Below are 57671 nucleotides of genomic sequence, written 5' to 3' on the forward strand. Positions count from 1 at the left end.
TAAAGAAAAACTTTGGTATTGAGTACAATTTGAGTCATGTGCAGCTCTTGTGTAAAAAAAACTTCAATTATCCTTTAAGAAAACAGGATTGATTCCAGGCAAGGCTCAAACCGAAACAGTACAGAAAGATTTTATCCGGCAGATAAAGTACTATTCCCAAGAAAAAGGAACGGTTCTGCTCTTTTTTGATCCGTGTCATCTTCTCCATAATGTAATAAACGCAAGAATATGGCAGCCACGAGGTAAAAAAGGTACAATCACAATAAAATCCAATACTGGTCTAAAAATAATCAATATACCTGGAGCACTCAATATTGAAGATTTTTCTGTGACTACAATATTAACAGAAGAAACGTGTGATTCCGTGCGTATTGTTGAGTTCCTAAAGAAGATTAAAGAAAAATATCCCGGCAGGAAAATTGTTGTTATACTGGACAATGCAAGGTATAATTATGCGAGAGTTACAAGAGCTTTTGCAGAAGAAAATGACATCTTGCTACTTTTTTTGCCTCCTTATGCACCAAACCTCAATCTTATTGAAAGATTATGGAAATTCACAAAGAAGCATCTGGTAAATAACACATATCATGAAGATTACGCCCAATTTGTCAATGCAACTAACCGTTTTTTCAATAATTTGGGTAAATATCAACAAGAATTATCGAGTCTTTTCACACAAAAGTTCTAAATTATACATGCGGAGTAATATATAACAATAAACATACAACAATCCCTCATATATCATCCAGATCAAAAACTACAAAGCCCTTTTCTTTCAATTCCTTTTTACCTGTTATCTTCTTTGCAGCAAGACCAAAAAACTCAGTTCGTTTGCCTTTGTTCCAGTTCACAAAACCGGCCTTAAGTTTAAGTTTTTCAAGAATTGCCAGAGATTGCTTCAAAGAGAGTGTCCTCCACTTACACTCCATAAATAAAACATCCCTTGATTCATCATTCACTACAAGAAGGTCAATCTCAACATCCTTATGCCACCACTTATTTATTCCTGTGTAGCTGAAGGGAATATCAACACAATTCCATCTCAACAATTTTTCAACAAAATATTCAAACCGTCTCCCGCAGTAACTATTAAACTCTTTTTGCACCTTGGTCATTACTTCCTTTTTATTCCCGACCTCAAGCATACCCCTGTTGCTGTATACGAACCTGAACCAGAAATCAAAATAATCATCATTTATTACATATATCCCGCCCTTTCTTTTATGTATTGGTAAAATATGCCGTATAATGTGCAGGTTTTCAAGCGTATTCAGATATTTTGAAAGATTGGCTTTGTCCATATTTGTGGCCGAGTATAACTTGCCAAGAGAATTATATCCAAGTGACAGTTTCTTGAGAATAAGCGCATATATCCACTGCTCACGAAACTCATGTTTCAATAAGAAATCCACTTCTTCATAGAGGTATTTTCCTTTCGACAGGATATTTTCCTCAATATTTTGAAAAACTGTTAGTGTATCATCCCATTTATCCAGATAAGCGGGAATACTTCCAATTGTGAAAATGGTTTTTAGAACGTCATCTGTACTATATCCAGGCAGGAATTTTCTAACAGGATCCAGCCTCAGTTGTGTAACTTCCCACTGTCCGGTCCTTCTTCCAAAAAGGGGAGACCTGACCCCAAGCACTTCAGTTTCCATTAAGCTGACACTTGAGCCGCAGAGAATAAGCATAATATTCCGGTCTTTAAGTATCTGGTCCCATATCTTCTGGAACAGTGATGGAACAGCCCTGTCAACTTCTATTAAGTATGAGAATTCATCTATTACGATTATTGTCTTTACAGTTTCATTGAGGAATTCTACAAGATTTTCAAACAATTCAGTCCATGAATTCGATTCAATTCTTGAGAATATTGAAATATCCAATTGTTCTGCTATAGTTTGTTTAAATTCATTGATGTTCTCATAAGTTGTATCTTTTGAGGCAAGGAAATATGCACCATTTTTGTTTTCTAAGGATTTTTGTATAAGTTCGGTTTTTCCAACTCTCCTTCTGCCATATATGATTATGAATTCCGATCGGGAGCTTTTATAGCAGTTTTCCAAAAAATCCAGTTCATTTTCCCGGTCGATGAACTTTTGTATCATGATTATTATACTTTCTATACAAATAGTTAAATATTACGGTCAATTAGCCTGGCAGAATAATCACCGATCATACCTATCCGGATTGTGAAGTGATATGGTTCCAAGATGCTGTCCTTAATATTTTATCCTGACCTCATCCAGCAAGAACGGTGGCCTGAATATCCCGTTCTCTGTAATAACAGCGGTCACGTTCTCCATTGGAGTGGCATCAAAGGCCGGGTTGTATACAGGCACGTCCAGAGGTGCAACCTGGCAATTGTCAATATATCGCAGTTCATCTGCGTCTCGCCGTTCTATCTCCACCTCGTCTTCCATTCTCTCAAAATCAAACGTGGAAACAGGTGCAGCCACATAAAAAGGAATTTCGTGCTCTCCTGCTACTACGCTGTGGGTGTAGGTACCTATCTTGTTGAACACCGCATCCTGGGTGATACGGTCCGCTCCCACTATTACGCTATCCACCATACCCTGCCGCATCACGTGCCCGCTCATACTATCGGTTATCAGTGTCACAGGGATGCTGTCCTCCATAAGTTCCCATGCGGTTATCCTGCTTCCCTGGTTCAGCGGCCTTGTCTCGCAGGCGATCACTTTTATTTCCTTGCCAGCCTCAACGGCACTTCGAACCACACCCAGGGCTGTGCCCCAGTCTACGCAGGCCATCCGGCCCGCATTGCAATGGGTCATGACAGTATCGCCATCCTCCAGGAGAGCGGCACCGTGTGCACCAAGCCTTTTGTTCAATTCTACGTCCTCGTTGGCAATGGCCTTTGCTTCGGCCAGGACTATACTGCGTATGCTGTCAGTATCGTATGCATCCCGGGCCGCACCCAGCACCCTATCCACACCCCAGGCAAGATTAACGGCAGTTGGCCTGGTGGCCTTTATGACATCACCTATCCTGCATAATTCGTCCAGAAGTTGTTCCATGGAACTGGCACTGCTGCGAGCGGCTGCCAGGGCAATGCCAAAACCCCCTGCCGCACCCAGTGCAGGTGCACCCCGCACCCGCAGCGACGAAATAGCCTTGGTAAGGGAAGCGATGTTGTCGCACTCGATGACCTTGTATTCTACAGGCAGCAGGGTCTGGTCTACCATCACAATGGTGCAGTTCTCGTCGTTAAAGTCAATGGTCCTCAATCTTTTTTCACGTCCCGTTCGTATCAATGTTAAATAATGCGGCTGCATTTTCGCCCAGTACCAGAACCTTGTGCCTGTCATCGATGTCCAGTCCCTGTATATTGGCCGCTTCACTACCCTGGTCCCTGAAAGGATAATCAGTGCCGAACAGTATCCTGTTAAACCCGTGCGCCTCCATGATATCTCTGATGCGCTTTACTGTGATGTGTTCGTGCCCGGGTATGGGGAACACATAGGCTGTATCCAGATACAGGTCCCTGCCCAGAAGGTGGCGCTCCACCTCGTCCCAGCAGCGGTATCCTCCCAGGTGGGCGGCTACTACTTTCAACCCGGGAAATGAGTCCAGTACACTGGCAATCCTGTCTGGCGTGGTGTGCACGTGCCTGACCGGGGTGACCTCATCGCCTGCATGGAACACAAGTACCATATCGTCGCTTAGCGCCTCGTAAATAGAATACATTCGCTTCTCATCAGGGTAGAAGTGCTGGAACTCGCTGTGCAGCTTGATACCTTTGATCCCCATTTCCTTCATGCGCCGGATCTCCCCCTCAGGGTCGGGATATTCGGGATGCATGGCCCCCAGACCGATAAAGTGGGGTGCAAAGGTGGATATTTCTGCCACCCAGTTGTTGATGCTCTCCACCTGCGCCGGGGTGGTGGCAACCGAAAGTATAACTGAGGCATCCACGTCTGCGGCCTGCATGCTTGTGCGTATGCCGGGTACGGTAGCCTCGCCGCAGGCATTGACGCCGTATTGCTGTTCCAGTCCGGCAATGGCTTTTGAGGCTATCTTGTCAGGGAAGATGTGGGCGTGGGCGTCGATGATCATGTGAAGCTAAGTTGGAGTTGGTGGTTATAAGAACTTTGGAATTGTAGTGGGAGGAGGAGTCCTTATCTGGCATTAAATATTGAGATTACATAAATATGAATAATTCTAAATTATCCGCATACAGTATCCGGCCAGGTCAATCCCCACGCCAGGTAACCACAACATCATCGGGCCTGTAATTAGGCCGAACATGTGATTCATTTAGCGGCAACAGGTTCTGCTGCTCGAACATCAGAAGCCCAAGATATGCTATCATGCTGCCGTTATCACCCATGAACCGCTTCTCAGGCACATAGAACGAAATGCCCCGCTCATTGCACATGATCTCAAGCATCTCCCGCAGCCGCATATTGGCACCCACACCGCCCGCAAGCAGTATCTCGTTCTTACCGGTATGTGCCACCGCCCTTTCCGTGACCTCCACCAGCATTGCAAATGCGGTTTCCTGAAATGAAAAACACACATCTTCTATAGAGGATGTTTTCAGGGCAGCGGATGCGGCAGTGGACAGGCCCGTAAATGAAAAGTCCATTCCCTTCACAACATAGGGCAGCGGCACATAGGATGATGCATTATTAGCAAACTCCTCGATCTTGGGACCGCCCGGATGCTGTAACCCCGCACCCCTGGCAAATTTATCAAGGGCATTGCCGATACCGATATCCAGTGTTTCACCGAACACACGGTAACGCCCAGCCCTGTAAGCCAGTACCTGGGAATTTGCCCCGCTCACATACAGTACCACCGGGTCCTGTGATGGTGTCTTCCAGCGCCCCACTTCTATATGTGCAACACAGTGGTTCACGCCGATAAGTGGTATGTCGAGTGAAAGGGATAGTGCCCGGGCCGCGGTGGCAGCGGTGCGCAGGCATGGCCCCAGCCCGGGACCCTGGGAAAAAGCTATAGCATTGATATCGCCAGGGGCAATTCCTTTATCCCTGGCATTTGCAAGTACCGCAGATATTACACTCTTAATATGGTCAGCATGGTGCTGGGATGCTTCCCTGGGATGGATGCCTCCGGTTGGTGGAACATATGTAGAGGTTACTTCGGTTATTACATCAAATGTGTCCACAATGGCTGCACTTAAGTTCCATGCAGTCCCTTCTATACCTAATATTATGGGTTTGGTCGGTCCGTTCAAAGGAGTGCCCCTATATAGTGATAATTTTTGGCTAAGAAGGTGTGATTACGCTTAAATATTTAGTTTTTGGACTACAGTATTTCCTGGACTTTCCGAACTACTTTGTCCAGTTCAAGGACTATCGGATCCAGTTTTGTGTCAGGTTCGATCAATACGGCAACAAGAGCCTTGGGTCCTGCACGAATCGCAATCAGTCTTTCATTGGGATAATCAATGATAACCCTTGAACAATTCTGCCCGGATCTTGGTACGGCAATATCTGCAGTTCTCAACATTGTTGCTGAGGCCTTTGCATATTTTTCTATATTGGGTTCGGCAGGCTGGCTAAAGATATAACCGTCCTGACTGGCGACAAGTGACATCTTCAATCCCCCTAAGTTCGACAGGTCTTGTCTTACCCACTGGAACATATTGTCCATAATTTTATTTCGAGACATATCTGGCAGGTCAATAGCTTTATAAGAATAGTTGATGCTGAAGGGGTAATAAATCTTTCCCTCACAGCCAGTATCTCCGAACAATATAGCCCCAAAGAAAGCTCCACCTGACCCACATGTAGAAATTTTACAAGATGTGGATATACTGTCGGTGACTCCCTGATGCTCTATCAACCCGTGCTGACGGTTTAAAGGACAATATGGTTCATTATCTAGTATTCAAGAAAATGCAAATTTCAGACAATATAGAATCCAATCCTGGATACCATGTCAAAATATTTGATTGATACTAAGAAAATTATGTAGTCCTATATGGTGAAAAGAATATGATTTTTCTACTGAATATTGAGATAAATGTATCTTCGAAAACAATAATTGCTGAATCACCTGGGTTTTTCTAGAATAATTTAAGTAGTTTAAATTTATAAATATATCTTCTATGGCAATGTCTAAGAAGGATATGGGAAGGAAAAGTGCTAAGAAAAAGGCACAATTGGAAGAACTTGAAAAACTTGCTGCTTCTGGAAGCGGTGATGCTAAGAAAAAACTTGCAAAAGCCAAGAAAAAGATGAAATGATCATTTGAGGATTTTGAATGATCTTTTTGAACCCGTTTTTACAATAGCATAAGTTTCATCTTCAGTATGATACTAAATTGTAAAATAGTGAACAAAATATATTCTTATTATATTAATTAATGCAAGAAAATTTGAAGGTGCGGGGGGAGGGATTCGAACCCTCGGATTCCTTCGAAACAGGGTCCTAAGCCCTGCGCCTTTGACCTGGCTGGGCTACCCCCGCATTGTGGGACTTTTGTGCTATTGGACAAAGCGAAATGCACGCTTCGATCGAACCTTGCAAGGTTCGTCTGCGGCTAATCCAGCATTTTTAGCATGGTCTTCACGTTAGAAATCTGTGAAACCAAGTGCTATGGATGAAGTTTTAGATGGACCTTGGTAGATTTAAATCTTTTGTGAATACTGGCCTAGAGACAAAAAGATGAAAATTATGCTCGAAATATGACGATGAATGCAAAACAAAGTTTTCAAACTTTTCAGGTGTATATTGAGTGAATTTACCTTCTCTAACCCTGCGTTCGGCTGCTTCAACCTTTTTTATAAATTATGTGTGGATTTTTTCATCGGGTGGATATAATTCATCCAGATTTGCAATTGCGTCCATAAATTGACAATAAACAAATGCGGCCGCCGGGAATCGAACCCGGATTAGTGGCTTGGGAAGCCACTGTCATACCGCTAGACCACGGCCGCTTATTGCTATTTTTTATTACGTTTTGGTCTCATCGAGCCGGATGTGAATGGGACACGCTCTACAGAGGCGTAACTCTGGCCGTCTAGACCACGGCCGTATGTCAGTAAATTTTTAACTCATTTCGGTACTAACCACTAAGCCTTACTGCCTATTAATCCTTATGCTTCCGCCGCAGGACATAACGAAAACATCACCTATTTATAATCTCCTACCCTTTTATAGCCATTATTCAACATTCATTCTTTGCGAGGGCAACCTAACATGATCGACAGAAACGAGATTATAGAAGTACTCCAGGAATATGACCCAACCGATTACAAGATCGGTGCCGTAGCATCCCATTCAGCCCTGGATGTATTTGACGGAGCAGTGGAAGAAGGTTTCCAGACCTATGCCATATGCCGCAGCGGCCGTGAACAGACCTACACAAATTACTTCAGGACAAAGTGTGACAAAGACGGCTGCGTCATACGCGGCGTGGTGGACGACTGGGTTGTATACGACAGTTTTGATGAACTTCTCCTGCCTGCAGAACAGCAATCACTCATCGACAATAACATACTTTTCATACCTAACCGCTCCTTTACATCCTACTGCGGTATAGACGCTATCGAAGATGATTTCAGGGTACCACTTGTGGGCAGCCGGAACTTGCTGCGAAGCGAAGAGCGTGGCGAGAAACAGGACTACTACTGGCTGCTAGATAAAGCCGGTCTGCCCTATCCTGAAAAGCTGGAAGACCCACAGGAAATAGACGAACTGGTCATGGTAAAACTACCCCATGCTGTCAAGAAACTTGAACGGGGTTTCTTTAGTGCCGCAACCTATGAGGAATACCTGGAAAAATCAGAATCACTTCTGGCACAGAACGTCATAACCCAGTCCGCTCTTGATAACGCCCGCATCGAACGCTATATCATCGGCCCGGTCTTTAATCTTGATTTCTTTTATTCACCAATCGAAGAAGACCTAAGTCCGGTCGAGCTACTGGGTATCGACTGGCGGTTCGAGACAAGCCTCGACGGACATGTCAGGCTGCCCGCGCCCCAGCAGATGACACTTAATCCCGGGCAGGTAACACCTGAGTACACGGTCTGCGGCCACAACTCAGCCACACTAAGGGAATCACTACTCGAAGAAGCTTTTGAACTGGCAGAGAAGTACGTATCAGCCGCACGGAAATACTACGATCCAGGTATAATCGGTCCCTTCTGTCTCCAGACCTGCGTGGATAAAGATCTCAACTTCTACATCTATGACGTGGCTCCCAGGGTGGGCGGCGGAACAAATGTTCACATGTCTGTGGGGCACCCCTACGGCAATACCACCTGGCGCATCCCCATGAGCACAGGTAGACGGCTGGCAATGGAGATTCGCAATGCTATTGAGATGGATAGACTTGATATGATTGTAACCTAAATCCTTTTCCAAGGATGAAAATATACATAAAGACCTTTGGCTGTACGGCTAATAAAGCCGACAGTCACAGGATCATGCAATTGCTTGCCTCGCAAGGTCATGTTTTTATCGACAATCCGGATTCTGCTGACCTGGTGGTAGTTAACACATGCACGGTTACGCAGACCACCCAGCAAAAAGTCCTAAAATATATCAATTCAGTATCTGATCTAGGTAAGGACATTGTGGTAGCAGGGTGCTTACCTGCAGCCCAGCCCGATATCCTGGACGGTATCAACTACCCGTCAGTAACACCTGCTTCACTGGATAATATTACCGATATTGTAGGTAGTAATGGTATTACTGCCCCTGCCCCCTATGATGTTCCAATACTGGATGGTGTAACAGGTATTGTTAGCATTTCACAGGGATGTGCAAGACAGTGCTCCTACTGTATTGTAAAGCAGGCCAGGGGCAAACTGGTAAGCCGCCCTGTTCACGATATTGTTGATGAGATAAGGTTACTTGTACGGCGTGGTGCCAGGGAGATCCAGCTTACTTCACAGGACACATCGGCTTACGGCATGGATATGGGCATAAAACTGCCTGAACTGCTACGTGACGTAACCACTGTTGAAGGGGATTATATGATAAGAGTTGGCATGATGAACCCGTCCACGGTTATTGACATTATCGACGATGTAATTGAATCCTTTAAAAGTCCGCATATTTTCAAGTTCCTTCACATTCCTATACAGTCCGGATCAGATAGGGTCCTGCAACACATGAACCGCAAGCATACATCAGAAGAGTTCGAATATATCGTTGATACGTTCAGGAACAATTTTCCTGGAATGGTAATCTCAACAGATTTTATTGTAGGGTATCCTACAGAGACCGAGCAGGACTTTATTGATACACTGGAATTGCTAAAGGAAATTCGTCCTCAGAAGGTCAATATCACCAGGTATTCACCACGACCGAACACACCCTCATCCCAACTGCGTGACCTGCCATCATGGAAGAAAAAAGAACGCTCACGTAGACTGACGGAAGTACATCATACTGTTAACAGGGAACTGCTCAAAAAGAGGATAGGGGATACTCTACATGTTTTGACAACAGAAGTGGGTAAGGATAATTCCACTATAGGACGGGATATCTATTACAATAACATCGTAGTGAAAGAGGATTTACCGTTAGGTAACTGGTACTATATGAAAATAACAGGTTCTACTATCACTTACCTGATAGGTGAAATTAAAATATAAAAAAAAACCAGTAAAAAAGAATGAACAGGGGTAAAAAGTACCCCTTTTCAATTAATGGTGGCCTTTATGGGATGCCAGTTCTGCCTGCCGTTTGTTGTATGCATTCTCGGTGGCTTCCAAGCATGATTCACAGATTTCCGCCACTTTTTCCTTATAATAAGGCTCGCTGAAATCAGGAACTCTCATTTCCACGGCATACAGTTGTTCACCCTTTCTTCCACAAAGGTTGCATTTGGAACCTTTTGCCTTTGCACGGATTTTATTGGCGTCATGGGAGGCGTTGGTGCATTCCTCGCAAATGGCCATCCACATCCCTGTAGGGTAGGCGTTTCTGAATCTCGGTACATCGGGTTTCACAGGACATAGAGTAGGTCTTCCTACTCCGCATAGATCACAATCTGCCATATTTTTCACCTCCTATTATAATCCCAATACATTAGCCGCATTTGCTGCCCAGTTGACGAATGGTTCAGGAACAATTCCTATTGCCAGCACGCCTATAATTGCCAGCAGTATAGCCAGTGCATATGCTCCGGGTACTTTCAATTTTTCATCGGACGAAGGCGGAAGTACATACATATATTTCACAACCCTGGCGTAATAATACAGGGACAATGCACTATTCAATATGGCAAAGATCACCAGGAGCAAAAATCCTCCTTGCAGCACTGAATAGAACAGTATGAACTTACTGACAAAACCTGCTGTTGGTGGAATACCAGCCAGGGCAAACAGGAATATCATAATGCTGAATGCCAAGAATGGAGACCTTTTACCCAGTCCGGCAAAGTTATCCAGATGATCAACGTCCTTAGCATTACTGTTCTCCTTCAACAACATATATCCCAGTGCTGCCACTGCAATGAAAGCACCCGTCTTCATGAAAGCATGGGACATAACATACAGTATGCCTCCAGTCAATGCCTCGGGTGACATGACTACAAACACCATGGAAATATATCCTGCCTGTGCCACTGAAGAATAAGCCAGCATTCGCTTTAAGCTCCTTTGGCTAAGGGCAACCACATTCCCAAGGGTCATAGTAATTATTGCAAGAATCATGAACACCATTGCTATATCGATCTTGATGGCTATCATTGCTACCAGGAATATCCTGAAAGCTGCAACGAATGCCATCTTCTTTGACCCGGCTGCCAGTAATGCTGATATAACGGTGGGTGCGCCTTGATATGTATCCGGCGCCCACATATGGAACGGTACCAATGCCATCTTAAATCCAAATCCGGCCACAATCAGCATCAAAGCTATTACACCCATTGGACTCTGGAGGACCGTGGGATTACTGTTAAAGAAAACTGCCAGTTCACTGATGTTTGTAAGGCCACCACTCATGCCATATATGTATGAAAGACCGAACAACAGCAATGTGGATGACAGGGCACCTACGATGAAGTACTTGACTGCCGCTTCCAGGCTATTTGAATCCTTCTTATTGAATCCTGCCAGTGCATAAGTGGATAAACTGGCCAGTTCAAACCCGATGAACATAGTTACAATATCTATCGCTGAGGCCACTACCATCATTCCGATGGTCCCGAGTAGTATTAGAGTATAATACTCGTCTTGATTCTGATGGCCATCATACTCCTTTATCGATGCTATAACCACAATCAGGGATACCACTAAGAATGTCAGCTTAAAGAACTGGCTCATTGGGTCAATGGTCAGGGAATCTGCCAGTATGCCTTCCATCTGTATATCATATATTCCCCTGCACACAATGACCAAGCTGGCCACTGCAAGGAATATTGTGGCAAGATATCCCAGTACCTTTTTCTGTGAATTTGCCAGAAACAGACCGATCATCATAATGGCAAGAGCCCCGATGGTCAATATCAGTTCTGGAGCGAATTGGGAAGCTAGTTCTATATAATTCATATCATCACTCCTGGAATGATTTTACTGGCATATTCAAACATTTCCATCACTGATCCCGGATATACTCCAAACAATATTATCAACAACACCAGTATCGCCATGGGTATCAGTTCGAAGTTAGCCAGATCATGAGGTTCACCAAGTTTCTCATTGTAACTGCCAAACATGGCACGTTGCAATGCCCACAAGTGATACCCGGCCGTAGCTACAATACCCAGCATTGCTATAAGTGCGTATATTGGCAGAGTCAGGTAACTTCCTGTAAGTACCATAAACTCGGCAATAAAACCGCTCATAGCCGGAAGTCCCAGTGATGCCATGAATCCACACATCATCAAGAAGGCAAGTTTGGGCATCCGGTCAGCCAATCCGCCCAGGTCTGGTATGATCCTGGTATGAACACTGTGCTGTATCACACCCACGCTCATGAAAAGCACGGCAGTGATCAGTCCGTGACTGAATTGCTGGAACATGGCTCCTGAAACTGACATGTAGTTGAATGCGGCAGCTCCAAGCATCACATAACCCATGTGGGCTACACTACTGTAAGCGACCATCTTTTTCAGATCTTTCTGGGCCAGTGCCAAAAATGTGGCATATAATATACTTACCACAGCCAGCACAGCCATCAATGTGATTATATCTGAGCGATATGGTCCCAGGCCATCCATCATTGGTAACAATACCCTAAACAGCCCGTAGCCGCCCATTTTAAGCAGCACACCAGCCAGCAGGACACTGCCTGCAGTGGGTGCTTCCACATGGGCATCCGGAAGCCAGGTATGGAAAGGTACGGTAGGCATCTTCACTAAAAACCCAAAGAACAGGGCAAGGAAAATACCAACTCTCATCTCAGGAGATGCGATGTCAGAAAATGCCTGTAACAATACAGGTATTTCGAAGGTATTAACACCGGTACTGAAATACAGCGCAAATATACCCAGCACCATTACAAGACTGGCAACATGAGTATAAATGAAGAACTTAATTGCTGCATAGTCCTTATTAGGACCGCCCCAGATACTTATCAGGAAGTACAGTGGTATTAGTGTCAGTTCCCAGAATATGTAGAACAGGAAGAAATCCAGGGCCATAAATACCCCAAACACTCCAGCCTGAAGTACCAGTATCAAAGCAAAGAACTGGTTGGGCTGTTTGTTCTCTCCCCATACATAAATTATGGTCAATGGACACAGTATCGCATTTAATAGTATCAACGGCATACTGACTCCGTCAACACCCAGATAATAACTTATCCCCATATAGTCCATCCATGGAATTTTATCTATGAACTGGAATTCCAGGAAAGCTAAACCTGATTTGAACTGGAGATATATCATTATCGTAAGTACAAATGATATTGCTGATGAGACAAATGCAACCATTCTGGCTGATTCACGGCTCTTAGCAAATAACAGCGTTAGGGCAGCACCTATGAGTGGGATGAACAATATTAACGAAAGTACATAATCCACCACTTAGATCACCTCCCAGAATGAAAGGATAAGGGCTATCAGGCCCACCCCTAAAATCGTTGCTGTGGCATAATTCTGCACCACGCCTGTTTGAATCTTTTTCAAGACTTCTGCTCCTCCTATGATAAATGAACTGATGCCGTCAATGATACCATCAACTATCTTACGGTCACTGAACTCACCGGCCAGGGCAAGTACTCCATAAGTGAACTTCAGGGATATCAGCTCAATGAATATCTCATGCTGGTAGTATCGCTTGGCAAGAATCGCGAATAACGGATTCTTCATATTCCCGATCGATGCCACACTTATCCACCGCCTGTTATAGATCACCCATGCTAACAGTAGTCCACCCACACCAACAATAACCGGTAATAGGAATATTATTGGGGAAGTTTCTTCTGTGATAATATGATGAAGTTTATCGTGATCTATTATACCATCATTACCACTTAATCCAGCAAGATGTTCAATCTCGTGATGATCATAGGTATGACCTACGAAATTCGTGAAAGGAATGAAGGTAAGCATTCCAAATACCAATGCAAATACAGCAAGAATTGATAAAACTCCTGTCATAGTTGCTGGCGACTCATGAGGATGTCTTTCCTGGCGGGGTTTGCCTGTGAATGCCATAAACCACAGCCTGAATGTATATATTGCTGTTAATAATGCCGCTAATATACCAAAGGCAAATGGGATCCAGTCATTAGTCATGTGGGCAAATATATATGAACCTTCTACGATGATCGCATCCTTACTGACAAAGCCGCTGGTACCAATAGGTGTACCAAGTATTTTAACAAATGGTATACCAATACCGGCAAGTGCCAGTGAAGAAAATAACATGGTGATCCCTGTGATCTTCATCTTACTCATCAGACCACCCATTTCACGCAGATCATTTGTACCAGTCGAATGAATGACACTACCTGCACACAAGAACAGACATGCTTTGAAGAAGGCATGATTGATCAGGTGGAACATGGCAAAACCTACTGCAGCTACACCTATTACCGATCCCATTCCCAGTGCCAGCATCATATATCCAAGCTGGCTGATCGTGGAAAAGGCAAGTACACGTTTAATATCATTCATTACCAGTCCCATGGTAGATGCGAACAGTGCTGTAAAACCTCCTATATAAGCTACAACAGTAAGTGTCGCAGGAATTGTAATTCCGGCTAATTCAACCCCAGGAGATGCAATGAACATCGGGAACGTCCTGGCAACCAGATACACACCAGCAGTAACCATAGTAGCTGCATGGATCAAGGCCGATACCGTAGTCGGACCTTCCATTGCATCAGGCAACCACACATGTAGCGGGAACTGCCCGCTCTTACCTACCGCACCGCCAAAGAAGAGCAGTGTAATGATAGTAAGTTGACCTGATGGTATATGATGAATATTGTCGAAGATCGTACTGAACTGGAGCAGATATACTGTCTCATGCCCGGTTATATGAGGAAGCACATGTTCTCTCATATTAAAGAATAATATTACTATACCAGCTAAGAACAGCACATCACCCACACGGGTTGTGAGGAATGCCTTCTTTCCGGCAGCAGCTGCTGTAGGTTTCCTGAACCAGAAACCAATTAGCAGATATGAACACAGACCTACCAGTTCCCAGGCAATAAAGAACTGAAGGATGTTGTCTGCCAGCACCACACCCAGCATAGCAGCAGTGAACAATGCGGTCTCTGCAAAATATCTGGGTTTGGCAGGGTCATGTGCCATATAACCTATAGCATAGATGTGAATGAGCAAACTCACAAAAGTGACCATCAACAACATTACACTTGCCAGAGGATCGATAAAAATACCAACGTTCAATACTGAAAACCAATGAGCAGATACCTCAATGGGCACATGTGTATTATATATCTGCAAAAATGCCATTACAGATATAATACAGGATATGGCGATTGCCACTATCGGTATATATCCTCCGCCTGAGGGTAGTTTCTTGCCAAAAGCAAGGGTAAGTACGAATGCTAACACCGGAAGTGCCGGTATCAAATATACTATATTATCAACAGCCATATCTTACCACCTCAGAATGTTGATATTGTCGATATTGACATTGTTCTTAGACCTGAATATACTCATTAATATTGCAAACCCGATAGCTGCTTCAGCCGCTGCAAGAGCAATACTGAACAGCACAAAAACATGACCGTTCACCTGGCTGAAATGTGATGCAAAAGCTATCAGGTTGATGTTAGCTGCATTTAGCATCAGTTCCACACACATCATAATCATGATTCCTGACCTTAATGTCATCACACCATAAGCACCAATGCAGAACACAATGGCTGCAACAATTAGATAATAACTGACCGGTAACATTACTCTTCCTCCTTCTTGGCCATGTAGAGACTCCCTAACAGTGCCGCTAACAGGACAAGTGCAAGGACCTCAAAGGGAATTACATATTTGGTGAACAACAGTCCTCCTACATGTTCAATCCCACTTGCGTCCGTTGACCCGTCCTCCCAGACTGTATAATCAATAGGTACACTTTCTGGCAGAGTGCTAGGCACAAAAGGCCCTAATCCGACAACACTAACTATCGCAAGCAATAATGCTGCCAACAATAAAAGTGCAGTCAACATGCTAATTACTCTACCTGTGCCTGATAATTGTTCCATATTCACTCCACCTCCTGGTTTCTCGTAGTAAGCATTACTGCAAAGAGTATCATCACACCAATGGCTCCTACATATACCAGTATCTGCACTACAGCTATGAACTGCGCATTAAGCAACACATAAAATCCGGCAGCAGCCATCATAGTTATAACACAATGGAAAGCACTGTGTACAACTTCCTTTGATTTTACCACCATGATGGATGAACCGATCATGATTATTGATATGATTGCAAATGGTATGATCTGCAGGTCTATCATTTCGTATACCCCCCTGTCCTGCCTTCAAGTTCGGCTTTATTAGGAGCTGCAAGCTGGTCAGGACTGTAGATTGTTTCTTCCTTGGTCCAACAAGCCATCTCAAAGTGTTTTGTCATAGACAGTGCCCCATTCGGACAAAAATCAACACACAATCCACAGAACATACAATGCCCGTTATCAAATTGTGGATACCATTTTCCGCTTTTTACAATCTCGATAACATTATTTGGACACATCTGGGAACATATACCGCATCCTACACATTTATCCATATCCAGATGTTGCTGCCCCCTGAATGCATCCGGCAGTTCCATAATTTCTTCCGGATATAGTCTCGTTACAGATTTTGTATATACAGTGCGAAGAGTTATTTGTAAATTTTTTAATACCATCTTTTTCCCCTCCTATGCCCACCATAACCCTATTATCGTGGACCACACAAGGTTCAGCAAAGCTAGTGGAATTAATACCTTCCAGCCTATATCTATGACCTGATCGATCCTGTATCTAGGCAGGGCAGCTCTGATCCATATGAAAAGCATCATCACTATTATTACCTTAGCAATTACCCAGAAGATTCCTGGAATGTATAGATTGCCGACAATAGGGAGACCATTCCATCCACCCAGGAATATCAGGGTAACAATAAAAGAACCCACAACTGCATGGAGATATTCAGCAAAGAATGCCAGCCCCCATCTCATCCCGCTGTATTCCGTAGCCCATCCTGCGACGAGTTCTTCTTCTGCTTCAGTTTGGTCAAAGGGTATTCGCCCCACATCAGCCAACAAGGCTATGAAGAATACTACAAAACCCAACGGCTGTGCAATAATGAACCAAATACTTGACTGGGCTTCCACTATCTCCACGATATCCAGTGAATGCGCCATTACTGCCACACTAATAATAGTAATACCTAGTGGAACTTCGTAACCGATCATCTTTGCTACGTTCCTGAACGCGGCAAGCACTGCATATTTACTGCTTGAACCCCATCCAGCCATAAATGTAGCAAAGATAGCCAATCCGGATACTGCTTCAAGATACAGGATACTGATATCCATTCGTGATACTGCTACTGCATAATAGTTCCCGTTGATATAAAGATAATCGAAGGGAATTACCGCCACCATCAAAAATCCTGATGTAAGTGCAACAATCGGTGCACCTATAAATAACCATTTATCAGCCTTGGCAGGGATAATATCTTCTTTAGTGAATAGTTTGATAGCATCTGCTATCAACTGCAATACACCAAATCGACCGCCTACCCGATTAGGACCGATCCTGGATTGCATATCTCCCAGGAACTTGCGCTCGAGATATACCATTACAAGAGCTCCACCGAATACGGCTCCTATCACCAGCCCGCCAAGAACACCCCTGATCCAGGGTGCAAATGGATTGGCTGCAAAAATAATAACAAGGTAATCCATAATAATTTCAAATATTCCCATAAATTACACCTCCTACCTGTCTACCTCACTGGTACAAGAATCCATACTCGCTGCTATGGCTGCCACATCAGCTACGTATCCTCCCAGCAATAATGGCGGTAGTGCCTGTGCCGTAGCAAATGCAGGACCCCTGATCCTGAAACGATATGGTTTATCGGAACCGTCAGAAATTATGTACATTCCCATTTCTCCCCTCGGATCTTCAATACGGGCATACACCTCTCCGGCTTTGGGCCGCGTGATATATGGTGTTACATCCTGCTTATACGGACCTGAAGGCATCTGGTCCAGACACTGTTCAATAATATAGATACTCTCAAGTATCTCAAGTAACCTTACTTTGACCCGAGAGAATACGTCACCATCAGTCTGGGTGATCACCTTAAAATCAAGATCATCATATACCAGATAAGGTTCCATCCGCCTTAGGTCATACTCCACGCCTGCGGCCCTCAATGGCGGTCCTGCCACTCCAAGTTCGCCCGCTTCTTTGGCAGTTAATACTCCTACACCTTTAGTCCTTCTGAGGTAGATCGAATCACTGGACAGCATCGCATCATGTGATTTGACCTGTTTCTTCAGTTCTCCCAGGGTTTTTAAAGCCATCTCCTTATAACCTGGCGGCAGGTCGTTCGCTACCCCGCCAAACCTTGCATAATTGTGGTTTAGTCTTGAGCCTGTAATAGCTTCCAGCAGGGACACTACCCCTTCCCGCTCCCTGACCATATAAATGAACATGGTCAAAAAGCCCACATCTGTAGCATATTCACCTATTCCTAACAGATGGCTTTGTAATCTGCAAAGCTCATTAGTTAATACCCTGAGATACTTGGCACGATCTGTAGGTTCTATGCCCAACAGTTCCTCAACACCACGGCAATATACATCGTTATTGGAATTGGAGGCAAGATAACATATCCTGTCAGTCAACGGAAGGATCTGGAGATATGTCCTGTCTTCAAACACCTTTTCCATACCTTTATGAATATAACCGATCTTGAGTTCGGCTTCCCTTATTGTTTCACCCTCTATCTTCAGATCAAGCAAAAAAGGACCTGGCTGCAGCGGATGCTGTGGTCCGAGATGCAGGAGTATCTCAGATGGTTTGGGTGGGGAAGTAATTTGAGTTGCTTCATGCGTCATTATTCATCACCTATGTTAAATCGGGATACCCGGCGTAATCTTTACGCAGTGGCCATTCTCCTTCCATTTCTTCTATCAGCAATAGGACCTTCATATACGGACAATCATTAAATTTGATCCCATAAAGTTCATATGTTTCCCTTTCATACCAGTTTGCATTCCAGTAGATACCACAGAGTGAGTCAATATTCGGATCATCTCGTGGTAAGGAAGCTTTTAATGTTATGACCAACGGTGCCGAATATGATGTAACATGATATACCACCTCCATTTTATCAGGAGGATAATCCACACCTGATACACAGGAAAGATGGTCGAAACCGTTGTCAAGTAAAAACTGCATGATCTCTTTTACTTTGCCTGGATCTATTCTTGCTACCGCCCTGTTAGGTGAGGGAACATCCACATCAGAAACTGCATCCTTGAACGTATTTGACAGTTCTATCATGATGGTTTTATCCATTTTTTCATCTCCCATCTTTTACACACCACCATCTGCCGGATTTGGTATTACAGTCCTGTCTTTCTCAGCCACGATCTTTTTCTGAAGTTCAATGAAACCCTGCAAAAGGGCTTCGGGTCTTGGTGGACAGCCAGGAATGTAAATATCCACAGGGAATATTTCATCAAGATGTGTGACTGTACTATATGATTCCCACCAGGGACCACCGGATATTGCACATTCACCCATCATCAATATCCACTTCGGTTCTAACATCTGGTCCCAGACCCTTTGCAGAGCAGGCAGGTATTTCTTGCTAACATAACCACTGATCATCATTACGTCAGCCTGTCTCGGGGAACACCTCGGAATGATACCGAACCTGTCAGTATCATAATGGGCTACACCTACGCATATTTGTTCAATTCCGCAGCAACCCATCGGATGGGTCATGAACCATAACGAGTTCTTTCTGCCCCAGTTCAAAATTTTCTGGAGCGGTGAATTTTTAATGAACTCTTGTATTGCGCTGGCAGAAGTGACCGAAACATTCGGCGGAAGCTCCATCTCTATCTCACCCATTCCAAGACCCCCTTCTTCCATTCATATATAAGTCCCAATAGTACAACAATCATAAACAATACCATCGCCAAAATGCTAAATCCTGTAGTAAAACCTGGTGTAGTTGTAATCACAGCATCATTCACATAAACAGTAACCCATGGGTAAAGGAACAATAATTCAACATCAAACAATACAAAAAGTATTGCATATGAATAATATTCAACATTGAACATCATATTCGCACTACCGGTGGGCACAGAACCACTTTCATAGGTTGTGAACTTGGCTAGTGTCTTGCTTCTCGGCGATATCTGCTTTACAATAAACATTATCGCCAATGGTATTACTAAACCAAATAGAATGAAAATAGCTACAGGTATAAAATTATCAATAATCTCCTCCATATCATCACCTATATGTCTTTTCGATATTGAGAGTTAAATTCTATATATAAAAATGTTATGAAATGTTCATGGGATTTTAGTGGTCCCATGTTTCATTATCGAGAATAACAGGTTAAACTTATAATCCCAACAAGAAAATCCTCTCTTCAGTTGGATTAACTTGATGCCTGACCAGGTCAAAGGCCCTTTGTTTTCACAATGTCAGACTCGATATCATCTACTTCGGCTGCAAAAGCAGTGGCAATCTCCTTCCCCATGCCTATAAAATCAGTGATGCCCAGGTAGGTCAGACAGGCAACTTCCACATCAGTAGGCGTGCCATTACATGAAATATTAATGCCAAAATGTATTTTCTCAGAGGAAATCCCCGCAGATGCTATGCTAACAGTCAATTTACCCGTACCAATAAAAATATCATCACCGTTGCGTATCGATTCTATGCCGTGGTGAAATAAGACATCTTTAGCACAGACAACCAGCAAGCGCTGCATATAATATGCAAGCCTTATGCTGCCCGGTGAATCGAACCGCTCAACTATGAAGTGCAGCATATCCCCGCCCTTGATGGCTAGATTATTTTGCAGGTCTTCCAGATCCTTGATATTTGAATCCGGAATGTCCATAGCCCCCCTGAACAACACAATGCTGTCCCCGGGAATATCTTTTGAATATGCCCACAGCGGCTCTATCTGGGAGCCGTCATAATCCAGGGTGCCGGATAGTATCTCTATTCTCATGGAACCTGATGCTCTGAGCGAATAAAATATAAAATAATACTACTTCCCTATTGTTATTTCCATTGCTGATACGTTGGTTTCGCCGCGGTCCGATGTTACCTTTTCTGTGGATATGAGAATATCCTTCACTTCCACATTATCAAGGAACCTGTTCCTCACCACTTCTGCAACATCAACAGCTCTTGAAATGGCCCTGCCGCGTGCTTTGATAGTTACTTTATTGGTACCACCATTGAACTGGGTTACCACTGCAAGTACATAGTTCATCACTGGTTTGTTACCGACATATACTACATCGTCATTTTCCATTTCGCCACCTCAATGAAATCAATATGGATATTAATACCTTTCAGCTATTCTACATATATTTTACTGATGAACCCTGTCAATAAAATGCTCACTTTGTTCGCATTTTCTAAGCCTACAGGAAAATATATACTTTCCTATACGTTGAAAAACCAATATTTACTCATTTTGTAAGTATCCTGGCATCCACTGCTACCGAGCCCCGGGAATACACGATCAACGGGTTAATGTCAATCTCAGTGATATCAGGATTCTTTTCAAGCATAGATGATAATGCGGTGATCACATCAATAATGGCTTTTAGATCAGCAGGTTCCCTGCCTCTCGCACCTTCGATGATAGGACTGCCCTTAATCTCCAATACCATCTCACGTGCCATCTCCCTGTCCACGGGCGTAACCCTGAAGGAAACATCCCTGCATATCTCCACAAATATTCCACCCAGTCCGAACATGATCACATGACCGAACTGAGGGTCCAGTTTAGCACCGATGATCACTTCAAGTCCGGGTTCGGCCATCTTCTGCAATACTACTCCTTCGATCCTTGCTTCCGGCAGGTGCTGTTTCACAGACTTCATCATCCTATGATATGCATCCTTTACCTCCTTATCCGAACCCAGGTCAAGTATAACGCCGCCCACATCGCTTTTATGGGTGATATCAGGTGAGACGAGTTTCATTACAACAGGATGACCCAGGGTTTTGGCCGCTTCCACGGCAGCCCCGGCTGAAGATACTGTAGCCATTGGGAGCACGGGAATATTCCAGTCCCCTAACAATTTCCAGAGCCGTTCCTCATTTTCGTTCATTCCTTCACCTTTTCTATAAACCCATGATGCTTGACCAGGGATGCCAGGGCCTTAACAGCCCTTTCAGGTACAGGGTAATTGGGAAGACCGCCAGTTTTTAAAATATCTATCCCTGCTTCTGTGCCCGCACCTCCAAGCCAGCATGTTATTACCGGTTTAAGACATCTACCGCGGTGAATATCTACAATAGCATTTGCCGGAATGCGTGAATCCCACATCACAGTATGCACATAGATCACGATCAACGCATCGATATTTGGGTCACGCAACATATGTTTGACGATACCGTTATAGGTCTCATAGGATGCCAGTCCGGCCGTATCTACCGGATTGCTGTATGATGCGAACTTCGGGACCAGTTCCTTGATACTGGCTCTTGTTCCCTGCTCAAAGCCCGGTATTGCCAGACCCAGACGTTCACATGTGTCAGATGCTATGATACTAGCACCACCGCCGTTGGAAATTATTCCCACCCTGTTGCCTGCGGGTGCAGGCTGGACCGAAAGGGCCAGTGCAGAATCAAAAAGGTCATCAATATTCTCGATCCTGATAATACCTGCCTGTTTGAAAGCGGCACTGTAAACATCATCCGAGCCTGCCAGACTACCTGTATGTGAGAATACGGCCTTTGAACCGCTCCGGGTCCGGCCGGCCTTTACCGCAAGAATGGGTTTGGATATGCCCTTGGCCAGTTCCATAAACTCCCGGCCGTGATTGATACCCTCAATGTACATTGCGATCACATCTGTCTGTTTATCATCAGCAAGATATTCCAGTAAGTCCACATCATCAACATTGGCCTTGTTGCCAGTGCTTACCACGATATTCAGGCCGATCCCCATCTCCATTGTCCAGTCAGCCAGGGCCAGTCCCAGTGTACCGCTCTGGGTGATAAAGGATATCCCACCCTTTGCAGGTAGTTTGGAGATAATGCTTGCATTCATGCCTGCATGGGCATTGACCACCCCCAGTGTGTTCGGGCCGATCAGCCTCATACCGTATCGGTCAACAATCCCCATCAACTGTTCTTCAAGCTGCTTCCCCTCACCACCCACTTCGCTGAACCCTGCGGTGACCATAATAATGCCTTTAACTCCTTTCTTGCCGCATTCTTCTGTCACTGCAAGTGCATAAGATAAGGGTACAACGATAACTGCCAGATCAACAGGACCCGGTATATCAAGCACAGAAGGATAACATGTCTGCTCAAGGATGTCCGTTGCCTTCGGATTCACAGGATATACATGGCCGGGAAACCCATTGCCCAGCATGTTCTTCAGTATGGTATAACCCCATTTACCTGGTGTTGCCGATGCCCCGATAACGGCTATAGATTCCGGTTCGAATATTGCTTTTAACGTCAGTTGTATTTCTCCCGATAGTTCACGTTCGGTCGATATGATACCCCTTTTTTTATGATCGGGGGAATCTCACATCCACAAGTTCATGTATTTGTTACAATGTTATATTTGTTGCAACGTTTTAATATACATTGTTTTTTCAAACGATTAATAAGGTTTATAAGATGTATTAATAATATTGCTGGTTGTATGATACGAAAGTGTCCGAAACATGGTTTTTTCAGAGGAGAAGTATGTCAATGCGGCGAAGCTGGCAGTTATGTGCTGGATGATGAGCGCACTGAACGAATGGGCCGGTTCCTTTCCGGAGCATTGCGGCATTTTCCGGATGACCTTGGGCTGGCCATGAACCAGCATGGTTGGGTGGATATTGATGTGCTGGTGGATGTTATGATGACAAGATATCCCTGGGCATCCCATAACAGGTTGATAGCAATTGTGGAATCTGATAAGAAGGACAGGTACCAGCTATCAGGCAAAAATATCAGGGCCAGATACGGACACTCGGTTATCATTAACCTGGATTTTCCTGAGAACGACCTGGAGTTTGTATATTACGGTGCCAGCCAGGAAGAAGCAGATATGATACAGGAGATGGGGATCAAGCCTGTACGCCAGAGATATGTGCACCTGAGTTCCACTTATGAGAAAGCCGTGGAGGCTGCCAGTGTACATACTGAGAATCCGGTTATCTTCAGGGTAGATGCCTTTGCTGCTACGGAAGGTGGTGTGGAAATGATGGGGGTGAACAAGTTTATCGTGCTGTCCGAAGAGATACCGCCCGAGTACCTGGAAATCACCGAGCCGGAATCATAATGATATTTTAAAAACATCCTTTTTTTCTTCTATCCTGAACTCCACACCCAAAAACTGCTCTACCACCCATATATTCGTCCGTGTATGCCCGGACACATCCCGAACCGTTAAGCTACCGCCCCCGGCAAGCCCTATGTACGGAATCAACTGGTCGGCAAGGTGCACGTCCACCGCAGCCCCCGAGCCCAGTTCTGTAATTATCTCTCCAGCAGCAGCCTTGCCCACCTTCTCGGCAGGCAGCCCCCGCTTACCCAGGGCACTGCCGCCGGCATGCCCGCACCACAGGGTTATCCCGCTGCCGGTAGATGGGGAGTTGGCTGCCCATGTATCAATGGATGAACTATAGCCTGCCTTTTCCAGTGCTGCTGTTGCTGCATCTGCCTGCCGCTGCATAACGTGGGGCGGCAGGTTTGAACTATGCGATATGCCTGCAACTCTACAGGGTTCTTTCTCCTTCCCCCTCTCCCACTCCTTCTCCATCCCCTCCTCCTTCTTCGTATCCGCCTCTTTCTCTTTATCCAGGTCCACAGCCCGCAATGCCGACGGGTGAATAATAGCAGCGACCCTGCCGCCGCCCCTGGGATAGTAACCCCGGCGTTGAAGCTTAATATTACACTTTAATCCCATAGTTTCAAGTACTGGTAGCAGCACATGGGCCATATAGTCAATAGGAGGTGACCATGCCACATCAGTGCCACCTGTGATGTCCAGTGATACTGGTTCCTGTGCTGCCAAGGCGATAGGCATCAGGCACTGGAGAAGTAGTGTAATACTGCCTGCCGTACCGATATCTATTTTATAATAACCGCCTGGAATACCACCCGAGGTACTAACCCCCGGGCTGAATGTAAGTTCAGTGGAACCGGATTTCAGTCCCGATATCCTGGCACCAGTCATGTCAGCGGCCGTCCTGATAGCACTCATGTGCTGGGCCTTCAGTCCGGATTTCGGTCTGTTGCTGCGGATATTGCTGATCGTTACATCAGTTCCTGTAACAGCAGACAGTGCAACAGCCGTGCGTATGATCTGGCCGCCGCCTTCGCCGTAGGAGCCGTCGATGTTGATCAAGCTATACCTTCCATCTTATTTTTTGCATCATCGGCCGCAAACGTTACCGGGTCGATGACCATGGCAACCGGCGGCGAGTATGAGGTCTCCCAATCCAGCAGGTCGTCGACTTCTGCACCCATACGTATGGCAAGGCTGAGAGCATCTATCCTCTCCTTAACACCCTCGCTCGACACCACCTGTGCGCCTACAAGCTTCTTTTTTGAGAACAATAGTTTAACGAACAGGGGCATAGCACCCGGATAATAACCGGCCCTGGAATATCCCTTTGAACTACCGCTGATTATGTTAATGTCGTGGACTTTTGCCGTATGCGAGGTAATACCCACCGAACCTGCCACCAGATGCCCCGCCACCACCACACCCGGGCTTAATGTAGGTGGATAGACAGCATCCTTACCGGCAAGGTTCCCGCCAATAACCCGTGCCATCCTCCGGGCAGCCGAACCCAGCCTGCTGATAACAGGCGAACCCGTGATGAGATCAAACACCTGGGCGCACTCACCACCTGAATAAACATTATCCTGGAATTCTCCATCCATGCTCACCCTCAGTCCCTCATCGGTCACAATGCCGCCTGTAGTACCTATATCATAGCCAGCCTTCCTGGCAACCGATGTCAAGGGCTTTAGTCCGGAAGTCACTATAACAACATCAGTCGGCAGTGTTTCACCCCCCGCACTGACCGATTCCACCCTTTGTTTTCCATTCACAGAATCCACACTGGTACATGTCATTACCCTGATACCCATCGAGATAAGATGCTGCTCTATAAATGATGCCATATCTGGATCAAGGGTCAGTGGAAGCACCTGGGCCAGGGTTCCTATCAATGTGGTATTAATCCCTCTCCTGACAAGGGATGCTGCAACTTCGATCCCTATCCCATCCGCACCAATAACCACCACCCTGCTGTTATCATTAATATTAAACTTGATGTCCATGCCATCCGATAGCGTTTGCAGGGTGAACACACCGCTTAAGTGAATTCCGGGGATGGGCGGGATAACAGGTGTACTACCAGTAGCGATCACCAGATGATCATATTCAAAAACACCAGAATCTGATATCACTTTCTGGCTTTTGGCATCTATGTGCCTGACCTCTGTGTTAAGATGCAGGTCTATACCCATTTCAATAAAGGTATCTGGCGGCCTTACTATCAGGTCAGGGAATTCAGATATAATACCTTCCAGTACGAAGGGCATCCCGCACTGGCTGTACGCAGTGTGAGTGTCCGATGAAAATACCAAAACATCATAATCCGTATGCCGTTTCAAATAGGTGGCTACAGTCATCCCCACGGCACCTGCACCAATAATAGCCACTTTCTTTGTCATTAGTTGTAATTTATTGTTAATCGCAAATTAGGTTTATCGTGAAAAGTAAAATAAGAGTTATTTTGTGTGAGCGGGTTGGGGAGTGGGGGTTAGTTAGAAAAACGTTGTTCCCGCTCACAAGCTCCTATCTATTCAGATTTAATATATATAGTTTTCGGAATTTACATTAGAATCTAAAAAAATTACTTCCACCCATACCACATTATAAATTATTCGAATTAAGATATTTGTCAATAGCCTTAGCAGCAATCTTACCTGCACCCATGGCACTTATGACTGTAGCAGCCCCTGTTACCACATCTCCACCGGCAAATACCCCGGTTTTAGAAGTGGCACCGTTATCATCTGCTATTATTGTACCCCATTTCGAGGTCTCAAGGCTAGAAGTAGTCATCGGGATAAGCGGATTTGGAGATGTCCCTACTGCTATTATCACTATATTCACATCAAGGATATGTTCAGAACCTTCTATAGGTACGGGCCTGCAACGTCCTGATTCATCGGGCTCGCATAGCTCCATATTCAGGCATTCCATCTGCCTTACCCAGTTCTTCTCATCACCAAGTATCCGTGTGGGGTTTGACAGGAGCTTGAAAATAACGCCTTCCTCTTTTGCATTCTCAATCTCCTCACGCCTGGCCGGCATCTCATCATCTCCGCGGCGATACACTACAGTCACTTCTTCGGCACCCAGGCGAACCGCACACCTGGCAGCGTCCATTGCAACATTCCCTCCACCCACAACCACTACCTTATGGCCCTTTTTGACAGGAGTATCATAATCAGGGAACTGGTATGCCTTCATCAGGTTAACCCTTGTCAGGAATTCATTTGCAGAATAAACACCACTGAGATTCTCACCGTCGATGTTCATGAAGCTGGGCAACCCGGCACCGGTGCCGAGGAATACGGCATCATACTCATCCAGTAGTTCATCCACGGTCTCTACCATACCGATCACACTATTGAGGTGGATATCAACACCCAGTCTTTCTATGTATTCGACTTCCTTCTGGACAATGGATTTGGGCAGCCTGAACTCTGGTATGCCATAGACCAATACGCCTCCTGCCTTGTGCAGGGCCTCCATCAGGTTCACACTGTGCCCCATCTTTGCCAGTTCGGCAGCAGCGGTCAGCCCTGCCGGACCTGAACCTACTACGGCCACCTTCTTACCTGTCGATTCGGGTTTTTCCGGTTCCCCCAGCTTGTTCTCCAGTTCCCAGTCAGCAGCATAACGCTCCAGTCTGCCGATGGCAACGGGTTCACCCTTCTTTGCCAGCACGCAGACCTCCTCACACTGGGTCTCTTGAGGGCATACGCGACCACAGATGGCTGGAAGTGCATTCATGGACTTCAGCTCATTAATAGCACTTTCCATATCTTCATCTGCTATATACTTAATAAAAGCAGGGATGTCGATCTCTACCGGGCACCCGGCCACACACAAAGGTTTCTTGCACTGGATGCACCTGCTTGCCTCATTTACAGCCTGTTCATGGGAATATCCCAGTGCTACTTCATCAAAGTTGGAACGCCTCTTTTCAGGGTCCTGTCTTGGCATATCCTGTCGTTCTAACACTGGCATCCTTCCTGTTCACATTTTTTGTAGTGTTCCATAGCAAGCTGCTCCTCATCCTGGTACATCTGCAACCTGTTCATGAGCAAAGTAAAATCGACCTCATGTGCATCGAATTCCGGCCCGTCTACGCATGCGAACTTGGTCTCGCCGCCAACCAGCACTCTGCATGAACCGCACATGCCAGTGCCGTCTACCATGATACTGTTTAGACTTACTACGGTTTTCACACCGAATGGATGGGTTACCCCGGCCACGGTGCGCATCATTATAGGAGGTCCGATGGCAACCACAAGGGAAATGGATTCACTGCCTTCGAGCAGTTCTTTTAGCACATCTGTAACAAAACCATGGTGCCCCTTGGTGCCGTCATCGGTTGTAATAAACAGTTCATCACTTACATCCCGCATCTTTTCCTCCCACAGCAGCAGGTCTGCACTGCGGGAACCTATAATGGATATTACTTTGTTGCCAGCTTCCTTGTGGGCTCGGGCAATAGGATATACAGGGGCCACACCCACGCCGCCACCCACACATACTACTGTACCTACCTGCTCTATCTCTGAAGGCTTGCCAAGGGGGCCCACGAAATCGAGCAGGCATTCTCCGGCGTTCATTTCAGATAACCGAGCTGTGGTCTTTCCCATCTCCTGGAAGATTGTGGTTATTGTGCCCTTCTCGCGGTCAAAATCAGCAATAGTCAGGGGAATTCGCTCTCCTGCATCATCTATCCTCAGAATGATGAACTGGCCTGCCCGGGCTTTTCTAGCTATCCTGGGTGCAAAAATGATCATATTGTGTATTGTTGGAACTATCTGGCTTTTTTCAATTATCTCAAATGGCATGTTGGTTTTCCTTCTAAATAAAATATTGAATAGGTCTAGGATTACGTGAGTTCATAATGTAATCGATAAAGTAAAAATTTAACGGTTGTAAATTTTTAAATGAATGCAGGGGAAAAAAGTAAAGGTGACATTTACAGGCTGCTGGAAAACATCATCATAAACCGGGCATGAATCCCCCGGCCCCCTCGCAATCTCCACAGACAGCCCCATAATTAGAAATTTCCGGATAAAAAAGATAGTATTATTTTATGTGATGTAAATAATGAAAGTTATATGAAATGAAAAATATCACGTTTTTTCTTGAATTTTATAGTACCCTGACAAATATCCTTTTCTATAATAGATATGTCCAAATCTATTTGCTTGCCAGTCATAAAAGAAAGTGCTCCTTCTATTAAACCTTGAGTACTACTGCAAAGAGGATTTTTTATGGATAATCCTTGGTTACTGCATATATCTTTTATAAAACAGTTTTTAAACCGTAGATCTGCTGTATATTCTTTTTCTTTTGAGTTTTCACTTATAATTTCTATATCAAAACAAAACTTGATGTATTCAATGAATTGTTTCAGAGCAGTTTGTGGATCTTTGCCCGTTCCGATTTTTTCCCCTAAATTTTCCCCTTTTCTAAAAAAACTCATATAAATTAAATCACTTGTAACTTCATCGCCATTTACTTCCCTGAGTGTACCAAGCAATCCTGCAATCAGTGTCATACACCCCTGTTCAGATGTGAGTTCCGAAGTCATAATTAAACCTTTTATAAATTCATATATTAGTGAATTATTCAATCCACTATATTTTAGGGTTTTCTATTTACTTACTAATGATTTATCAATAGATGCTGCCTTAACTACTGTTCATGGAATTGATATGGATACTCTGAATATCCTGTATGTGGCAGATAGTGCAGGAGTATCCTCTGGTCATATGTATTGTTACAATATTTCCATAGCTTGGTTGGATCGCGTCAGGGTAGTCGTGACATGCATCGCAGATCTTATCATGCCCTGGTAGTTTTTCCGGGATGATTGGTTCAAGACCATGGCAGACAACGCATGAGAGATTAGCTGTAGTTTCTTTGATGTGCAGGTCGTGGAGATCTGTTCCATGACACGGTTCACAATAGATGCCGCCCTCTATATGTTTCTTTTCTTTTTCCGGATGAGTATGACATATTTCACAGTCTATTGTTTGTTCCGGAATTGGTTCGAATTCCGGTATAATAATTTCATCTACATCAATGTCATTTTGTGGGGCGAAAATATCTGTAGTTACTGCCAGGTAGACAACACCTACAATAAGTAGAATGCCTGATAGTGCAATTATTATAATGTAATTTTTATCTTTCATGGCCTTAACTTATTAAAATATATATACTATATTAATTTATACAATTTAAATAGATATTACTTTCAATCCTCATATGATATACTCTTGTTTCGATATATAATGATTTCGTAACCAGACTTTATACAAATGTTGAAAATATAAATCCAAAAGATATATAAAATAACGAAAACAATATAAAATAATATTTTAATATATGGAGTGTGAATTCTTTATGAAATTCTCAACAAAATGGAAATTTCAGGCGGCTGCGATCAACAGGATACGATCTAATTCTACATATCCTGTAAATCCTGTCAAAAGATTTAATTGAAACTACGAAAATTACCGATATCTATATCGAAATGTGTTTATAATTTACGATACGTTAAAAAAATTGGTTTGAAAATTTGAATTATTCAATCCAGAAATTTAAGATATATTTCAATCGGGGATAAAATAGTTGCCCCGCATAAAATAAATAGATAAATATTATGATTCCTGCTGTAACCACTGGACGTAAATATACCAGTCGCCCTGTCAGAGCAATGTCTTTACTTGCTACCTGCACGTGCCTGGTTGTGCTATTTGTGATGATGTGCGGGGTTGTAGAAGCTGCTGCGACCTATGATTACACGATTACTGTAACTGATGATGTTGATGACCAGTGGAGCACGAATCTGAGCAATAATGACAGCACCGTTAACGGCAACATCTATGTGGAAAACGGCGCTGTGCTGAACCTCATAAATGCAACGATACAGATGGGGGACGGATTTTCCATCATTGTCGAAAGCGGTGCAACCATGAATGTAACCAGTGATTCGATTATCACAAGGGATTCCGGATATTACAATTTCAACTACAATAGCGGCAGCCGTGGCCATCTGAGCGCAAGCACAATCGAGTACAGCTATACATTGCAGATCAACACTACAAATAACATTACCATCACGGACTGTACCATCCACAACAATCAGTACCATGGCATACACCTGACATCGGCCTCAGGATATGTCAACATCACAGACTGTAGCATCGCAAACACCGTCCAGGGACACGACATATTCATAGATTCCTCGATGAACAATATCCTGCGAAATAACAGTCTGAACAACAACAATGGAGATTACAGCCTGTACGTCACAGGAAACTATGATCAGGATATCGACACCACCAACACCGCAAACGGCGGGCTGGTATATTATAACTACAGCGACAGCGGCACGATTACCAACGAAAATAACATCGGGCATGTAACAATTGCCAATTGTACCGATCTGTGGTTCACGGGCTGCACGATACATAACGGGGATGGTGTCCGGATCGTGGGATCTTCATCGAGTGGAATTAGTGGAAGTACTTTCGAGAACAACGCAAAAGACGGGGTTTATTTTACCGATTCAAGCAATAACACCATAAAAGACAGTCATATTCTGGATAATATTGGTAATGGTATTCTTTCAGACGGTACAAGCAGTGACAACCGCATCATCAACAACAGCGTCATCAATAATAGCAAAGGCATTTTTTTAAGAGGAATTGGAAATAATAATATCACAGATAACAATATATCAGAGAATAGTGACGGTGGTATCAGCATAGGTTCGGGTACTGAACACTTTGGAGATAACATCATACGAAACAATACAATACTCTCGAACAGCGGTATTGGAGTTACTTTTTATTCGAATAATAATGATTTAAGCGAGAATACAATATCAGGGAACGGGAATCTTACATTACTATTCGAGTCCCCGTATTATAATAATTACATCTGGCGCAACAACACAGCAAACGGCGAAGAAGTGAACTATTATCATGATGAACATGACATAATCATCGAGTCGAAATATCTCTCAGCATCCAATGTGAGCAATGTCGGAAAGATCACACTTATCAATTGTACCAACATCATCATAAGAGACAGTGTACTTTCGAATAGCAGCAAATCCGGTTATGGTATATTTTTGCAGAACTCAAATAATAATAGCCTGACCAACAACACCATATCGAATAACTTCTACGGCATCCTACTGGACGAATCATCCAGCAACAACATCACTGATCTCGATACGATTAGTCTAAACTGGGGAGCACAGTTAGAATCGAATTCGAGTTACAACAACATCACAGGTAGCACTATCAAAAGCACAATCACCAATGCACTGCACATAAGCTCATCCGATCACACCACCATCACTGACACCACTAGCTCATCTGTGGATTTGTACGGACTACTTACTAGCAATGCCCATTACATAAACCTTACAAATGTTACTATCAGCTCATCATTCAGCGATGGTATAAGCCTATTAGCGTCCCACCACGTAACCATCCAAGACGGCAGCAGCATCACCGCAAACAACACAGGCGTGCACTGCACCAACGGCAATAACACCAACATAATCGACACTACCATCACAGCGGGTACAGACGGCATATATATGTCCGAGTCAAACTGGGGCAATTTCACGAACAACAACATTGATGCCAAAGAGCGGGGCATAGCTCTTAACACATCAAGGGATCACAACTTAACAGCAAACACTATAACGAACTACACGAGCATCGGTGTCCTGCTTAAGGAGTATTCAACGAACACAACGATGATAGGAAACGATCTCACACGCAACGGGGCAGAGTTCGATATCAGGATCAATGACTCAAACGGCGCAACCTTCACAAACAACGAATCAACAGCAGCGAATTACATATTCTATCTAACCAATGACATCAGACTCTGCACGCTCGATACCGTCTTTGACAAAACAAAGGTCGGCTACGAGGATACATCGAATCTGACACTGATGTGGCGAATCGATGTGCTCTGCTGGGACAATTACCATCTTGAGCCGATGTGGACGAACCTCACAGTGCGTTATAGGGATATCAGTGATTATGACGAGTCGCTATGCTGGGAAGGCGAGACCACTAATGCAAATGGCAGATTGAGTAACAATGCCTTCGGTGATCACGGACCTCCCACCCCAAGCAGCAACTGGCTTACTGTAATCGAGTACAAGCAGAACGTAAGCACAAAGATGAGCTACCAGCCGATGAATTGCACGGCAGTCAACAGGTGGGATGTGCTTAACAAGATCTATGACAAAAGATACAAAAACCTCACGACTGCGATCTCTGGACCAGGGGTCACTATTCTCGTGGATGCAGGTCACACCCCAAATGGCAAGTGTTACTACTGTCATGAGGATAAACTCAAGAATGCGGATGACACGTGGAAGTTCCCGAATACGAGACACTGGAATGAGTATAACGCAAGGATCATGAACGCCTCACTGGGTGATCCGTACACTCCGGGGCGGTGCATCGACTGTCATGACGAGACCGACTCTACAAAATTCCCGCACGGTACTGAGAGCGGAAAGGAAATGCTGTACTATCCAAGTCCGCAATTATGCTACACCGGCAGGACCGGCAGTCTGGAGTGCCACAGTGCGAATGCAACACCGCCCCTCGATCAGGAGAATGAGTTCAACCAGACGACCCACCACCCGCTCGGGGATGGGAAACTTGCATGCAAGGCGTGCCATGACAATCATGGGTCGAAGAATCGGTTCGATCTGCTGAGGTATTATACGAATGCTATAATAGGGGGGTATAATTCATCAGACTATGCACTCTGCCTTGTGTGTCACCTTGAGGAGAAGATCGTGGCGAAAATGTCAGATGAGAACGGTTATCTTGCAAACTACGTGAATCAGACGAACTTCAGGGATGAGTATTATGGGTGGGATGAAGGGTTCAGTTCAATGAATAAGCCAATAAACATCCACTCTCCACAGGATAATAGTGATCATCCCAAGAGAAACTGCTACTCCTGCCACAATCCACACGGCAGCGATAATCCGGCAATCATACGCAATAATGCAACGGATGGTGGCCCTATTAACTATACCTACATCACCAATGTCTCGTCTACAGACAACAACACGGCATGGGAGGTACTGGATTACGATAACTGGAATAATACAACCGCAAACAAGGGTGGTGGACTACTGTATCTGATTAGTAGTAGTAATGGTTGTTATTGCCACTGGGATAATTATGGTTATGAGATGATCCTATCAGAAGGTTCTTTCACCTACCGAGAATTCATCGACTACGAAACCGCAGGAGGTGCGGGCTGTCTCGAGTGCCATGACAACAATGCTTCCGCATACAACGAAACCCCGATCCGTCCGATCGTGAACCTGACCGCAATCAAACTTGCAATGCACACCAATCTGAGCGGTGCGTTCCGCACTGGCAGCATTCTTCAGGGAACTGACAGGAACTTCACAGGGTGGCTCGAATATCGCGATTACACAAACGAACAGATCAACAACATCACCGAAGACAACGCGATCTGCTGGGCATGTCACTCCACAAACGGCACGCCACCGTATCCTGGATTCCATCCGGATCGGACACTGAACCCATACAAGTGCCCGAAGTGCCACGGACCAGAGAACGGTCAGCCGCCGCACACACAAGGGCTGGTTGCTGCGATCGATAACCACGGTCCGACCACAAAGGGCATAGGAACGATATTCATCCAGACCGATATCGGGAGCAACGGATCATGCGAAGACTGCCATGCACCGAGCGTTCTACCGGAAAGTATGATCAATCCAGATGATAATCTCAAGGTGTGGAAATGGGGAGTAGGTTCTACTGGCACGGGTGACGGCTGTATCACCTACGAAGGCAGAACCACGATGGGTAATGTCTCGCACTACGGACTGAATAGATTGCAAGGGGAGGCACTTGGAATAGATAACCCGCTCATAGACACCTCTGACTGCCTATTGTGCCACTGCAACTCCACAAACGGCGCGATATGGGGCAATGCACCAAATGTGACCGATAATATGTACGGAGCAAACACATCAAACCTCTCTGAGTGCTATGATTACTGCCATGTACTCCCCGACTACCTGTATAATGTAACTGAGGATACCATCCCGCATTTCCATAACAAGTCCCTCTATGCCGGCGGCGGGTTCGACTGCGTGGTCTGCCATGACATCGACAGTTTGTACGGAATCAAGTCGCTTATCGATGCAGACGCAATCGCTGCTGGTATTCACGGGAACGTCGCAAACAACACCATCTCTACCATCCTTGAATGCGATCCGAGATCAAAGCCCTGCTGGGGCTGCCATAACAGCAACGGTATGCAGCCGGATGGAATGGGGGACAGGAACTTAGTTTACGAACCGCACAAGAATCCGTGGTCATGCGAGGACTGCCATGCACGAAGCGATGAATGGAACGCGGCAACGAGTTACGGCGAAACATGGATAAGTTCGAGTTATCCGCCGAACCGCCTGCCTCCGATAATATATGCGCATTATCCGAACTCAACGACTCTCAAGACCAATATGAACGGCGAGGGGAGATGTGTTGACTGCCACAACAACAGCATCAACCAGAGCCACGTTGACACATTCGGGCAGATACTCAAAAACACGATCAGATCGAACGTCTCGCATTACGGCACAACAACAGACCTGGTCAATCCGACCCAGGACTGCAGCATATGTCACAACACTACACCAGAGAATGCAACGAAATGGGGAGGCGCTCTGCAGAATAACCACGGCAACTTCACAGACGAGGCAGACGTGGATGATGGCTGCTACGTCTGCCACACAAATGACGAAGAACCCTCAGTGGACTTCCATGCAGCGAATCTGTGGTCGGGAATGGGTGGATTTGAGTGTCTGGAATGCCACGATAATGACGGGTTTGCAAAGAGAAAAGTGATCAATGGAAGTGTCTATGAGAGTGGGGTTCACGCCAGGATGAATAACGCCACCACCGGTTCTAACGGCACCAACCAGTCGTGCTGGGTCTGCCACTTCGAAAATGGCATGAACGCGGATAGACATAGTATGCTAAAGGATACGCCGTATCTCTGCTATGACTGCCACAACAAAGCCGGAGGGCCATTCAGCAATGTGAGCGATGCACCAGAGGTTCACAACCACTTCAAGAACGGAACCAACATCTCTGCGTACTGGACGCGTGCGACAGACTCTGACTCATGCATGGGCTGCCACAACCAGTCAGAGATGTTCTATCCGTTCAACGAGAGCGATACATACCGCACTAACTTCTCGATCACATCACATTATGGGGATAACCGGACAGATCTCGTCGATCTGTTCGTTGAAAATAACAACACCGCGTACTGCTCATACTGCCACGTCAATACATCAACTCCGTTCATGGAGTTTGAGAACGATAAAAATATCCAGCACGCAGGAAGCCAGAAATGCAACGAATGTCATGGCGATGGCAGGCTTCACAACGAGACCCTGACACGGGCGCAAACAAGTGGGAACTGCACCGACTGCCACGCGCTCTACGGGGTTAACAAGACAGATACGGTCTACGAGATCAATGTTACAGCAATGAATCTTGGGGTACATGCTAATGTAAACGATAACATGAGATTAGTTGCATCCGCACCGCCGATCAATGATCCAAACAATTCAATGTGCTGGGGCTGCCATGTGCCGGGCGGAGCATACCCCAAGACCGGTCACAACGAGACGTTCAACAACGACGCGTACCTCTGCTATGAGTGCCACAACGGCACTTATGCATACAACAACGTGAGCAACGCACCCGCGGTCTACAACCATTTCAAGGGCGGCATCGATATCAAAGCACGCACGGATGCCGAGACGAACTCGACCTCATGCGGATACGGATGCCACAACTTAAGTACGATGAAGGTTCCGGGCTTTGATTCAGGCGGGAATGCGACGTACCGTGTTAACTTGTCGCAGGCATCGCATTATGCGATAAGCCGCCCTGACATAGCAAACGAAAGTGGTGGTTACTCTGAGTGCACATGGTGCCACATGGACTCGACAAACGAGTTCATTGATATCTTCTTGAATACAGGTCCGCCGAACTACACCGCAAACATCACACATGCGTCAGAGACATCTGGTTGCATTATCCCGGAATGCCATAATAGAGGCAGGATACATGATTCAAATCTTACGATTCCATCAGTGAACTGGTCAGAGTGCGAAAGCTGCCACTTCGGACTGGACAACTCTGATGCGTATGTGAACGAGACGATGTTCGATGCGAGTGTGCACGGGGGGTTGAACTGCACGATGTGCCATATCAACACGCAGATGAATCACCCTACCAGCGATTATACCTGGAAATGGTGCGAGTGCTGCCATTCGTATCAAGCAGATCCGATAAACGAAACTGATCGCCATAATGTAACAACCACACCATCCACATATTCGGTCGGAGGAACGAATGTACTCGATATCGAGGACTGCACAATCTGCCATAATGCAACAGCATATAATGCTGCTGTAGGTTATTATAATTCTACATATAATTGCAGATATTGCCACGCTTATCCGGATAAAGGTAACACGACAAGTCAGGAGTGGTACTGAAAATCTATGATCTCAAAAAGAATAATTATCGCGGGAATCTTAATTATATTGATCATAGGTATAGCTAATGCTATGCTTTCAGGCAGTCACGAATTATTTAAAACTGAGCCCACTCCGCAGGAATTTTGCAGCAAATGTCACTTGGCATCCGCAGCCAATGTCAGCGCTGGTGCACACAGCCCGGTAAATTGCCTATGTCATGGATACAATCCAAACTCAAGTTCGGAATATAATGTTAATATGACACATGATCTTACTAAGAATATCTATTGTACAAACTGCCACTCAAAGTATAATGAAACATCCGGAGATATCGTGATCTATAGTGGTATAAGCGGATTAAAACAGTCTGCGCATTATATAATTGATAAAACCGACGATCAATTATACAACAACAGCAGGGGGTTTTTCAGTGATCCTGAGTAAATCTATTATTTTAAAATACAGGGATGTGACCTGTTTATTCAATCAAAAAGTGCATAGATATGTAACGGTAGATATGGAGTGCAAAACACCTGTTAATAATGTTTTGGTGAATTATGGAACGAAGTAAGATATTATTGATAATTGGTTTATTAGCGCTTGCAATATTTGTTGTGCCTGATATACTTTCAATGTTTACTGGGGGGCATAGATTTTATGATGAAGTGAACTGCCAGCGCTGCCATATAGCAGAATATAATGAGGTAGATGGGTCTTCTACAGGTCAAGTACATATCAGGGCAGCCAGCAACACTAATTATACTACTTATCTTGCCATTGGAGGTATTGATTATTATCCATCAAACGGCACAATTCATTCGGTCGATAATAAGATCTGGAGATGGAACGACAATTCATGGACCAATGGTTCAACATCATTATTAGTCAGTCTGGATCATAATGGTAATTCTGAGATCGATGGAAATGAAATCTGTCACCTATGCCACAATACATCATTAATAGACAAGCCAGATACCCATTCAATAACCATGAGAACATGTGATGATGACTGGTGTCATGGCAACAGGAATTATACTTTAAATGACCCTGAACTGTTCGACACTTCGCAGACCAGACTCAATGTGGGAATGGTCTTAAATTACTCAGGTAATCTTCACAGGGCGTTCTATCTCAGCCAGTGCAACGAGGCAACTGGGTACACAGCAGGTAATCCTTTCGACCATACAATGGGAAATGTCAAAGGAGATTATTTTTCAAAGGGTTACTGGGCATGTGTCGGATGTCATTCCGAGGTTCAGGTCAATATAGAAATAGTTCCAGGTGAGTACAATCACACTGGTGGGCCACCGCGGAAATACCTGTAAACAGCACTTATTGTATCAGATAATAAAAATGCAATAATACCACCGGTTATTGTGCTGAGTATATCCGGGATTCTGAGTGTGGATAAAATAAAATCCGTAAATGTCAGGAAGTCCTTTGGATGATATGTCATGCCGTGAATGATCTCGGTTTTAAAATAATAAATTAAGATATATCCGATAAGAAGAGAAACTATTGCGACCCCTATAAAATAGAGCAGGTTAACAGGTGAAATATCCATATTATCCTCCCCGTTCTGGTCACTTAAAACCACAAGTCCGATTCCACTAATAAAACCAGCGATAAACCCAATTACCGGTGCAAAATAGTTTAGGAGTATAACGACTATTCCGTAGATAATACCGCCAGCGACAGCACTTGCCACGGTTTTGATTGAAATATTTTTTGACATCAGATATACATCCGTAACGATAAAATTTTAATGAAACTATTTGCTAATACTGACAGTTACTTGATTCTATAAAGAATTCTCACACTTGTTTATTAAGTTTTTTGATTTGAATCCCATCAAGCCATATATTCAGTAGATTGTACTATTTTTGTACACAGTATGTGGGGAGCATCATTTACCTGAAATTCAGATGCCTGAAAATAAAAAAAGTCCCATAACACTTCAAAAGACTTATTAGGCATAAGTGTATACTTATTTCTCTATGCGGTTAATTTATATCATTATGCTTATTACACTAATTATGGCATCTGGCTGTCTTGGGGAAAAGTCAATCATTAAAGCCAATGTTACAATTACAGAGCACAATGGTACACCAGTCATAGATAGTATTGAGGCTACAAGTGCAAAAGTCAGTAAAGTTGAGAATTACAGGGAGGTATCGCCACGTTTACCAGGCGTTAGTATGAAATGTATCAGCAACATGAGGCATATCGATTACTGGAGATCGGTCGATTACAATGGCTCAGGAGAATATGAGTTGATATCCGAGTTACGAATAATACCTGATAAAGGAGAGGGTGTTAATGTAATCATCGAGGTGGTTGACAGTAGTGGTAACGTGATGGCCAAGAGAACCGAGACCATCACATGGAAATGAATTTACATGTAGTTTTTAGCTAAAATCGAAAAGCGTATATAATATAGGGAAGAAATATTACTTATAATGAGGAAAAATTATGAAAGCTAATCAGATAATTTTATTGGCAATTGCTATAATTGCAATCGGATTATTCATTATTCCCAGCACGTTGTCAATGTTTGTTGGGACGCACAGTTTTTTCAGCGTCAGGACAGCTGATGCTCAATACAGAATGTGCGAGAGATGTCACTGGGATGAGGTTGGAGAATGGGAAGCAAATACTGGTGCACATGCTACTTACCGTGACTACTACAAGAGTGTACAGGGTGGTGGTGTGGATCCAGGTTGTTTCTGCCACCAGATCAATAGTAGCAGATTAACAAGTTTCCAGTTCGACGTCAGCGGAATAGATAATCACAGCTTTGAAATATGGAATGAAAGCGGCGATATCAACAGCAACGATCCTACCACGTGGGAATGGCGAACTAACTCTACACCACATGTTGCATTTACTGTTGCGTGTGTAGACTGCCACTATAATGCAAGCACACAGTTAAATAATTCAGCCGAAGCGCATGGATCCTTCTATAATGCTACTCTTAATGCTACAGGGATTGGAGTATCTGAAAATACTGCTTGTCTTGCATGTCATAGTATGGTTGGACTGAATATCACGATGCAACGCAATCTGGGTGGACTTGAGATAAATGCTAATCACACTAACTACACTGCCGGTAATAGCTGGGAGATAGAGATCAGTATAAATTCAACAAGAACAACAAATAGCACATATTGGGGGGCAAATGAAACCCGATAGTTGATCCGGAAGGATCAACTTTTTTCTTATTTATTTAATTTACTGAATTAATTATTATCTGGAAAATGTCATATGTTAATCAGATTATCAATATAATAATCTACAGTTCATTTTACCTTTATTATAATCATCTATCTCTGTTAATTTTATTTTTTCTAACGCTTTTATTGTTCTATATTTTATATAAAAGAAATAGTAAATTAGGAATTTTATTCCATTTAATTGGTCCATTCATAAAAAAAAGGCCGTACCAGAACCAGAAAAAAAATATTCAAATCCGGATGAAAAGTTATAGCAAACTATCCAGAAGACCGAGCATCCTTCAAGTAATAATCCCATTGATCATTACTGGATTGACAGCGTATGTCATCCTAAATCAGCTTGTATTTTTCGCCATCATAACCTCAGGAAGCATGTCCCCGACCCTTGAAGTAAAGGACCTTGTTCTTATGCAAAACCTGAAGATCGATCCACAGCAGGGAGATATAATCATGTTTGAGACAAAAGAGGCAAAAATGCCAGTCATCCACAGGATATATTCTGGTTCGGAAAACGAGATCAGGACAAAAGGTGATGCTGTGGAATTAGTGGATAACTGGATAATTAAAAAAGATCAGATACAAGGGGAAGCGATGATATTTCAGGGCAAACCTATAGTGGTCAAGGATATTGGTGAATATTTACTGTTCGATCCGAATAATGTTCGAATTACCAAGTATGGATCTGAGATGTACAGGGTCAGCCAGATCATAAAGAATATCAAGAGTCTTGGTCTTACAATATTCATAATTTGTATATTGCTTTATATTTTCATAAATTTCAGATCCACTGGCAAAAGTTACTGAATATTTCTTTAATTTACAGGTAAACGAAATTCTGCCATGAAAAAAAAAATGAAAGAAATAAATAACATAAACCAACCTATTAATTAATATACATGACTAAAAAACCAGATATTTCACTTTTAGAAAAATTTAGTATATTATATTTGTTATTCATGGCAATTTATTTAATATACTTACATTACACGCCGGTGATAGATGTACTGTCAGGTAAAGAATTCAAAGCGCAGGATTTTATTGTGAATCTGACTATTGTAATTATTGGGTTATGTGCTTTATGGGGCGGGATTACTCTGGCAAAAAGAGCCATTGCCCAGGAGCAGCTGATTAATATGGGGTTTGAACACGGGGTATATAACAGGCTTGAGCCCATCCTGCAGGAAATCGCTGGCACTCAGGTTGTGATCGATAAGATGGATGAACAGCTGAACAGTATGAACATCAATATAGATCGCCTTAGAAAACGTTCGGTCGAATTGAAGATCCCTGGAACCGAGCCAGCGTTCGGGATCGATATTGCCGCACAGATCTCACGTTTTCTTCGATTGATCATATTAATTAACATTACTCTCGCAACATTCATATTTCTCTTAAATTTCACACGCAGTTATACTCCCTTTATACTGACAATGTTGTATATTCTCTGGTGGCTCGAAATAACCTATGAATACACTCTTTGGGAACGATCATCTGTATATTGGTGGGTTTTTATCCCGATACTTACCATACCAATCACAACAATACTGGGCGATATAATGTATGGAAGCGGGATTTTGATTGGAGGCATGGGCATCTTACTTGCATTATATGTAAGTGCATATTATACCTGGAGCAAATATATTATCGAGGGAATTTTACCATTTGATTTGAATAAGCCCATCAGTAGAATTCCCAGTGATAATATAACTTCTTCACATTTCTTTCCATCCAGAATATATTTCATACAACATCATTATAAACTAGGAAAAATTTTAATAACTATCTCGATCATTTTCACATCTTTATTAATAATACAATTATTCAGCGTAAATATATATTACATAAAATTCCTACCAAATTTTTCACTTGATCAATTTGTATTCTTAGGTATTTTTTCAATAATATTTTATATATTGGGTGTCAGATTGAAGCACAATACAAAAGAAAACGAAACGGAGACAATATGATAAAAATCAACACTGCACGGATATTGTTATTATTTATACTAACGTGCAGTGCAGGTACTGTTGTGGTTCAGGCACAAAATTATACTGTGATAATGAACTACGGTCAGACTCCGTATCAACTCGGATACTTAAGTCAGGGAAATGCCACAGGCTGGACATGGTGGGATACTGATGGCGGGATGCAGCAAAAAAACCTCATTCTGGTAAGTATTATGGAGAATGCCACACCAGTCAGCGGCCTCTCACCACCTGCCTGGACACAAGACAGTTCAGAGAGCCACATAGGAAGTCATAGCTGGAAGGCAGGGGAAGGTATACATAGCTGGCATTATCTCGACGACCATACTACATCCGGGACTCCACTAGAGGATATTGTCCTATCAGGATCCCAGGAAAAACCGGGTTTCTTTGCAAAAACATATATCTGGCTTAACGAATTGATCACAGGTGTTAATTCCGCTGCTGTAGGGCCAATGATCAACCTGACATACTGGACTAAGTATGATATGACAGATAATTACGGTTTTGTCAAAGTTTCAGCAGACAGGGGAGAAAACTGGGACACACTTGAAGAATATTCAGGTAACAGCAATGGATGGGTGGAAAAAACAGTCAACCTGACAAAATATGATGGACAACAAATACTTATAGCATTCTATTTCAGTGTAAATAACAATAACGATGAAGAATGGTGGATAGATGATATAAAAGTGATATCAGATGGCAAAGTAATCTTCAGCGATGGTGCTGAAAATCCCCCACCTGTACTCACAGTGAATGTTACTTATCCGCATTTCAAATATTCGAGTGGTGATTTCTCAAGTGAAAAAACAACAATAGGCCTTGTGGAGGACTATGCTCATCAGATATATTACGGAGTGTTCAATTATCCGGATGATGCTTATACTGGTGAATACCAGGTCGATTTCAGCACTACAATAAATTCCAATGATCTTCAGGCATCAACCAGTTTCAGTACCACATTATGGGGCTGCCAGGCAAGAGGCTGCCATGATTCATGGAGTCCAGAGAGCAATCCCTCTGAGCGTAACCCGACAGTTATGATACATCCTGATGACATTACATCACAACTAAGTGGAAACTGCCTGAGCGTTTGTCACAGTACCTATTCATCGCAGTTCCTGCGGGCAACTCCCCTTCACCTGCATGACCTAAAATACGGTCATGAGGGTGGATTTATTTATGGTTCAAGTGGATGGACTACTATCTACAATAACACAAATGCAAACGTGCAGATGTATTATAAAACATCTGTTAAGCGACCCATTCCACAGACCACATTCAATGTTGCCTCCCATGTAACAGTGGCAGAATGCACTGACTGTCATACTAATTTTATACATGATGGAAGTGGAAGTGATACCTATGATATCGCCACTCCCGATTCATTAAACGGAATAACATACCAAAATCCAACAGGTGTGCATAACACAGTATCATGTGAAGCATGTCATGGAATCTACAGCAAGATTGCAGGGGAGGGGTTATATTACCCGCCATTTGATACCACTAAACAGCTAAGCGATTCGATTGGGGACTATGGACCTGAGTTCATGTCATACGAAGCGGTGACAAAAACCTATATAATAAATATGGATAACTCCGGAACAATTGATGTGACCGTAACCGGTGATGATAATGAATATAAAATATTTCTCTCACTTATCGGACCGATAGACAATACCAACGGTCTTCAGGATTTAAACACTACTGACCCGTGGGATGGCACCTATTGTGTACCCAGCGTCAATGGAACTGCCACATTCGCATTTGGATCAAAAATATATTTTCCATCGGGTGACAAAATTCGCGGTGTTACTTTTGATTCATCTCCAAAAAGCGGTATATGGATAGCCAGGGTATTCCCGCGGTCCCCTGGTACTTTTAATTATACAATAACTTCAAGTCATCCGATCCAGCAAAAACCTGTTATTCATATACCATGGAACTGCAGCGAATGCCACAATCCTGATGCAATCGGAAGTTTAGCAGGAGCTAATACCCTCAAACCCATGCCTTTGTGGGATAACCAGGGATTATCATATACCCATACTGATCATAATGACGATGGCAAGGATGACGTTACTTGCAGGTTATGTCATAATTCATTCCATGATATTTCAATTAAGAACTGCACTGACTGCCATATTCAGCGGCCTGGCGGTCATAACCAAGCGAATTATTATGACATGGGATATACCGGTTGTATGTTCTGCCACAAGGACCCGCATTTTGAACCCGAGGCAGCAGCTGGTGGTAATTGCACTGACTGCCATCTGCAGGGTGGTACAAATGCAACATCGGATCTGATAATAAGTAAGGATGGTTTTTTCAATAGTGCACACAACAACATTACAGGAGATTTCAATGCCAGCAATTATTCTGATATATCCAGGGTCTGCTGGGGATGTCACGTAAATTATACTGAACAGCTTATAGATCCATTCCATACCAGACGTGCATCAGAATTACCTGATTGTGAGGACTGCCACTTTAGTAAAACACCGTTAAATGGCGAAAACCTGAGAAAGATACCGCCCATACAGATCCCTGAACACCAGCCTATGGGTGTGGATGTCCAGACAAACATATCTACCAACTGTACTTTCTGTCATAACAATTCACTATCCATTTCGATACCGACTACAAATGTCAAATACGCTGAAGCCAAGAACTATGTTTCTCACTATGTGGATACTGACAATTTAATGACGACAACCAATAATACCACTGACTGTTGGTGGTGTCACTTTGTCAATTCAGATAATGTTTCATGGGGTATGCCTACAGATCCCTTCAATTCTACCCACTACGATCATACTCCATTAAAACTCTTTAATAGCATCGACTGTTATCCATGCCATATTTCAAACAAGGTAATGGATAATGGCAATCCACAGGCAGGGTTTACCTTCCATAATGACAGTATGCTCCCCGGTGCCGGAAAATATTGTGTGGACTGTCATGATATAGGTGGAATGGTAAATGAAACGTACCAGATCGATGTACAGGCCATGAACATGTCAGGTGCGATACATTATGATCTCAACAGAGTTGCAATCGACACAATGGATCCAAATGAAGATCCGAATAACGTACGCTGCTGGGCCTGCCATGGTGACGGAAACCTATCCGAAGCTGCCCAACCCACAGGCCATCCTGACAATTACAGCACTCCCAAGAACTGCGGTAACAGGGAATGCCACAATTTCAACCAATCGATCTTACATGAACCGATGGTCTATGAGCACATCAGGTATGTGGATGATATCGACGAGCATGTTAACACAACAGCAGATTGTTCGGTATGCCATAAAAACAGCATCGTGAGCCACGGGGACAATTTAGTTCCTAATGATACCTCACTGGTATCACATTACGGATCGACCTGGAACCTGGTAAATACATCAGACTGTATCTACTGCCATCTCGATGAAGACAATGCAGAGGAATGGGGCAATGCACCTGATCCAAGAAACCATACGGATTATACCTTTGTTGAAAAAACCCTCATTGCCGGCAGGCCGTGGAAACTTGTGGATAACTATTCCATCACGTTATTAGAAACCACAAGTAATGCTGCAATGTTCATCTTTGAAAAAGATGGTGAGCTGCTTGAGCGTGATATCCTATCCCTGGGTGATGAGCTTAATTTCGAGATCAGCGGGATAGAAGACGAGAACACCAGTATCGTAAATTTCACAATAACTAAAATATTCAAAGGAAGAGATCCATATGCATATGTTGTTGAGTTGTCTGGAGATGTGCTTGCATCACGCATCCACAGAGAAACAAATAATATAGCGTGCTATGCCTGTCATGACCGTGAATATCGTACAAATGAACCGGACGGCAGGGATTACTATATCCTGGAAAAGGATGATGAAAATGTCACTCTGGGACGTATATATGTCAATTTCGAAGAGAGTGATAAGAAAGTGCTTAAGATGGGAGAATTCTGGGATCTTGGAGAAGGTTATAATCTTTATGTTGCAGATGTAAACCTGCAAAGCACTGCTACACGGCTGCAACTGTATAAAAATGAAACGCTGGTAGAAGACACAATAATAAAAGAGGGAAGCAATTTCATACATGAAGAACGGGTTTTCGATCGGGATATTAATGTGTTCAGCGCAAAACTGGATATTGTTTTTGTTGGTACAACAACCCAGGCTATTATACTAAAGGATGTGAGGCTCATTGCAGGTGAGCAGAAAGTACTTGACGGCGATCTATGGATACTACAGACCAAGAAATTATTAAGGGACCTGCCGCTGGATAGCGTCATAACAGTTGGAGAAGAAACTGGGACATTCCATGTTTACACTCTTTCACCTGGCGAATACAGTTCGGACTGTATCAGCTGCCATGCAGGAAATGGAGTAGCCCCCATTAAAATCGATGTGGATACTTTCAAAAAGGGTGTACATGCTTATTTGAATCAAAACGCAACCTGTAACACTTTTATCACTGACGAGGCAAATAAAGCATGCTGGGCATGTCACGGCAATGGCAGCGAGCCTGATGAACATCCTACGCCCTACTTAGGTGAGCGCCCGCCAAAAACCTGTATTAGCTGTCATGGGTACTCGCAATTTGATGCAACGCAGGTATATACACACTACCAGAATGCTGAAATTTCAACAGATTCAACATGCTGGGACTGCCACTTTAATACTGTCATTAATAGCACCTCTAAAAATGTAAAGGCTGCAACATCCCATGATTCAACACGGGAAGACCTTTTAGATACCTACAGTTGCGATGTATGCCATAACAATGAAACAAATGCACCCATATGGGGAGATGCACCACAGGTTACAAAACATAATGCAGATAATGACTGCACCCTATGCCATGCAGGTGAGGGAGTTGAGACATTCCATGACAAAGGAATAACCATAACAAGGAATTGTGAAGATTGCCACGTTGACAAACAACAGGCAAATGAATTCAACCTGAGTCCAATTATTACACACTATCCGGGTGCACCGGATGATAGTGTAAACACCCTGAAACGTAATGAGTACACCTGTCGTGTATGTCATAACGCTACTAATGAAACATTACACCTAAACCTTGAAATAAGAGAATACCGAAACGAGACTATGGGCTATTGCTTCCCGTGTCACAGCGTTGAAGGAGAATTCCCCCACAAATCAGAAGCGTTGATAGAGGTACTGCGTCACGGATCCGGTATAAAAGCTATTTCTGGCTGTGATGCATGTCACTCTCCTGAAGGTATTAGTAAATTCCATACCCCAACCTTGTTGAGTAAGGGCACTTTTAGAGGCGCGGTCCGACATGACGTTGATTGCCTGGATTGTCATCCTGAACATGAAGGTAAGGAATATCAGCCGTTTGAAGGCGTACTGTGCGTCGACTGTCACACTGAATACGGTTCAGTCCATTATGCGGGTGCAGAAGTAAAAATGACGAATCAAACCACTACATGTGTCCTCTGTCATAATGAGGAAGCTGATATATATCATAACCTGACGTACTTTGTGGGCGATATGACAGATGAAGTCCTTGAACCCTGTCGTGATTGTCATAAAGACATCGAATCCCTCAAGGAACATGTCAGGTCATTAAAGATCATAGGGGGAACCATGGCAACCATTTCGCACACAGTATCAGAAGTTACAATAACTTGTGACTCTTGTCACAATGTCACTGGAGAGAACAGGTTCCACTTTGATTCCTATCCTATGGGTACTGTACAGGACCCTGGCTGGCCGAACTGGACAGCAGGGAATGTTACAAAATGCAAGGACTGTCATACATATCACGGCGGAGCTACACCTTTCAATGCCACGAATATGGGTACCCAGGGTCTTTCACCCTCGGGTACAGCTCATGGTTTGGCACCTAACTGCACACTTTGCCACGGCGGGGCTGACCCTATAAGTTTCCATACTCTGGCAACTTCCCAGTTTATACCTCGTCTGGCAGTTACATTAAATCCTGAAGAAGTATTCCAGGGAGAAACGAGCTTCTTGCAGGCATCAGTAGTGCTTCCAACGCTTACAAAAGTAACGGGTGCTGAATATTTCATTAATAATATGGGTAAGGAAGGATACGGGGCGCCTCTGGAATTTGTGGTCGGCGAGTCAACCGATTCATCTGTCTTGCTTGGGGCAGTGATAGAAACATCAGACCTATCTACAGGAAAGCATACTATTTTTGTACATGTGAAAGACTCTTCTGGAAAATGGAGCAATGTTGATATCGGTGTGCTCACAGTGAAAAAGCCTGTAGGACTTGCAATTATTGAGATTTTATTAAGAGATATTGTACCTGCATTAATTTTTATTGCATTGTTATTTTTAATCTGGAGACGCTTTAGATGATTATTGGGAACATACTCTTATATATCAGTTTGATATCTTCATGCTTAGCTGCTGTTTATATGTTTACCGGTAGAATAAAAACAAGCATCCAGCTATTAAGAACCGCAGCTTTTTCAGCAACACTTGCTGTGCTGTTGCTGGCATTTGCCTTTATATTCCTGGATTTCAGTCTGTTCTATGTCTGGCAGCATAGCAGTGCAGAACTTCCGGTTTTTTATCGGCTGGCTGCTATACTGGTAGGCCAGGAGGGAACGTATTTGATATGGGCATGGCTTTCCATCATAGTAGTACTGCTGTATACAGAACTGCATGGGATACACGACCGGACAGCTATGATCACTAATGTATATGCCTTAATATGCTGTGCTTTTTTGCTTGTCATGACAATTACAATGACACCTTTTAGATCAATATTCGCAGTAAGTGGAGCTTCAATGCCTACTTCAGGAAACAGCATCAGCCCGGAGCTTATTGATATTTTAATGCCGCTGCATATTTTCACGACTTTTATAGCATATGCGTTTACAATCATTCCTGCTGCCATGTCACTGGCTTATCTCACAAAAAAGAAGAATATGCCGGATAGTAAAAATTATCTCCGTATAGCATGGTTATTTTTGAGTATTTGTATAATCGTAGGCGCTATATGGGCTGATCGTCTTTTAGGCTGGAACGGTTTCTGGCAGTGGGACCCGATACAAGCGCTTTCATTGTGTACATGGCTTTTATTGACAGCTGCCTTGCATGCTGTTGTTCGGTTGAATGTGGGGGAATATAATAGATTGTTCCCACTGTTATGTATCGGGACATTTCTTGGATCTTTATATATGACTTTATTAGCAAGAAGCGATGTTTTTGGTTCCATCCACAGCTTTCCCGGAACACCCACGTGGTGGATGATTGTTGTTTTTATGGCAATTGTTATTGTTTTTTCATTAATTATGGCTTTAAGGCCTGATAAGACTGAATACACTACATCAGACAGTATTTATATTTTTAAACCATCAAATACTTTTTATTTTACCATATTGATATTGATCATGATGGCGTTTATTGCCTTCTGGGGACCGACAGTGTATTTAATTCTCGGTTATATGGGCCGGGAGATAATTATTCCAATGGAATTTTATAATATATTGTTTTATCCCCTCGTTGTGGTCCTGTCTTATCTTACCGGTATCTGCTTGCTGTACGGAAGAGTGAGGAGCCGCACACTGGCATATGTTGGCATTATTTATTTCACCATATCCATTATACTCGCTGTAGCAGTACCGTACGGCACCCATTCTGTAGCAGCATCCTATACTGGTTCATCTTTTGAAAAGATATTAGGCTCAATTTCTGTTACTTCTTATATACCTGCTTTTTTCTTTGTTACAGGTAGTGTTATATTTAAAATGGTCAGAGATTTAAAGGTAAATAATAAAACAGCATTAATTCATCTAAATGGAATCAATCTTATTCATGTTGGATTTGTTTTCATTGTTCTTGGTGCCATTCTAAGCACTTCCTTTGCGACTTCGCACCATTTTAGTTATAGTTTATCCGAAAAGGGTGAATATAAAGAAGATGAAGGTATAGTTTTGCGGTTTTTGGATTATAGAGTTGAGAAGATAGGTTCGGACTGGTATCAAACCGTAGATGTTGAAATATTTGACGATAGTGAGTATAAAGCAAGTCCTGTTTTTTTGAAAAGTCGACAATTTGGATATATTACCCGCCCGGAAGTAAGACACGGTTTGCTTTCAGATACCCAGATTGAATTCCATGGAACTCTGCCACACCAGATTGAGCTTGAAACTATCGAAATAAATATTAAAAAGCAGCCATTTGCAATTTTTATGTGGAGTGGATGTGTGCTGCTGATCGTAGGTGTGTTACTCACACTTTCATCTGATGTTATTCGCAGAAAAGGATGGATATTGTCATACCTGAAATTTGTCATGAGTAAGCCTGTATCTGATATTCTACCTTTTGAAACAAAAGAATGTAAGATATTAACTTTATCTATTCCGGTAGCTGTTATCATAGGAACTGTCATAGCCATCTTTGTGTATGAAATGCTGGGTTATTTGTATGCTTTTTATGTGATTCTGGGCGGGGCTGTTATCGTATCTGTAATTACTTATCTATTAAAATTCAGAAAATCTTGAAAAAATATCTAACTCAACTTTCTGCCCAACAACATTATATCTGATTGCAATCCATGTTTAATTCTAAAGCAGTGTCGTTTGGAGTACCGTCTGCCTGATAAGGAGGAATATCCATGATATCTAAAATGGAGTACCTAAAAAAGCGATACAAAGAAATGTCACAAGCCCAGCTTGAACTTATTATTGTACAATTGGACAGGGAACTTGAAGATAATCCTGATTCTGTTAAGGATGAACTATGTATTGCAGTGGATGCTCTGGAAAATAAAAAGAAAAAAGCCCATGGAAAGAGGAGGCATAGGCCGTGTCTTCCAGGCAATTTTGAACACCAGTTAGATGTGGGTGAAGAATTCTAAGGCAGGGATATGATGGAAGATCGTATACTGGCACACCTGGAAATTATCGAATCGGTCTATGGTGTTGAAATACTGAACAAGTCCGGGGTTGTGCAGTGGATTGAGGAGATAACCGATGATGATAAACAGGCCCTGACTATCGCAACAGCCTTGAATACATGGATCATGATGAACAGTACAGGTACGGGCCTGGAAATACCAATCACTGTGCTTGAACAGATACAGGCGAATCTGATGTCGAAAAGCAGATAGGACCTTGCCATGTTCAAATGTAACAGAAGACGCTTATGGTAATGGTAATATCGTGAAAAAAGAGATATTTCAATAAATCCATAAAGAAAATGCTCACTTAGTTCGCATTTTCTAAACCTACTGTCAAGTCAACATCAAAGTGTCAGATTATGAAGGGAATAGGGCACAATTCTAAAATCAAATTATTTCAATAATAATATTAGACGCAGATTGACACTGATACATTCACTTCCGCGGGAAGTGAATGCCTGCTACGCCTTAAGGGCGTGCAGGTTACTCAGATGCAACCTTAAATCTGCGTAAATCAGTGTAAATCTGCGTCTTAAAAATAACTGGGAAATGGAACAGTGTCAGATAATATCTCTAGCGATATTGTATGGTTGACTTGACACTACAGTAAAGTATATACTTTCCAATACATTCAAAAATAAAAATGCAGATGGGAAAAACCCATCTACCCGGCCCATGAAAATATTCAGAATTTACGCATCCTCTCACTCTAAAGGCCAGTTCTTCTCCATCCAACCCGGTATCCTGCCGCTATCTGGCGGTCCGATCTTCACCTTCAGTCCACTGGCATCCTCCATGTCACCCTGCAAACGGACAGCCAGTCCCGGTAAAATGACCGTATTGTGCCCAGTCATCTCGCCGAAATCGAAACCAACCATCTTAAACTCATCAGACACCTTCTGCCCTGTCATCTGCCCATCTGCCACCGCAGTCTCCACACCAAGTCCGTCAGTATCTGTAGCCAGCAGGTAACAGTCAATACCGCTACTGGCCAGGTCGCTCTCTACAGTACAATAGGTCAATGTCTGTTTGGTTCATGTGACTCTATAAACAAAATATAATTTTCCAATACTCTCAGATATATTTTATATATTATCAGCAAAAATTTCTTCAAATCGTGTTATTCTTGTCCGGTCATTTTTTTCAATATTGCTAATCAAAGTTTCAATTTCTTTCCTGCCAAGTAAGCGCTTGATATAGCATAACCTGAATATGTCGACAATATCCAACCACTCCACACCAACATCTTTGCAATACATCTTCGCCTTTTTATCATTGGTAGCGAAATCTACGCCCTCTTTTTTACACAAGAGGATGGATGTCAGTTCACCGGCATGGAGATATGTTAATTTTTCTTTCATATGTTCATACTCCCGGGTTAAATCAGAGTCCAGATGGATGACCTTGAACCTTTGCTTTAGGATATCGTCAACAAAATCATACCCTACTTCCTTTGCTATTAAAAGTTCGTTATACACTTCAAAAGTAATTGCAAGGTTCGTTTCTGGAAATAGTCTTCTCAACAGATCTGCTTTGCCTATCTTACCAAGCATGCTCAAAATATCTGTATCGAAGATCATGTTCAGAGGTATTTTTTAAGTTTCCTGTCCATTTCTACAGCCTGTCTCGCCTCTATCTCCCGCATAATTCCCCGTTTACCCAATATATCTTTAAATTCGATTGTAGTCACTCCAGCCATTTCAGCTGCCTTACTTAAGGATACTTCTTCTTCTTTATAAAGTTCTATCGCTGCATTAACCTTCAGTTCCGCATTCTCCCTGAATAGACTTCTCATGGCATCTTTTATTACTTCTAATTCACTCGAATAATACCCCGCATTCACCAGTGCCTTCACTTTCCGATCCACACTAACTGACTGCGCTTCCATTATTTATGCACCTCTTAATCATAATAAGATTATTTTTCTTATAATAAAATCCTTTCCTTCCCGATCAACCAACAGACAACGATATATTTAACTGGCAATTCAAATCGTGTCACCACAAATACACATCCGGTCCACAATACCGGAAGAGGCGGGCATTGAGAAGGATTAAATTATTCCCAACTGCACCGCCTGCCATAACGCCACGCAGTATAACACAAAAGATAAGAAATATCGATTAAATTTCGTTATCAAATATTCCTTAACGTAACAGAATTTACTTATCCTCTCACTCTAAAGGCCAGTTCTTCTCCATCCAGCCAGGTATCCTACCACTATCTGGCGGTCCTATCTTAACCTTCAATCCGCTGGCATCCTCCATGTCACCCTGCAAGCGGGCAGCCAGTCCCGGAAGAATGACCGTATTGTGAGCGGTCATCTCGCCGAAATCAAAACCAACCCTCTTAAACTCATCAGACACCTTCTGCCCTGTCATCTGCCCGCCTGCCACCGCAGCTTCCACACCAAGGCCGTCAGTATCGGTAGCCAGCAGGTAACAGTCAATACCGCTACTGGCCAGGTCGCTCTCTACAGTATAATAGGTCAATGCAAAGTTGGTTGTCACGAAAACAGGAGAATCCTTGCCAGGCGAACCCACCTCATACACCTTTGGGTCCACCTTTACAGGCGTCCTCGGGTCAGTGTAGATAGTATCCCTGATATGCAGCTCCGGCAGCAGGGCATAAGGCTCGATACTGTGTACTATCATGATATCACCGTAACGCACCGAGAATACCGATGCCAGTACGGTCTCCCAGTAACTGGCAGAAACAGGGTCGTCATTGGCAAGGTATGCCGTCATAGGCACTGCCAGCAGCGGGAAAGCAATATCACGCTGCCCTTCCCTGATTCCGGCACGCCTTATCATAAGGAAATTCTCAAATGATTCCCGTAGCGACTTCCCCTGCGGATTTGTGCCAGGGTCAAGTACCAGGTCCTCACGTCTCATCTCCAAAAACGTAGCTGTCAGGCTCTTTAACGTATCCAGGTCGTCAGGAGAGAATAGTACCAGTGGTACATCGTACTCCATAACCAGGTCGGCCACGCTCATGGTATCCCAGACATCCACAGCAAGTGCAGGCTGGTTAAAGAATGTAAGCTGGTGACGGTATAGTATATCATCGCCACCCCCCATTTACAGTAGTTTTTCCAACATACACTTTAATAAAATATTGTGTTCAAGTTTTTATCTTTGGATAATTCTTGTAATGACCAATTGGATGCACAACATCACTAAAAATAAAGATGATGTGAGCGCATAATATAGGCCTGCAATGTTCGTGTATTCCTGATTGAATTAGTGATTGCACTCATATACGATATTTATCTTTGATACTGTTGTGATATTTTATTATAATTATTACCATTATGATAATTATGAATACAGACAAAATCGACGAAATTGCTGCGCAAATTGCCAGAATCATGAATATTCCAGCAATAAAGGATGTACTATGAACAATATCTTTCTTAAAGTCTATAATAACAGAACTGGCTGAAGGTATGTCTTGGTTAGAACACTGATAATCGAATAAGCGTTCTGAAAAGAGCCATGTAACTAAAATGGAAGCAATGATACCACAAACGATTCCACCAGCTACTGGAGAGTGATTAGACAGCGCCACTAAACCTAACAAAAGAAGCCCAATTAACCAATAAACGCCCCCAATAATATTATCATCGCCGTCGTCGTTTTTCATCAGTAATGGGGAAACAAAAAAATAAATCAGTGCAAAAAGAAAACTCCAACCTAAAGAACCTATTACACCAAGAACTAAAATAATATAGAGTAAAGACAGGCCCACACTTGTGGAGATAGGACCTCGAAAACGCTCATGAAACTTCCAATAAATTTCATAGCCAATAGCACCCAAAAGTAATAAAAAAATAAACATAGCTCCGCCACTACCAAACGTTCCAAACAAAGACCCTATAGCTGCTCCAGCAAATACACTAGATATGCCCAATCTTGTGCTAAATTGATTTAAAGCATCTTTGTAACCCTCTGTGCCAAGTTTGACTGTGATTTGAGAGTTGCCCCCATTAGTTTTCACATCAATGACGCCAGTGCCTGCAAAGCCAGACACAAGGCCATCAGTGTCTATAGTAACTACAGTCTGTTGTTTATGCATGGAAGGATCAATATGATCAGGAACTCTAATCCATAGTTGTGAAGCTTTGATTGTTCCCCTCAAAGCTCCGCCTCCCACATTACTAATGGTAAAACTTTGGGACTGGCTCTTTCCAAGTTTGATGTTCTTGAAGTCCAGATAATCACAATCAACTTCTAATTTGGGCACCCCAAGAGGTTGAGCTTCGGTTTCGCCTATAGTTGCGTCATATTCTTCAGCAATTCTCTGGATAATCTCTTCAGCTTCCCTTTTTGGTATTTCTTTTCTCTCAGCATCTTCTAACAGCATTTGATACTCGGCAGGGGTAATTATCCCATCCATTGATGCTCCATGCACCAACTTTCCAAACTCTTCTTCAGGACTTGTCCCAATTATAGTTCTCTGCTGCTCTTGATACCATTTGCAAAATTCATTGTACTTCTTTGTATCACTAAAAACCTTTTGTGCTTCCAGTATAGTAGCCATTTTGAGATCCGCTGTGACCCCATGCTTATTCCTCCATACTCTTACTGCCTTTATAATCTTTTCTAGATTCTCTTCTCTGGTGCAGGAAGGTTTTATTTTGTCTTCCTCTTCCTCTAATTCTTCATAATAATCAGAAAATGCCATCGTCTTACTCTTGTTTCTTAAAGACTTTTCTCTTTCATATAATATAGTGGCTGCATTCTTGCTTTTGCGAAGTGATGTTCTCCGTTAGTAGAAACAAATCTTCACTTAACAGTCATACCAGCAATCTCCTTTGCAATACTTTCCTGTTGTTTCTCAGTAAGAAGCGATGGATTGTTTATAACTATATCCAACTTTTTGCCGGTAGATAACTCCTCAGCAGTAATATGAATCATATTTTCTTTATCATAAGTCATGGTTGTCCTGATCTCAGGAACGCCTTTAGGCATTGGTGGGATATCAGATAGGACGTACCCATCTTTGTCACCTATGATAGTACAATATTCGGGATCATCGTCCTCGCCCTGAAGAACTATTATCCATACACTAGTTTGATTATCGAACCTCGTGGTATATGGTCTTGACTCTTGTGCCGGTATCTTATGATTTTTTTTGATGATGATGGAGTTAAGATCCTTGCCGGTTTCTGAATCTGTAATACAAATTCCGAGGGAATGAGGGGTTACGTCCCCGATCTCCAACGATGGCACAGTATCAAGGTTTGCATCGACAACCTGTTTCCCAACTCCATGAGCAGCAACTACTGACGCGCCTATAGCTACAACCTCATCTGGATTTACGCCAACATCAGGCGTTTTTCCTGTCAGTTCCTCAACCATTTTCTGTACCAATGGTATCCGAGTTGAACCGCCAACGAGGAGTATGTTATCTACGTCATTCCAACCCATTTGTTTTCCGAGTTTCTCACTCGCAGCATCAAGCGCTTCTTGGACCAGATCTATGCTATTCTGTAATCGAGGGCGGATAAGATCCTCAAATTGATCTCTCTCAAGTTCAATGTCCAGTGTCTTGCCAAAAGCTGAAAGGCTCACATAGGTCACTGTATCTGCTGATAGATCGATTTTTGCCTCCTCAGCACGACTATAAAAATCCTGATATGTCCTGAGATCCTTTGTGGGGTCTGTGCCATGCTTCTCTTTAAATTGATCCGAGAAGTACTCGACCAGCGCAGCATCAAAGTCCACACCCCCCAAAAACTTATCTCCATCAGAAGTTATAACCCGAATTTTCTGACCAGTAACCTTCATAAACGTTATGTCGAAGGTGCCGCCACCAAGGTCATATACCATTACCAGCTTTTCCTGCCCCAAATTTTCTAAACCGTAGGCGATTGCAGCAGCTGTTGGCTCATTGATTATCCTTAAGACCTTAAGCCCAGCCAACTCTCCAGCAGTTTTGGTTCTATTTCGTTCCATGTCTTGAAAATATGCGGGTACTGTAATCACAGCTTCATTAATTTCCTCTCCAAGCTGCTTTTCAGCGT

Annotated in this window: 49 protein-coding genes, 2 tRNA genes and 2 pseudogenes (1 of these 53 running past the window's edge); 16 read left to right on the plus strand and 37 right to left on the minus strand. The window is 43.4% G+C overall.

Annotated elements, in window-relative coordinates; all coding sequences use genetic code 11:
* Positions 1 to 61 precede the first annotated feature (61 nt).
* Positions 62 to 688, plus strand: a pseudogene (locus HF974_05680) (IS630 family transposase).
* Between the two features lie 46 nt (positions 689 to 734).
* Here the strand turns inward: HF974_05680 and HF974_05685 are convergent.
* The 5 genes from HF974_05685 to HF974_05705 all read right to left on the minus strand — a co-directional run bounded on the left by HF974_05685 (position 735) and on the right by HF974_05705 (position 5586).
* On the minus strand, positions 735 to 2111 hold the full coding sequence (locus HF974_05685; GenBank protein MBC2697828.1) for an ATP-binding protein: 1377 nt from the start codon (positions 2109 to 2111) through the stop codon (positions 735 to 737).
* Positions 2112 to 2225: 114 nt separating this feature from the next.
* Entirely contained in the window at positions 2226 to 3299 is a 1074-nt protein-coding gene (locus tag HF974_05690; protein MBC2697829.1) for an S-methyl-5-thioribose-1-phosphate isomerase, read from the minus strand.
* Complete coding sequence (locus HF974_05695; GenBank protein ID MBC2697830.1) at positions 3259 to 4080, minus strand: amidohydrolase family protein; 822 nt, start codon at positions 4078 to 4080, stop codon at positions 3259 to 3261. Before HF974_05695 ends, HF974_05690 begins: the two co-directional genes overlap by 41 nt.
* Before the next feature lie 136 nt (positions 4081 to 4216).
* Positions 4217 to 5224 (minus strand): bifunctional N(6)-L-threonylcarbamoyladenine synthase/serine/threonine protein kinase, encoded by a 1008-nt coding sequence (locus HF974_05700; GenBank protein MBC2697831.1) that lies wholly within the window; start codon positions 5222 to 5224, stop codon positions 4217 to 4219.
* Between the two features lie 71 nt (positions 5225 to 5295).
* The gene (locus HF974_05705) at positions 5296 to 5586 is read right to left on the minus strand and encodes a hypothetical protein (GenBank protein ID MBC2697832.1); all 291 of its coding nucleotides are present in this window, start codon (positions 5584 to 5586) and stop codon (positions 5296 to 5298) included.
* Positions 5587 to 6100: 514 nt separating this feature from the next.
* On the opposite strand from HF974_05705, the gene HF974_05710 reads away from it, so the two are divergent.
* On the plus strand, positions 6101 to 6238 hold the full coding sequence (locus HF974_05710) for a hypothetical protein (GenBank protein MBC2697833.1): 138 nt from the start codon (positions 6101 to 6103) through the stop codon (positions 6236 to 6238).
* Between the two features lie 138 nt (positions 6239 to 6376).
* Here the strand turns inward: HF974_05710 and HF974_05715 are convergent.
* Both HF974_05715 and HF974_05720 read right to left on the minus strand, forming a co-directional pair.
* Positions 6377 to 6461 (minus strand) — tRNA-Leu (locus tag HF974_05715).
* A 399-nt stretch (positions 6462 to 6860) separates the two neighbouring features.
* Positions 6861 to 6931 (minus strand) — tRNA-Gly (locus HF974_05720).
* A 262-nt stretch (positions 6932 to 7193) separates the two neighbouring features.
* Here HF974_05720 and HF974_05725 point away from each other — a divergent pair.
* Complete coding sequence (locus HF974_05725; GenBank protein MBC2697834.1) at positions 7194 to 8351, plus strand: formate--phosphoribosylaminoimidazolecarboxamide ligase family protein; 1158 nt, start codon at positions 7194 to 7196, stop codon at positions 8349 to 8351.
* Positions 8352 to 8365: 14 nt separating this feature from the next.
* Positions 8366 to 9601, plus strand: a complete 1236-nt coding sequence (locus HF974_05730) for a tRNA (N(6)-L-threonylcarbamoyladenosine(37)-C(2))-methylthiotransferase (GenBank protein MBC2697835.1) — start codon at positions 8366 to 8368, stop codon at positions 9599 to 9601.
* Positions 9602 to 9652: 51 nt separating this feature from the next.
* On the opposite strand, the gene fpoO is transcribed toward HF974_05730, so the two are convergent.
* The 17 genes and pseudogenes from fpoO to HF974_05815 all read right to left on the minus strand — a co-directional run bounded on the left by fpoO (position 9653) and on the right by HF974_05815 (position 23096).
* A complete protein-coding gene (gene fpoO, locus HF974_05735; protein ID MBC2697836.1) occupies positions 9653 to 10006 on the minus strand; it encodes a F420H2 dehydrogenase subunit FpoO in 354 nt (117 codons plus the stop codon).
* A gap of 15 nt (positions 10007 to 10021) precedes the next feature.
* Positions 10022 to 11500 (minus strand): NADH-quinone oxidoreductase subunit N, encoded by a 1479-nt coding sequence (locus tag HF974_05740; protein ID MBC2697837.1) that lies wholly within the window; start codon positions 11498 to 11500, stop codon positions 10022 to 10024.
* Entirely contained in the window at positions 11497 to 12975 is a 1479-nt protein-coding gene (locus HF974_05745; protein MBC2697838.1) for an NADH-quinone oxidoreductase subunit M, read from the minus strand. Before HF974_05745 ends, HF974_05740 begins: the two co-directional genes overlap by 4 nt.
* A 3-nt stretch (positions 12976 to 12978) precedes the next feature.
* Positions 12979 to 15024 (minus strand): NADH-quinone oxidoreductase subunit L, encoded by a 2046-nt coding sequence (gene nuoL / locus HF974_05750; GenBank protein ID MBC2697839.1) that lies wholly within the window; start codon positions 15022 to 15024, stop codon positions 12979 to 12981.
* A 3-nt stretch (positions 15025 to 15027) separates the two neighbouring features.
* The gene (gene nuoK / locus HF974_05755) at positions 15028 to 15330 is read right to left on the minus strand and encodes an NADH-quinone oxidoreductase subunit NuoK (protein ID MBC2697840.1); all 303 of its coding nucleotides are present in this window, start codon (positions 15328 to 15330) and stop codon (positions 15028 to 15030) included.
* Positions 15330 to 15632 (minus strand): dehydrogenase, encoded by a 303-nt coding sequence (locus tag HF974_05760; GenBank protein ID MBC2697841.1) that lies wholly within the window; start codon positions 15630 to 15632, stop codon positions 15330 to 15332. Before HF974_05760 ends, nuoK begins: the two co-directional genes overlap by 1 nt.
* 2 nt (positions 15633 to 15634) lie before the next feature.
* Positions 15635 to 15892 (minus strand): short chain dehydrogenase, encoded by a 258-nt coding sequence (locus tag HF974_05765; protein MBC2697842.1) that lies wholly within the window; start codon positions 15890 to 15892, stop codon positions 15635 to 15637.
* On the minus strand, positions 15889 to 16284 hold the full coding sequence (locus HF974_05770) for an NADH-quinone oxidoreductase subunit I (protein ID MBC2697843.1): 396 nt from the start codon (positions 16282 to 16284) through the stop codon (positions 15889 to 15891). The genes HF974_05765 and HF974_05770 overlap by 4 nt, the downstream gene beginning before the upstream one ends.
* 12 nt (positions 16285 to 16296) lie before the next feature.
* Positions 16297 to 17328 carry an NADH-quinone oxidoreductase subunit NuoH gene (gene nuoH, locus HF974_05775; GenBank protein MBC2697844.1) on the minus strand — a complete coding sequence of 344 codons (1032 nt, stop codon included), beginning with the start codon at positions 17326 to 17328 and terminating at the stop codon, positions 16297 to 16299.
* 33 nt (positions 17329 to 17361) lie between these two features.
* Complete coding sequence (locus HF974_05780) at positions 17362 to 18492, minus strand: NADH-quinone oxidoreductase subunit D (protein MBC2697845.1); 1131 nt, start codon at positions 18490 to 18492, stop codon at positions 17362 to 17364.
* Between the two features lie 10 nt (positions 18493 to 18502).
* Positions 18503 to 18955 carry an NADH-quinone oxidoreductase subunit C gene (locus tag HF974_05785; protein ID MBC2697846.1) on the minus strand — a complete coding sequence of 151 codons (453 nt, stop codon included), beginning with the start codon at positions 18953 to 18955 and terminating at the stop codon, positions 18503 to 18505.
* Between the two features lie 18 nt (positions 18956 to 18973).
* Positions 18974 to 19537, minus strand: a complete 564-nt coding sequence (gene nuoB / locus HF974_05790) for an NADH-quinone oxidoreductase subunit NuoB (GenBank protein MBC2697847.1) — start codon at positions 19535 to 19537, stop codon at positions 18974 to 18976.
* Positions 19504 to 19902, minus strand: a complete 399-nt coding sequence (locus HF974_05795) for an NADH-quinone oxidoreductase subunit A (GenBank protein MBC2697848.1) — start codon at positions 19900 to 19902, stop codon at positions 19504 to 19506. The genes nuoB and HF974_05795 overlap by 34 nt, the downstream gene beginning before the upstream one ends.
* Before the next feature lie 176 nt (positions 19903 to 20078).
* The gene (locus HF974_05800; protein MBC2697849.1) at positions 20079 to 20639 is read right to left on the minus strand and encodes a DUF366 family protein; all 561 of its coding nucleotides are present in this window, start codon (positions 20637 to 20639) and stop codon (positions 20079 to 20081) included.
* A gap of 39 nt (positions 20640 to 20678) precedes the next feature.
* Positions 20679 to 20948, minus strand: a complete 270-nt coding sequence (albA, locus tag HF974_05805; GenBank protein ID MBC2697850.1) for a DNA-binding protein Alba — start codon at positions 20946 to 20948, stop codon at positions 20679 to 20681.
* Positions 20949 to 21108: 160 nt separating this feature from the next.
* Positions 21109 to 21756 carry an acetyl-CoA synthetase gene (locus HF974_05810; protein MBC2697851.1) on the minus strand — a complete coding sequence of 216 codons (648 nt, stop codon included), beginning with the start codon at positions 21754 to 21756 and terminating at the stop codon, positions 21109 to 21111.
* A pseudogene (locus tag HF974_05815) lies at positions 21753 to 23096 on the minus strand (acetyl-CoA synthetase). The gene HF974_05810 and the pseudogene HF974_05815 overlap by 4 nt, the downstream one beginning before the upstream one ends.
* Before the next feature lie 210 nt (positions 23097 to 23306).
* Between HF974_05815 and HF974_05820 the strand changes: the two are divergent.
* Positions 23307 to 23933 carry an RNA 2'-phosphotransferase gene (locus HF974_05820; GenBank protein ID MBC2697852.1) on the plus strand — a complete coding sequence of 209 codons (627 nt, stop codon included), beginning with the start codon at positions 23307 to 23309 and terminating at the stop codon, positions 23931 to 23933.
* Here the strand turns inward: HF974_05820 and HF974_05825 are convergent.
* The 6 genes from HF974_05825 to HF974_05850 all read right to left on the minus strand — a co-directional run bounded on the left by HF974_05825 (position 23928) and on the right by HF974_05850 (position 30118).
* On the minus strand, positions 23928 to 25001 hold the full coding sequence (locus HF974_05825; protein MBC2697853.1) for an RNA 3'-terminal phosphate cyclase: 1074 nt from the start codon (positions 24999 to 25001) through the stop codon (positions 23928 to 23930). The two genes, HF974_05820 and HF974_05825, sit on opposite strands and share 6 nt — an antisense overlap.
* Positions 24998 to 26341: an FAD-dependent oxidoreductase gene (locus HF974_05830; protein ID MBC2697854.1), complete on the minus strand. Its 1344-nt coding sequence runs from the start codon at positions 26339 to 26341 to the stop codon at positions 24998 to 25000. The genes HF974_05825 and HF974_05830 overlap by 4 nt, the downstream gene beginning before the upstream one ends.
* 202 nt (positions 26342 to 26543) lie before the next feature.
* A complete protein-coding gene (gene gltA, locus HF974_05835; protein ID MBC2697855.1) occupies positions 26544 to 27929 on the minus strand; it encodes an NADPH-dependent glutamate synthase in 1386 nt (461 codons plus the stop codon).
* Positions 27917 to 28765, minus strand: coding sequence for a sulfide/dihydroorotate dehydrogenase-like FAD/NAD-binding protein (locus HF974_05840; protein ID MBC2697856.1), 849 nt, complete (start codon positions 28763 to 28765; stop codon positions 27917 to 27919). Before HF974_05840 ends, gltA begins: the two co-directional genes overlap by 13 nt.
* 269 nt (positions 28766 to 29034) lie before the next feature.
* On the minus strand, positions 29035 to 29514 hold the full coding sequence (locus HF974_05845) for a hypothetical protein (GenBank protein MBC2697857.1): 480 nt from the start codon (positions 29512 to 29514) through the stop codon (positions 29035 to 29037).
* A gap of 100 nt (positions 29515 to 29614) precedes the next feature.
* Positions 29615 to 30118, minus strand: a complete 504-nt coding sequence (locus HF974_05850) for a hypothetical protein (protein MBC2697858.1) — start codon at positions 30116 to 30118, stop codon at positions 29615 to 29617.
* A 470-nt stretch (positions 30119 to 30588) separates the two neighbouring features.
* On the opposite strand from HF974_05850, the gene HF974_05855 reads away from it, so the two are divergent.
* The 3 genes from HF974_05855 (at position 30589) to HF974_05865 (ending at position 38843) form a co-directional block, all read left to right on the plus strand.
* A complete protein-coding gene (locus HF974_05855; GenBank protein MBC2697859.1) occupies positions 30589 to 37536 on the plus strand; it encodes a hypothetical protein in 6948 nt (2315 codons plus the stop codon).
* 6 nt (positions 37537 to 37542) lie between these two features.
* Entirely contained in the window at positions 37543 to 37962 is a 420-nt protein-coding gene (locus tag HF974_05860) for a hypothetical protein (protein ID MBC2697860.1), read from the plus strand.
* Positions 37963 to 38075: 113 nt separating this feature from the next.
* Complete coding sequence (locus tag HF974_05865; protein MBC2697861.1) at positions 38076 to 38843, plus strand: hypothetical protein; 768 nt, start codon at positions 38076 to 38078, stop codon at positions 38841 to 38843.
* Here the strand turns inward: HF974_05865 and HF974_05870 are convergent.
* Complete coding sequence (locus tag HF974_05870; protein MBC2697862.1) at positions 38810 to 39253, minus strand: hypothetical protein; 444 nt, start codon at positions 39251 to 39253, stop codon at positions 38810 to 38812. The two genes, HF974_05865 and HF974_05870, sit on opposite strands and share 34 nt — an antisense overlap.
* Positions 39254 to 39515: 262 nt before the next feature.
* Here HF974_05870 and HF974_05875 point away from each other — a divergent pair, with 262 nt between their 5' ends.
* The 8 genes from HF974_05875 (at position 39516) to HF974_05910 (ending at position 51853) form a co-directional block, all read left to right on the plus strand.
* Positions 39516 to 39911: a hypothetical protein gene (locus HF974_05875; protein ID MBC2697863.1), complete on the plus strand. Its 396-nt coding sequence runs from the start codon at positions 39516 to 39518 to the stop codon at positions 39909 to 39911.
* Between the two features lie 79 nt (positions 39912 to 39990).
* The gene (locus HF974_05880) at positions 39991 to 40710 is read left to right on the plus strand and encodes a hypothetical protein (GenBank protein ID MBC2697864.1); all 720 of its coding nucleotides are present in this window, start codon (positions 39991 to 39993) and stop codon (positions 40708 to 40710) included.
* A gap of 281 nt (positions 40711 to 40991) precedes the next feature.
* Positions 40992 to 41555 carry a signal peptidase I gene (locus tag HF974_05885; protein MBC2697865.1) on the plus strand — a complete coding sequence of 188 codons (564 nt, stop codon included), beginning with the start codon at positions 40992 to 40994 and terminating at the stop codon, positions 41553 to 41555.
* 92 nt (positions 41556 to 41647) lie between these two features.
* Positions 41648 to 42718 carry a hypothetical protein gene (locus HF974_05890; GenBank protein ID MBC2697866.1) on the plus strand — a complete coding sequence of 357 codons (1071 nt, stop codon included), beginning with the start codon at positions 41648 to 41650 and terminating at the stop codon, positions 42716 to 42718.
* Complete coding sequence (locus HF974_05895; GenBank protein ID MBC2697867.1) at positions 42715 to 49092, plus strand: hypothetical protein; 6378 nt, start codon at positions 42715 to 42717, stop codon at positions 49090 to 49092. Before HF974_05890 ends, HF974_05895 begins: the two co-directional genes overlap by 4 nt.
* Before the next feature lie 59 nt (positions 49093 to 49151).
* A complete protein-coding gene (gene ccsA / locus HF974_05900) occupies positions 49152 to 51245 on the plus strand; it encodes a cytochrome c biogenesis protein CcsA (GenBank protein ID MBC2697868.1) in 2094 nt (697 codons plus the stop codon).
* A gap of 113 nt (positions 51246 to 51358) precedes the next feature.
* Positions 51359 to 51601, plus strand: a complete 243-nt coding sequence (locus tag HF974_05905; protein ID MBC2697869.1) for a hypothetical protein — start codon at positions 51359 to 51361, stop codon at positions 51599 to 51601.
* Between the two features lie 9 nt (positions 51602 to 51610).
* On the plus strand, positions 51611 to 51853 hold the full coding sequence (locus HF974_05910; GenBank protein MBC2697870.1) for a hypothetical protein: 243 nt from the start codon (positions 51611 to 51613) through the stop codon (positions 51851 to 51853).
* Positions 51854 to 52347: 494 nt separating this feature from the next.
* Here the strand turns inward: HF974_05910 and HF974_05915 are convergent, their stop codons facing one another.
* From HF974_05915 to HF974_05940, 6 genes are all read right to left on the minus strand, one after another.
* Entirely contained in the window at positions 52348 to 52665 is a 318-nt protein-coding gene (locus HF974_05915; GenBank protein ID MBC2697871.1) for a hypothetical protein, read from the minus strand.
* 63 nt (positions 52666 to 52728) lie between these two features.
* Positions 52729 to 53223 carry a hypothetical protein gene (locus tag HF974_05920; protein MBC2697872.1) on the minus strand — a complete coding sequence of 165 codons (495 nt, stop codon included), beginning with the start codon at positions 53221 to 53223 and terminating at the stop codon, positions 52729 to 52731.
* 2 nt (positions 53224 to 53225) lie between these two features.
* Positions 53226 to 53531 carry a hypothetical protein gene (locus HF974_05925; GenBank protein MBC2697873.1) on the minus strand — a complete coding sequence of 102 codons (306 nt, stop codon included), beginning with the start codon at positions 53529 to 53531 and terminating at the stop codon, positions 53226 to 53228.
* 286 nt (positions 53532 to 53817) lie between these two features.
* On the minus strand, positions 53818 to 54723 hold the full coding sequence (locus HF974_05930; protein ID MBC2697874.1) for an acetyl-CoA decarbonylase/synthase complex subunit gamma: 906 nt from the start codon (positions 54721 to 54723) through the stop codon (positions 53818 to 53820).
* 175 nt (positions 54724 to 54898) lie between these two features.
* Positions 54899 to 56329, minus strand: a complete 1431-nt coding sequence (locus tag HF974_05935) for a hypothetical protein (GenBank protein ID MBC2697875.1) — start codon at positions 56327 to 56329, stop codon at positions 54899 to 54901.
* A 101-nt stretch (positions 56330 to 56430) separates the two neighbouring features.
* On the minus strand, positions 56431 to 57671 hold the 3' portion of the coding sequence (locus tag HF974_05940; GenBank protein MBC2697876.1) for an Hsp70 family protein. It continues 310 nt past the right edge of the window; 1241 of the gene's 1551 nt are visible here — the last part of the coding sequence; the start codon falls outside the window, past its right edge; its stop codon occupies positions 56431 to 56433.

It is taken from the genome of ANME-2 cluster archaeon (assembly GCA_014237145.1).
GTDB lineage: Archaea > Halobacteriota > Methanosarcinia > Methanosarcinales > Methanocomedenaceae > Methanocomedens_A.

What these genes read in the sequence shown, in the direction of transcription:
- HF974_05685 (MBC2697828.1), bottom strand. Translation starts at nt 2,111, where the DNA reads ATGATACAAAAGTTCATCGACCGGGAAAATGAACTGGATTTTTTGGAA.
- HF974_05690 (MBC2697829.1), bottom strand. Translation starts at nt 3,299, where the DNA reads ATGCAGCCGCATTATTTAACATTGATACGAACGGGACGTGAAAAAAGA.
- HF974_05695 (MBC2697830.1), bottom strand. Translation starts at nt 4,080, where the DNA reads ATGATCATCGACGCCCACGCCCACATCTTCCCTGACAAGATAGCCTCA.
- HF974_05705 (MBC2697832.1), bottom strand. Translation starts at nt 5,586, where the DNA reads ATGTCACTTGTCGCCAGTCAGGACGGTTATATCTTTAGCCAGCCTGCC.
- HF974_05710 (MBC2697833.1), top strand. Translation starts at nt 6,101, where the DNA reads ATGGCAATGTCTAAGAAGGATATGGGAAGGAAAAGTGCTAAGAAAAAG.
- HF974_05725 (MBC2697834.1), top strand. Translation starts at nt 7,194, where the DNA reads ATGATCGACAGAAACGAGATTATAGAAGTACTCCAGGAATATGACCCA.
- HF974_05730 (MBC2697835.1), top strand. Translation starts at nt 8,366, where the DNA reads ATGAAAATATACATAAAGACCTTTGGCTGTACGGCTAATAAAGCCGAC.
- fpoO (MBC2697836.1), bottom strand. Translation starts at nt 10,006, where the DNA reads ATGGCAGATTGTGATCTATGCGGAGTAGGAAGACCTACTCTATGTCCT.
- HF974_05740 (MBC2697837.1), bottom strand. Translation starts at nt 11,500, where the DNA reads ATGAATTATATAGAACTAGCTTCCCAATTCGCTCCAGAACTGATATTG.
- nuoL (MBC2697839.1), bottom strand. Translation starts at nt 15,024, where the DNA reads ATGGCTGTTGATAATATAGTATATTTGATACCGGCACTTCCGGTGTTA.
- nuoK (MBC2697840.1), bottom strand. Translation starts at nt 15,330, where the DNA reads ATGTTACCGGTCAGTTATTATCTAATTGTTGCAGCCATTGTGTTCTGC.
- HF974_05760 (MBC2697841.1), bottom strand. Translation starts at nt 15,632, where the DNA reads ATGGAACAATTATCAGGCACAGGTAGAGTAATTAGCATGTTGACTGCA.
- HF974_05765 (MBC2697842.1), bottom strand. Translation starts at nt 15,892, where the DNA reads ATGATAGACCTGCAGATCATACCATTTGCAATCATATCAATAATCATG.
- HF974_05770 (MBC2697843.1), bottom strand. Translation starts at nt 16,284, where the DNA reads ATGGTATTAAAAAATTTACAAATAACTCTTCGCACTGTATATACAAAA.
- nuoH (MBC2697844.1), bottom strand. Translation starts at nt 17,328, where the DNA reads ATGGATTACCTTGTTATTATTTTTGCAGCCAATCCATTTGCACCCTGG.
- HF974_05780 (MBC2697845.1), bottom strand. Translation starts at nt 18,492, where the DNA reads ATGACGCATGAAGCAACTCAAATTACTTCCCCACCCAAACCATCTGAG.
- HF974_05785 (MBC2697846.1), bottom strand. Translation starts at nt 18,955, where the DNA reads ATGGATAAAACCATCATGATAGAACTGTCAAATACGTTCAAGGATGCA.
- nuoB (MBC2697847.1), bottom strand. Translation starts at nt 19,537, where the DNA reads ATGGAAGAAGGGGGTCTTGGAATGGGTGAGATAGAGATGGAGCTTCCG.
- HF974_05795 (MBC2697848.1), bottom strand. Translation starts at nt 19,902, where the DNA reads ATGGAGGAGATTATTGATAATTTTATACCTGTAGCTATTTTCATTCTA.
- HF974_05800 (MBC2697849.1), bottom strand. Translation starts at nt 20,639, where the DNA reads ATGAGAATAGAGATACTATCCGGCACCCTGGATTATGACGGCTCCCAG.
- albA (MBC2697850.1), bottom strand. Translation starts at nt 20,948, where the DNA reads ATGGAAAATGACGATGTAGTATATGTCGGTAACAAACCAGTGATGAAC.
- HF974_05810 (MBC2697851.1), bottom strand. Translation starts at nt 21,756, where the DNA reads ATGAACGAAAATGAGGAACGGCTCTGGAAATTGTTAGGGGACTGGAAT.
- HF974_05820 (MBC2697852.1), top strand. Translation starts at nt 23,307, where the DNA reads ATGATACGAAAGTGTCCGAAACATGGTTTTTTCAGAGGAGAAGTATGT.
- HF974_05830 (MBC2697854.1), bottom strand. Translation starts at nt 26,341, where the DNA reads ATGACAAAGAAAGTGGCTATTATTGGTGCAGGTGCCGTGGGGATGACT.
- gltA (MBC2697855.1), bottom strand. Translation starts at nt 27,929, where the DNA reads ATGCCAGTGTTAGAACGACAGGATATGCCAAGACAGGACCCTGAAAAG.
- HF974_05840 (MBC2697856.1), bottom strand. Translation starts at nt 28,765, where the DNA reads ATGCCATTTGAGATAATTGAAAAAAGCCAGATAGTTCCAACAATACAC.
- HF974_05845 (MBC2697857.1), bottom strand. Translation starts at nt 29,514, where the DNA reads ATGACTTCGGAACTCACATCTGAACAGGGGTGTATGACACTGATTGCA.
- HF974_05850 (MBC2697858.1), bottom strand. Translation starts at nt 30,118, where the DNA reads ATGAAAGATAAAAATTACATTATAATAATTGCACTATCAGGCATTCTA.
- HF974_05855 (MBC2697859.1), top strand. Translation starts at nt 30,589, where the DNA reads ATGATTCCTGCTGTAACCACTGGACGTAAATATACCAGTCGCCCTGTC.
- HF974_05860 (MBC2697860.1), top strand. Translation starts at nt 37,543, where the DNA reads ATGATCTCAAAAAGAATAATTATCGCGGGAATCTTAATTATATTGATC.
- HF974_05865 (MBC2697861.1), top strand. Translation starts at nt 38,076, where the DNA reads ATGGAACGAAGTAAGATATTATTGATAATTGGTTTATTAGCGCTTGCA.
- HF974_05870 (MBC2697862.1), bottom strand. Translation starts at nt 39,253, where the DNA reads ATGTCAAAAAATATTTCAATCAAAACCGTGGCAAGTGCTGTCGCTGGC.
- HF974_05875 (MBC2697863.1), top strand. Translation starts at nt 39,516, where the DNA reads ATGCGGTTAATTTATATCATTATGCTTATTACACTAATTATGGCATCT.
- HF974_05880 (MBC2697864.1), top strand. Translation starts at nt 39,991, where the DNA reads ATGAAAGCTAATCAGATAATTTTATTGGCAATTGCTATAATTGCAATC.
- HF974_05885 (MBC2697865.1), top strand. Translation starts at nt 40,992, where the DNA reads ATGAAAAGTTATAGCAAACTATCCAGAAGACCGAGCATCCTTCAAGTA.
- HF974_05890 (MBC2697866.1), top strand. Translation starts at nt 41,648, where the DNA reads ATGACTAAAAAACCAGATATTTCACTTTTAGAAAAATTTAGTATATTA.
- HF974_05895 (MBC2697867.1), top strand. Translation starts at nt 42,715, where the DNA reads ATGATAAAAATCAACACTGCACGGATATTGTTATTATTTATACTAACG.
- ccsA (MBC2697868.1), top strand. Translation starts at nt 49,152, where the DNA reads ATGTTTACCGGTAGAATAAAAACAAGCATCCAGCTATTAAGAACCGCA.
- HF974_05905 (MBC2697869.1), top strand. Translation starts at nt 51,359, where the DNA reads ATGATATCTAAAATGGAGTACCTAAAAAAGCGATACAAAGAAATGTCA.
- HF974_05910 (MBC2697870.1), top strand. Translation starts at nt 51,611, where the DNA reads ATGATGGAAGATCGTATACTGGCACACCTGGAAATTATCGAATCGGTC.
- HF974_05920 (MBC2697872.1), bottom strand. Translation starts at nt 53,223, where the DNA reads ATGATCTTCGATACAGATATTTTGAGCATGCTTGGTAAGATAGGCAAA.
- HF974_05925 (MBC2697873.1), bottom strand. Translation starts at nt 53,531, where the DNA reads ATGGAAGCGCAGTCAGTTAGTGTGGATCGGAAAGTGAAGGCACTGGTG.
- HF974_05930 (MBC2697874.1), bottom strand. Translation starts at nt 54,723, where the DNA reads ATGGGGGGTGGCGATGATATACTATACCGTCACCAGCTTACATTCTTT.
- HF974_05935 (MBC2697875.1), bottom strand. Translation starts at nt 56,329, where the DNA reads ATGGCATTTTCTGATTATTATGAAGAATTAGAGGAAGAGGAAGACAAA.